At 42.5% G+C, this 55,275-nt stretch carries 70 protein-coding genes, 1 rRNA gene, 2 pseudogenes and 2 other annotated features; of the genes and pseudogenes, 71 read left to right on the top strand and 2 right to left on the bottom strand.

Annotated elements, in window-relative coordinates:
* Positions 1-59 precede the first annotated feature (59 nt).
* From radA to salA, 69 genes and pseudogenes are all read left to right on the top strand, one after another.
* Complete coding sequence (radA, locus tag KXD37_RS23115; RefSeq protein ID WP_044153447.1) at positions 60-1,436, top strand: DNA repair protein RadA; 1,377 nt, start codon at positions 60-62, stop codon at positions 1,434-1,436.
* A gap of 3 nt (positions 1,437-1,439) precedes the next feature.
* Positions 1,440-2,522 (top strand): DNA integrity scanning diadenylate cyclase DisA, encoded by a 1,083-nt coding sequence (disA, locus tag KXD37_RS23110; protein ID WP_003242042.1) that lies wholly within the window; start codon positions 1,440-1,442, stop codon positions 2,520-2,522.
* 119 nt (positions 2,523-2,641) lie between these two features.
* The gene (locus KXD37_RS23105) at positions 2,642-3,742 is read left to right on the top strand and encodes a PIN/TRAM domain-containing protein (RefSeq protein WP_059291688.1); all 1,101 of its coding nucleotides are present in this window, start codon (positions 2,642-2,644) and stop codon (positions 3,740-3,742) included.
* A gap of 14 nt (positions 3,743-3,756) precedes the next feature.
* The gene (ispD, locus tag KXD37_RS23100) at positions 3,757-4,455 is read left to right on the top strand and encodes a 2-C-methyl-D-erythritol 4-phosphate cytidylyltransferase (protein ID WP_188323434.1); all 699 of its coding nucleotides are present in this window, start codon (positions 3,757-3,759) and stop codon (positions 4,453-4,455) included.
* The gene (gene ispF, locus KXD37_RS23095; protein ID WP_099043918.1) at positions 4,448-4,924 is read left to right on the top strand and encodes a 2-C-methyl-D-erythritol 2,4-cyclodiphosphate synthase; all 477 of its coding nucleotides are present in this window, start codon (positions 4,448-4,450) and stop codon (positions 4,922-4,924) included. Before ispD ends, ispF begins: the two co-directional genes overlap by 8 nt.
* An 88-nt stretch (positions 4,925-5,012) precedes the next feature.
* Complete coding sequence (gltX, locus tag KXD37_RS23090) at positions 5,013-6,464, top strand: glutamate--tRNA ligase (protein ID WP_044153440.1); 1,452 nt, start codon at positions 5,013-5,015, stop codon at positions 6,462-6,464.
* A 2-nt stretch (positions 6,465-6,466) separates the two neighbouring features.
* Positions 6,467-6,697, top strand: a binding site (T-box leader).
* Positions 6,698-6,777: 80 nt separating this feature from the next.
* Entirely contained in the window at positions 6,778-7,431 is a 654-nt protein-coding gene (gene cysE / locus KXD37_RS23085) for a serine O-acetyltransferase (RefSeq protein WP_059336716.1), read from the top strand.
* Positions 7,428-8,828: a cysteine--tRNA ligase gene (cysS, locus tag KXD37_RS23080; protein ID WP_059352661.1), complete on the top strand. Its 1,401-nt coding sequence runs from the start codon at positions 7,428-7,430 to the stop codon at positions 8,826-8,828. The genes cysE and cysS overlap by 4 nt, the downstream gene beginning before the upstream one ends.
* Before the next feature lie 3 nt (positions 8,829-8,831).
* A pseudogene (locus KXD37_RS23075) lies at positions 8,832-9,264 on the top strand (mini-ribonuclease 3).
* Complete coding sequence (rlmB, locus tag KXD37_RS23070) at positions 9,248-9,997, top strand: 23S rRNA (guanosine(2251)-2'-O)-methyltransferase RlmB (protein ID WP_059336713.1); 750 nt, start codon at positions 9,248-9,250, stop codon at positions 9,995-9,997. The pseudogene KXD37_RS23075 and the gene rlmB overlap by 17 nt, the downstream one beginning before the upstream one ends.
* Before the next feature lie 6 nt (positions 9,998-10,003).
* The gene (gene rae1, locus KXD37_RS23065) at positions 10,004-10,516 is read left to right on the top strand and encodes a ribosome-dependent mRNA decay endonuclease Rae1/YacP (protein WP_044153431.1); all 513 of its coding nucleotides are present in this window, start codon (positions 10,004-10,006) and stop codon (positions 10,514-10,516) included.
* Between the two features lie 62 nt (positions 10,517-10,578).
* Positions 10,579-11,235: an RNA polymerase sporulation sigma factor SigH gene (gene sigH, locus KXD37_RS23060; RefSeq protein WP_003225758.1), complete on the top strand. Its 657-nt coding sequence runs from the start codon at positions 10,579-10,581 to the stop codon at positions 11,233-11,235.
* 92 nt (positions 11,236-11,327) lie between these two features.
* Complete coding sequence (gene rpmG, locus KXD37_RS23055; protein ID WP_003156421.1) at positions 11,328-11,477, top strand: 50S ribosomal protein L33; 150 nt, start codon at positions 11,328-11,330, stop codon at positions 11,475-11,477.
* 33 nt (positions 11,478-11,510) lie between these two features.
* A complete protein-coding gene (gene secE, locus KXD37_RS23050; RefSeq protein ID WP_010327716.1) occupies positions 11,511-11,690 on the top strand; it encodes a preprotein translocase subunit SecE in 180 nt (59 codons plus the stop codon).
* Positions 11,691-11,873: 183 nt separating this feature from the next.
* Positions 11,874-12,407: a transcription termination/antitermination protein NusG gene (gene nusG / locus KXD37_RS23045; protein ID WP_010332761.1), complete on the top strand. Its 534-nt coding sequence runs from the start codon at positions 11,874-11,876 to the stop codon at positions 12,405-12,407.
* Between the two features lie 167 nt (positions 12,408-12,574).
* Positions 12,575-13,000 (top strand): 50S ribosomal protein L11, encoded by a 426-nt coding sequence (gene rplK, locus KXD37_RS23040; protein WP_003156430.1) that lies wholly within the window; start codon positions 12,575-12,577, stop codon positions 12,998-13,000.
* Between the two features lie 94 nt (positions 13,001-13,094).
* A complete protein-coding gene (rplA, locus tag KXD37_RS23035) occupies positions 13,095-13,793 on the top strand; it encodes a 50S ribosomal protein L1 (protein ID WP_003225765.1) in 699 nt (232 codons plus the stop codon).
* 47 nt (positions 13,794-13,840) lie between these two features.
* Positions 13,841-13,980, top strand: a sequence feature (ribosomal protein L10 leader region).
* 64 nt (positions 13,981-14,044) lie between these two features.
* Entirely contained in the window at positions 14,045-14,545 is a 501-nt protein-coding gene (gene rplJ, locus KXD37_RS23030) for a 50S ribosomal protein L10 (RefSeq protein WP_044153425.1), read from the top strand.
* A gap of 43 nt (positions 14,546-14,588) precedes the next feature.
* Complete coding sequence (gene rplL, locus KXD37_RS23025) at positions 14,589-14,960, top strand: 50S ribosomal protein L7/L12 (protein WP_003156436.1); 372 nt, start codon at positions 14,589-14,591, stop codon at positions 14,958-14,960.
* A 90-nt stretch (positions 14,961-15,050) separates the two neighbouring features.
* Positions 15,051-15,656: a class I SAM-dependent methyltransferase gene (locus tag KXD37_RS23020; protein WP_263463748.1), complete on the top strand. Its 606-nt coding sequence runs from the start codon at positions 15,051-15,053 to the stop codon at positions 15,654-15,656.
* Between the two features lie 245 nt (positions 15,657-15,901).
* Positions 15,902-19,483 carry a DNA-directed RNA polymerase subunit beta gene (gene rpoB, locus KXD37_RS23015; RefSeq protein WP_044153423.1) on the top strand — a complete coding sequence of 1,194 codons (3,582 nt, stop codon included), beginning with the start codon at positions 15,902-15,904 and terminating at the stop codon, positions 19,481-19,483.
* Positions 19,484-19,544: 61 nt separating this feature from the next.
* Entirely contained in the window at positions 19,545-23,144 is a 3,600-nt protein-coding gene (gene rpoC / locus KXD37_RS23010) for a DNA-directed RNA polymerase subunit beta' (protein WP_044153421.1), read from the top strand.
* Positions 23,145-23,323: 179 nt separating this feature from the next.
* Positions 23,324-23,572: a 50S ribosomal protein L7ae-like protein gene (locus tag KXD37_RS23005; RefSeq protein WP_059291694.1), complete on the top strand. Its 249-nt coding sequence runs from the start codon at positions 23,324-23,326 to the stop codon at positions 23,570-23,572.
* A gap of 114 nt (positions 23,573-23,686) precedes the next feature.
* A complete protein-coding gene (gene rpsL / locus KXD37_RS23000) occupies positions 23,687-24,103 on the top strand; it encodes a 30S ribosomal protein S12 (RefSeq protein ID WP_003156445.1) in 417 nt (138 codons plus the stop codon).
* Between the two features lie 41 nt (positions 24,104-24,144).
* On the top strand, positions 24,145-24,615 hold the full coding sequence (gene rpsG / locus KXD37_RS22995; RefSeq protein ID WP_003225784.1) for a 30S ribosomal protein S7: 471 nt from the start codon (positions 24,145-24,147) through the stop codon (positions 24,613-24,615).
* A 52-nt stretch (positions 24,616-24,667) separates the two neighbouring features.
* On the top strand, positions 24,668-26,746 hold the full coding sequence (gene fusA, locus KXD37_RS22990; protein WP_095714790.1) for an elongation factor G: 2,079 nt from the start codon (positions 24,668-24,670) through the stop codon (positions 26,744-26,746).
* Positions 26,747-26,865: 119 nt separating this feature from the next.
* Positions 26,866-28,056 (top strand): elongation factor Tu, encoded by a 1,191-nt coding sequence (gene tuf, locus KXD37_RS22985; RefSeq protein WP_010332768.1) that lies wholly within the window; start codon positions 26,866-26,868, stop codon positions 28,054-28,056.
* A 98-nt stretch (positions 28,057-28,154) separates the two neighbouring features.
* Positions 28,155-29,093 (top strand): alpha/beta fold hydrolase, encoded by a 939-nt coding sequence (locus tag KXD37_RS22980; RefSeq protein ID WP_185848350.1) that lies wholly within the window; start codon positions 28,155-28,157, stop codon positions 29,091-29,093.
* A gap of 259 nt (positions 29,094-29,352) precedes the next feature.
* A complete protein-coding gene (gene rpsJ, locus KXD37_RS22975) occupies positions 29,353-29,661 on the top strand; it encodes a 30S ribosomal protein S10 (RefSeq protein WP_003156464.1) in 309 nt (102 codons plus the stop codon).
* A 39-nt stretch (positions 29,662-29,700) separates the two neighbouring features.
* Positions 29,701-30,330 (top strand): 50S ribosomal protein L3, encoded by a 630-nt coding sequence (gene rplC, locus KXD37_RS22970; protein WP_059291697.1) that lies wholly within the window; start codon positions 29,701-29,703, stop codon positions 30,328-30,330.
* A 27-nt stretch (positions 30,331-30,357) separates the two neighbouring features.
* Positions 30,358-30,981, top strand: a complete 624-nt coding sequence (gene rplD, locus KXD37_RS22965) for a 50S ribosomal protein L4 (RefSeq protein ID WP_003242004.1) — start codon at positions 30,358-30,360, stop codon at positions 30,979-30,981.
* Complete coding sequence (rplW, locus tag KXD37_RS22960; RefSeq protein ID WP_003225793.1) at positions 30,981-31,268, top strand: 50S ribosomal protein L23; 288 nt, start codon at positions 30,981-30,983, stop codon at positions 31,266-31,268. The genes rplD and rplW overlap by 1 nt, the downstream gene beginning before the upstream one ends.
* Positions 31,269-31,299: 31 nt before the next feature.
* Complete coding sequence (gene rplB / locus KXD37_RS22955; RefSeq protein ID WP_003225795.1) at positions 31,300-32,133, top strand: 50S ribosomal protein L2; 834 nt, start codon at positions 31,300-31,302, stop codon at positions 32,131-32,133.
* 57 nt (positions 32,134-32,190) lie between these two features.
* Positions 32,191-32,469: a 30S ribosomal protein S19 gene (gene rpsS, locus KXD37_RS22950; RefSeq protein ID WP_003156472.1), complete on the top strand. Its 279-nt coding sequence runs from the start codon at positions 32,191-32,193 to the stop codon at positions 32,467-32,469.
* A gap of 16 nt (positions 32,470-32,485) precedes the next feature.
* Positions 32,486-32,827 (top strand): 50S ribosomal protein L22, encoded by a 342-nt coding sequence (rplV, locus tag KXD37_RS22945; protein ID WP_003156475.1) that lies wholly within the window; start codon positions 32,486-32,488, stop codon positions 32,825-32,827.
* Positions 32,828-32,830: 3 nt separating this feature from the next.
* A complete protein-coding gene (gene rpsC, locus KXD37_RS22940; protein WP_010332773.1) occupies positions 32,831-33,487 on the top strand; it encodes a 30S ribosomal protein S3 in 657 nt (218 codons plus the stop codon).
* Position 33,488: 1 nt separating this feature from the next.
* A complete protein-coding gene (gene rplP / locus KXD37_RS22935; protein WP_003225801.1) occupies positions 33,489-33,923 on the top strand; it encodes a 50S ribosomal protein L16 in 435 nt (144 codons plus the stop codon).
* Positions 33,913-34,113, top strand: coding sequence for a 50S ribosomal protein L29 (gene rpmC, locus KXD37_RS22930; protein ID WP_003156482.1), 201 nt, complete (start codon positions 33,913-33,915; stop codon positions 34,111-34,113). Before rplP ends, rpmC begins: the two co-directional genes overlap by 11 nt.
* A 22-nt stretch (positions 34,114-34,135) precedes the next feature.
* Positions 34,136-34,399, top strand: coding sequence for a 30S ribosomal protein S17 (gene rpsQ, locus KXD37_RS22925; RefSeq protein WP_003178345.1), 264 nt, complete (start codon positions 34,136-34,138; stop codon positions 34,397-34,399).
* A gap of 41 nt (positions 34,400-34,440) precedes the next feature.
* On the top strand, positions 34,441-34,809 hold the full coding sequence (rplN, locus tag KXD37_RS22920) for a 50S ribosomal protein L14 (protein WP_003225805.1): 369 nt from the start codon (positions 34,441-34,443) through the stop codon (positions 34,807-34,809).
* Positions 34,810-34,845: 36 nt separating this feature from the next.
* Positions 34,846-35,157, top strand: a complete 312-nt coding sequence (gene rplX / locus KXD37_RS22915) for a 50S ribosomal protein L24 (protein ID WP_003156486.1) — start codon at positions 34,846-34,848, stop codon at positions 35,155-35,157.
* A 25-nt stretch (positions 35,158-35,182) separates the two neighbouring features.
* The gene (gene rplE / locus KXD37_RS22910; RefSeq protein WP_044153413.1) at positions 35,183-35,722 is read left to right on the top strand and encodes a 50S ribosomal protein L5; all 540 of its coding nucleotides are present in this window, start codon (positions 35,183-35,185) and stop codon (positions 35,720-35,722) included.
* A 22-nt stretch (positions 35,723-35,744) separates the two neighbouring features.
* A complete protein-coding gene (gene rpsN / locus KXD37_RS22905; RefSeq protein WP_003156488.1) occupies positions 35,745-35,930 on the top strand; it encodes a 30S ribosomal protein S14 in 186 nt (61 codons plus the stop codon).
* 31 nt (positions 35,931-35,961) lie between these two features.
* Positions 35,962-36,360, top strand: coding sequence for a 30S ribosomal protein S8 (gene rpsH, locus KXD37_RS22900; RefSeq protein WP_010332776.1), 399 nt, complete (start codon positions 35,962-35,964; stop codon positions 36,358-36,360).
* A 29-nt stretch (positions 36,361-36,389) separates the two neighbouring features.
* Positions 36,390-36,929 carry a 50S ribosomal protein L6 gene (gene rplF / locus KXD37_RS22895; RefSeq protein WP_010332777.1) on the top strand — a complete coding sequence of 180 codons (540 nt, stop codon included), beginning with the start codon at positions 36,390-36,392 and terminating at the stop codon, positions 36,927-36,929.
* A gap of 32 nt (positions 36,930-36,961) precedes the next feature.
* A complete protein-coding gene (gene rplR, locus KXD37_RS22890; protein WP_044153410.1) occupies positions 36,962-37,324 on the top strand; it encodes a 50S ribosomal protein L18 in 363 nt (120 codons plus the stop codon).
* 24 nt (positions 37,325-37,348) lie between these two features.
* The gene (gene rpsE / locus KXD37_RS22885) at positions 37,349-37,849 is read left to right on the top strand and encodes a 30S ribosomal protein S5 (protein ID WP_003156493.1); all 501 of its coding nucleotides are present in this window, start codon (positions 37,349-37,351) and stop codon (positions 37,847-37,849) included.
* 13 nt (positions 37,850-37,862) lie between these two features.
* Complete coding sequence (gene rpmD / locus KXD37_RS22880; protein ID WP_003156497.1) at positions 37,863-38,042, top strand: 50S ribosomal protein L30; 180 nt, start codon at positions 37,863-37,865, stop codon at positions 38,040-38,042.
* A 30-nt stretch (positions 38,043-38,072) separates the two neighbouring features.
* Positions 38,073-38,513 (top strand): 50S ribosomal protein L15, encoded by a 441-nt coding sequence (gene rplO / locus KXD37_RS22875; protein WP_003225819.1) that lies wholly within the window; start codon positions 38,073-38,075, stop codon positions 38,511-38,513.
* 1 nt (position 38,514) lies between these two features.
* Positions 38,515-39,810: a preprotein translocase subunit SecY gene (secY, locus tag KXD37_RS22870; protein ID WP_044153408.1), complete on the top strand. Its 1,296-nt coding sequence runs from the start codon at positions 38,515-38,517 to the stop codon at positions 39,808-39,810.
* Positions 39,811-39,864: 54 nt separating this feature from the next.
* Positions 39,865-40,518 (top strand): adenylate kinase, encoded by a 654-nt coding sequence (locus KXD37_RS22865; RefSeq protein ID WP_010332780.1) that lies wholly within the window; start codon positions 39,865-39,867, stop codon positions 40,516-40,518.
* Entirely contained in the window at positions 40,515-41,261 is a 747-nt protein-coding gene (gene map, locus KXD37_RS22860; protein WP_044153406.1) for a type I methionyl aminopeptidase, read from the top strand. Before KXD37_RS22865 ends, map begins: the two co-directional genes overlap by 4 nt.
* Positions 41,262-41,368: 107 nt before the next feature.
* Positions 41,369-41,605, top strand: a pseudogene (locus KXD37_RS22855) (RNA-binding protein); the annotation flags it as partial.
* Complete coding sequence (gene infA, locus KXD37_RS22850) at positions 41,583-41,801, top strand: translation initiation factor IF-1 (protein ID WP_003156508.1); 219 nt, start codon at positions 41,583-41,585, stop codon at positions 41,799-41,801. The pseudogene KXD37_RS22855 and the gene infA, both read left to right, overlap by 23 nt.
* 33 nt (positions 41,802-41,834) lie before the next feature.
* Positions 41,835-41,948: a 50S ribosomal protein L36 gene (gene rpmJ, locus KXD37_RS22845; RefSeq protein WP_003156543.1), complete on the top strand. Its 114-nt coding sequence runs from the start codon at positions 41,835-41,837 to the stop codon at positions 41,946-41,948.
* A gap of 22 nt (positions 41,949-41,970) precedes the next feature.
* The gene (rpsM, locus tag KXD37_RS22840; RefSeq protein WP_003156545.1) at positions 41,971-42,336 is read left to right on the top strand and encodes a 30S ribosomal protein S13; all 366 of its coding nucleotides are present in this window, start codon (positions 41,971-41,973) and stop codon (positions 42,334-42,336) included.
* A gap of 20 nt (positions 42,337-42,356) precedes the next feature.
* Complete coding sequence (gene rpsK, locus KXD37_RS22835) at positions 42,357-42,752, top strand: 30S ribosomal protein S11 (RefSeq protein WP_010332782.1); 396 nt, start codon at positions 42,357-42,359, stop codon at positions 42,750-42,752.
* Between the two features lie 176 nt (positions 42,753-42,928).
* Complete coding sequence (locus KXD37_RS22830) at positions 42,929-43,873, top strand: DNA-directed RNA polymerase subunit alpha (RefSeq protein WP_010332783.1); 945 nt, start codon at positions 42,929-42,931, stop codon at positions 43,871-43,873.
* A gap of 77 nt (positions 43,874-43,950) precedes the next feature.
* Positions 43,951-44,313: a 50S ribosomal protein L17 gene (gene rplQ, locus KXD37_RS22825; protein WP_003225836.1), complete on the top strand. Its 363-nt coding sequence runs from the start codon at positions 43,951-43,953 to the stop codon at positions 44,311-44,313.
* A 129-nt stretch (positions 44,314-44,442) separates the two neighbouring features.
* Complete coding sequence (locus KXD37_RS22820) at positions 44,443-45,288, top strand: energy-coupling factor ABC transporter ATP-binding protein (RefSeq protein ID WP_095714783.1); 846 nt, start codon at positions 44,443-44,445, stop codon at positions 45,286-45,288.
* A complete protein-coding gene (locus tag KXD37_RS22815) occupies positions 45,264-46,133 on the top strand; it encodes an energy-coupling factor ABC transporter ATP-binding protein (protein WP_095714782.1) in 870 nt (289 codons plus the stop codon). Before KXD37_RS22820 ends, KXD37_RS22815 begins: the two co-directional genes overlap by 25 nt.
* Entirely contained in the window at positions 46,130-46,927 is a 798-nt protein-coding gene (locus KXD37_RS22810) for an energy-coupling factor transporter transmembrane component T family protein (RefSeq protein ID WP_101861381.1), read from the top strand. Before KXD37_RS22815 ends, KXD37_RS22810 begins: the two co-directional genes overlap by 4 nt.
* 9 nt (positions 46,928-46,936) lie before the next feature.
* Positions 46,937-47,680, top strand: a complete 744-nt coding sequence (gene truA / locus KXD37_RS22805; RefSeq protein ID WP_151174696.1) for a tRNA pseudouridine(38-40) synthase TruA — start codon at positions 46,937-46,939, stop codon at positions 47,678-47,680.
* 161 nt (positions 47,681-47,841) lie between these two features.
* Positions 47,842-48,279 carry a 50S ribosomal protein L13 gene (rplM, locus tag KXD37_RS22800; protein ID WP_003241966.1) on the top strand — a complete coding sequence of 146 codons (438 nt, stop codon included), beginning with the start codon at positions 47,842-47,844 and terminating at the stop codon, positions 48,277-48,279.
* Between the two features lie 20 nt (positions 48,280-48,299).
* On the top strand, positions 48,300-48,692 hold the full coding sequence (rpsI, locus tag KXD37_RS22795; protein ID WP_003225846.1) for a 30S ribosomal protein S9: 393 nt from the start codon (positions 48,300-48,302) through the stop codon (positions 48,690-48,692).
* A gap of 681 nt (positions 48,693-49,373) precedes the next feature.
* Positions 49,374-50,141: a class I SAM-dependent methyltransferase gene (locus tag KXD37_RS22790; RefSeq protein ID WP_095714778.1), complete on the top strand. Its 768-nt coding sequence runs from the start codon at positions 49,374-49,376 to the stop codon at positions 50,139-50,141.
* A 220-nt stretch (positions 50,142-50,361) separates the two neighbouring features.
* Positions 50,362-50,805 (top strand): YbaK family protein, encoded by a 444-nt coding sequence (locus KXD37_RS22785; protein WP_263463747.1) that lies wholly within the window; start codon positions 50,362-50,364, stop codon positions 50,803-50,805.
* 59 nt (positions 50,806-50,864) lie between these two features.
* A complete protein-coding gene (cwlD, locus tag KXD37_RS22780) occupies positions 50,865-51,578 on the top strand; it encodes an N-acetylmuramoyl-L-alanine amidase CwlD (RefSeq protein ID WP_044153395.1) in 714 nt (237 codons plus the stop codon).
* Positions 51,579-51,673: 95 nt separating this feature from the next.
* Complete coding sequence (gene salA / locus KXD37_RS22775; RefSeq protein ID WP_188323436.1) at positions 51,674-52,732, top strand: iron-sulfur carrier protein/transcriptional regulator SalA; 1,059 nt, start codon at positions 51,674-51,676, stop codon at positions 52,730-52,732.
* A 36-nt stretch (positions 52,733-52,768) separates the two neighbouring features.
* Here salA and gerD read toward each other — a convergent pair whose 3' ends face one another.
* Positions 52,769-53,326, bottom strand: a complete 558-nt coding sequence (gerD, locus tag KXD37_RS22770; protein ID WP_010332792.1) for a spore germination lipoprotein GerD — start codon at positions 53,324-53,326, stop codon at positions 52,769-52,771.
* A 109-nt stretch (positions 53,327-53,435) separates the two neighbouring features.
* On the opposite strand from gerD, the gene kbaA reads away from it, so the two are divergent.
* The gene (gene kbaA / locus KXD37_RS22765) at positions 53,436-54,032 is read left to right on the top strand and encodes a KinB-signaling pathway activation protein (RefSeq protein ID WP_044153392.1); all 597 of its coding nucleotides are present in this window, start codon (positions 53,436-53,438) and stop codon (positions 54,030-54,032) included.
* Position 54,033: 1 nt separating this feature from the next.
* On the opposite strand, the gene pdaB is transcribed toward kbaA, so the two are convergent.
* Positions 54,034-54,798, bottom strand: a complete 765-nt coding sequence (gene pdaB, locus KXD37_RS22760) for a polysaccharide deacetylase family sporulation protein PdaB (RefSeq protein ID WP_101861377.1) — start codon at positions 54,796-54,798, stop codon at positions 54,034-54,036.
* A gap of 351 nt (positions 54,799-55,149) precedes the next feature.
* Between pdaB and KXD37_RS22755 the strand changes: the two genes are divergently transcribed.
* A 16S ribosomal RNA gene (locus KXD37_RS22755) occupies positions 55,150-55,275 on the top strand; the annotation flags it as partial.

Here is a 55,275-nt window from a genome sequence, read left to right as displayed (position 1 = left end):
AAGTGTATGCCTCAATTTCGTATCAAGAAATAGAACAAGGGAGAGGTCTTACACTATTTATGGCTAAAACAAAATCCAAATTCATCTGCCAATCCTGCGGCTACGAGTCTCCAAAATGGATGGGGAAATGTCCGGGCTGCGGTGCTTGGAATACAATGGTGGAAGAAATGATTAAAAAAGCACCGGCCAATCGGAGAGCGGCTTTTTCTCATTCTGTTCAAACCGTACAGAAACCTTCCCCCATAACATCAATCGAAACATCAGAAGAACCCCGGGTTAAAACACAGCTCGGCGAGTTTAACAGAGTGCTCGGCGGCGGTGTGGTGAAGGGCTCACTTGTTTTAATTGGCGGGGACCCCGGCATCGGAAAATCGACCTTATTACTGCAAGTATCCGCTCAGTTATCTGGTTCAACACGTCATGTTCTGTACATTTCAGGAGAAGAATCGGTAAAACAAACGAAATTAAGAGCAGACCGTCTGGGCATAAATAATCCCTCACTGCATGTTTTATCCGAAACCGATATGGAGTATATTTCGTCTGCTATAGAAGAGATGAATCCAGCGTTTGTGGTTGTTGACTCTATTCAAACGGTCTATCAAAGCGATATCACCTCGGCTCCCGGCAGTGTGTCACAGGTAAGAGAATGTACAGCCGAGCTGATGAAAATTGCAAAGACAAAAGGTATTCCGATATTTATTGTAGGTCACGTAACGAAAGAAGGATCCATCGCGGGGCCGAGACTGCTGGAGCATATGGTTGACACTGTTTTATACTTTGAAGGAGAACGTCACCATACTTTCCGAATCTTACGGGCTGTAAAAAACCGCTTTGGTTCTACAAACGAAATGGGTATTTTTGAAATGCGGGAAGAAGGGCTCACTGAGGTACTGAATCCTTCAGAGATCTTCTTAGAAGAGCGTTCGGCGGGATCTGCGGGGTCGAGCATAACGGCTTCTATGGAAGGTACAAGACCGATTCTTGTTGAAATTCAGGCGCTCATCTCGCCAACAAGCTTTGGCAATCCGCGGCGCATGGCAACAGGGATAGATCATAACAGGGTGTCACTGTTAATGGCTGTGTTAGAAAAAAGAGTAGGGCTGCTGCTGCAAAATCAGGATGCATATTTGAAGGTAGCGGGCGGCGTCAAACTTGATGAACCTGCGATTGATCTTGCTATAGCGGTCAGTATCGCATCAAGCTTTAGAGACACACCTCCAAATCCTGCAGATTGCTTTATAGGAGAAGTGGGATTAACCGGAGAAGTCCGCCGGGTATCAAGAATTGAACAGCGTGTAAAAGAAGCGGCAAAGCTTGGTTTTAAACGCATGATCATACCTGCGGCAAATCTGGATGGATGGACGAAACCAAAAGGGATTGAGGTCATCGGAGTAGCAAATGTTGCAGAGGCACTTCGTACTTCATTAGGAGGATAATAGATGGAAAAAGAGAAAAAAGGGGCGAAACATGAGTTAGACCTGTCTTCTATTTTGCAGTTTGTTGCTCCTGGAACACCGCTCAGAGCGGGGATAGAAAATGTACTGAGAGCAAATACAGGCGGTCTGATTGTTGTTGGATATAATGATAAAGTAAAAGAAGTGGTGGATGGCGGTTTCCACATTAACACTGCTTTTTCTCCGGCGCATTTATATGAACTGGCTAAAATGGATGGTGCGATTATTTTAAGTGATTCTGGTCAAAAAATCCTATATGCCAATACACAATTGATGCCTGAAGCCACAATTTCTTCGTCCGAAACAGGAATGAGGCACCGCACCGCCGAAAGAGTAGCTAAGCAAACCGGCTGTCTCGTTATCGCAATTTCTGAGAGAAGAAATGTCATAACGTTATATCAGGAAAGTATGAAGTATACACTTAAAGACATAGGATTTATTTTAACAAAAGCGAACCAAGCCATTCAAACTCTAGAAAAATATAAAACAATTCTGGACAAAACGATTAATGCACTAAACGCATTAGAGTTTGAGGAACTCGTTACATTCAGCGATGTTCTGTCTGTGATGCACCGTTATGAAATGGTGCTGCGAATCAAAAATGAAATCAACATGTATATCAGGGAACTGGGAACAGAAGGTCATTTGATTAAACTGCAGGTCATCGAACTGATTACTGATATGGAAGAAGAGGCTGCTTTATTTATTAAGGATTATGTGAAAGAAAAGATTAAAGATCCATTTGTCCTTTTAAAAGAGCTGCAGGATATGTCCAGCTACGATTTGCTTGATGATTCCATTGTTTATAAGCTGCTTGGTTATCCGGCTTCTACAAATCTTGATGACTATGTTCTGCCTAGAGGATACAGGCTGCTAAATAAGATTCCGCGCCTTCCGATGCCGATTGTGGAGAATGTGGTGGAGGCATTTGGCGTACTGCCGAGAATTATTGAGGCCAGCGCAGAAGAATTAGATGAAGTAGAGGGTATCGGTGAAGTACGAGCCCAAAAAATCAAAAAGGGCTTAAAACGCCTTCAAGAGAAGCATTATTTAGACAGACAGCTATGATTTTTGGTTAAAACCATATCTTTACGGGTATATTATTGTTGGTTTTTGTTTATTCTGATATTCGTAGGTTGCGTAAAATCTTGTGAAATACAATAATTTTCTTTAAAGGAGGTGGGGGTATGTTAAAACGAATAGTTCAGGCGTTCTTCATTATCTTCGGCGGCGTTGTTGGTATATTTTTAATACCTGAATTGTTTGTACTGTTAAGTTTACAGGACATACCTTTAATAACAAACGCATATACGTCTGCGGCAATAGGTGCAATTATCTTTTTTCTCATCAGTATATGGGGTACAGATTACGTTGTGAACTGGGTTAAGTGGATAGAGGATTCATTATTAAAAGCGCCGGTTCCAGATTTGTTATTTGGAAGTCTTGGCTTAGTATTTGGACTTATAATTGCTTATCTTATCGTAAACGTTATTCCTTTAGACAATATACCTTACCGCATACTCAGCACAATCATCCCTGTGTTTTTAGCTTTCTTTCTCGGTTATCTTGGCTTTCAGGTGGGCTTTAAGAAAAAGGATGAATTGATCAGCCTATTCTCCATTTCCGCCAGAATGCAAAAGAAAAAAGGAACAGCTGATGAAGAGCACGAGGTCCAAGACAAAAAGCTGAAAATCCTGGACACAAGTGTTATTATTGATGGGAGAATTGCAGATATTTGTCAGACTGGTTTTTTAGAGGGAATTATCGTGATTCCGCAGTTTGTCCTTGAGGAATTGCAGCATATCGCTGACTCCTCAGATGTGTTAAAACGCAACAGAGGGCGCCGCGGTCTTGATATCCTGAACCGCATTCAAAAAGAATTAGATATTAAAGTTGAAATTTATGAAGGTGACTTTGAAGATATCCAGGAGGTTGACAGCAAGCTGGTCAAACTCGCTAAACTGACATCCGGAGTCGTTGTGACGAATGATTTTAATTTAAATAAAGTGTGCGAGCTTCAGAAGGTAGCAGTGTTAAACATTAATGACCTTGCCAACGCGGTCAAGCCTGTTGTGCTTCCGGGTGAGGAAATGAATGTTCAGGTCATTAAAGACGGCAAAGAGCATAATCAGGGAGTCGCTTACTTGGATGACGGCACTATGATTGTCGTTGAAGAAGGACGGAATTATATCGGCAAACACATTGATGTTCTCGTCACAAGCGTGCTGCAGACAGCAGCGGGACGAATGATTTTTGCCAAGCCTAAGCTGTTGGAGAAGGCGCTGTAAAGGGAGAAAGAACAATGAATTATGATGTGGTAATTCTTGCGGCCGGACAGGGGAAACGGATGAAGGCAGGGAGAAATAAACTGTTTATCGAGCTGAAAGGAGACCCGGTTATCATTCACACTTTACGGGTGTTTGACAGCCATCGTCCGTGCGGCAGAATCATTTTGGTGATTAACGAGCGCGAACGGGACGACTTTAAGCAATTGCTGAACCAATATCCGTTTCAAACCGCTATCGAGCTTGTAGCAGGCGGAGATGAACGCCAGCACAGTGTTTATAAAGGGCTCAAAGCCGTTAAACAAGAAAAGATTGTCCTCGTTCACGACGGCGCTCGTCCTTTTATAAAGCATGACCAGATTGATGAACTGATTGCTGAAGCGGAGCAGACCGGAGCGGCCATCCTGGCTGTTCCGGTAAAAGATACGATTAAACGCGTTCAAGATTTAGAAGTCAGTGAGACGATTGAACGTTCAAGCTTGTGGGCTGTCCAAACGCCACAAGCTTTTCGTCTTTCTTTATTGATGGAGGCTCACGCTGAGGCAGAGCGCAGAGGGTTTTTAGGAACGGATGACGCCAGTCTCGTCGAACAGCTGGAGGGCTGTTCGGTTCGTGTTGTAGAAGGTAACTATACAAATATTAAGCTGACGACTCCTGATGATTTAACGTCAGCTGAAGCTATCATGGAAGCAGAAAGTGGGAATAATCATGTTTAGAATCGGACAAGGTTTTGATGTGCACCAATTAGTAGAGGGCCGGCCTCTTATTATCGGCGGAGTTGAAATCCCGTATGAAAAAGGATTGCTCGGACATTCTGACGCGGATGTATTATTGCACACCGTTGCTGACGCATGTCTCGGAGCTGTCGGGGAGGGCGACATCGGCAAGCATTTCCCTGATACAGATCCGGAGTTCAAGGATGCTGATTCGTTTAAATTACTTCAGCATGTCTGGGGGATTGTGAAACAGAAAGGGTATGTACTTGGAAATATTGACTGTACGATCATTGCACAGATGCCGAAGATGGCGCCGTACATAGAAGACATGAGAAAAAGAATCGCTGAAGGGCTTGAGGCAGAGGTTTCCCAAGTGAATGTTAAAGCGACCACGACCGAAAAGCTTGGATTTACAGGAAGAGCGGAAGGAATAGCGGCTCAAGCCACAGTACTGATACAAAAAGGCTAACTTGTTTTGATGCCCGGTCTATTTGGTGGTAGAATAGATGCATACATTTAGCCTGAGGCCATACATGAGATGAAAGGAAGTATTTGAAATGGGAAACGAAGTACGCGTCCGTTATGCACCGAGTCCAACAGGACATTTGCATATTGGAAATGCCAGAACGGCGCTTTTTAATTATTTATTTGCCCGCAACCAAGGCGGCAAGTTTATTATTCGTGTTGAGGACACTGATAAAAAACGCAACATTGAGGGCGGAGAACAAAGCCAGCTCAACTATTTAAAATGGCTTGGCATCGACTGGGATGAGAGTGTGGATGTCGGCGGAGAGTACGGCCCATACCGTCAGTCCGAGCGTAACGATATCTATAAGGTTTACTATGAAGAGCTGCTTGAAAAAGGGCTTGCTTATAAATGTTTCTGTACGGAAGAAGAACTTGAAAAAGAACGTGAAGAGCAGATTGCCCGCGGAGAGATGCCGCGTTATTCCGGAAAGCACAGAGATCTGACTCAGGAAGAACAGGAAAAATTCCTTGCAGAGGGCAGAAAGCCGAGTATTCGTTTCCGTGTCCCTGAAGGAAAAATCATTGCGTTTAATGATATTGTAAAAGGTGAAATTTCTTTCGAATCTGATGGCATCGGCGACTTTGTTATTGTGAAAAAAGACGGAACGCCGACTTATAACTTTGCAGTAGCTGTGGATGACTATCTAATGAAAATGACGCACGTGCTGCGCGGTGAGGACCATATTTCGAATACACCAAAACAGATCATGATCTTTCAAGCGTTCGGCTGGGATATTCCTCAGTTCGGCCACATGACGTTGATTGTAAATGAAAGCCGTAAAAAGCTCAGCAAACGTGATGAATCGATTATTCAATTCATTGAGCAATATAAAGAGCTTGGCTACTTGCCGGAGGCGCTGTTCAACTTTATCGGCCTGCTGGGCTGGTCGCCGGTGGGAGAAGAAGAGCTTTTCACAAAAGAAGAGTTTATTGAAATTTTTGATGTAAATCGTTTATCTAAATCACCAGCTCTGTTTGATATGCATAAGCTAAAATGGGTCAACAACCAATATGTGAAAAAATTGGATCTTGATCAGGTTGTTGAGCTTACGCTTCCGCATCTTCAAAAAGCCGGCAAAGTTGGCAATGAACTATCTCCTGAAGAACAAGAATGGGTTCGCAAACTGATTTCTCTATATCATGAGCAATTGAGCTACGGTGCGGAAATTGTTGAGCTGACTGATTTGTTCTTTACGGATGAGATCGAGTATAATCAAGAAGCAAAAGCTGTTCTAGAAGAAGAACAGGTGCCTGAAGTACTCAGCACATTCGCTGCGAAGCTTGAAGAGCTGGAGGAGTTCACTCCGGACCAGATCAAAGCTTCTATCAAAGCAGTGCAGAAAGAAACAGGTCATAAAGGGAAAAAACTGTTTATGCCGATCCGTGTTGCTGTAACAGGCCAAACTCACGGTCCTGAGCTTCCTCAATCAATTGAACTGATCGGAAAAGAATCTGCAATTCAGCGGTTGAAAAATATCTAAATAGATGATTGTTGACAGGGAAGAGTATAAAGCTTTAGACCAATACAGAAAGGATCTTCATTGGCTGAGAGAGATCCAGGAGTCGGGTTTTAGAAGTGCGCCCTTAAGACCTTTGAAGAACGTTTTTCGAAACCAGTATTCAAAGGCGGCCGCCGCCGTTACAGGCTGAAGTTGGGAGAGCAGGAGTCTGCTTTTCAAACAGAGTGGAACCGCGCGGTCAAAGCGTCTCTGTCATGTTTACATGCAGAGGCGCTTTTTTTATTGGGTCTAGAGGAAATAGATAGATGATAGCGGGTAGAATGGGGGGAAGCATGTGTTTTTTAAAATGCTCAAAGAAGACATTGATACGGTGTTCGATCAAGATCCTGCAGCACGAAGTTATTTTGAAGTGATTTTAACTTATTCCGGTTTACATGCTATATGGGCGCATCGGATTGCACATGCTTTATATAAACGAAAATTTTATTTCCTTGCACGCCTTATATCTCAGGTGAGCCGATTTTTTACAGGAATTGAAATCCACCCAGGGGCTACGATCGGAAGAAGATTTTTCATAGACCATGGGATGGGGGTTGTCATTGGGGAGACATGTGAAATCGGCAATAACGTAACCGTTTTTCAGGGGGTTACCCTCGGAGGAACGGGGAAAGAAAGGGGAAAAAGGCATCCGACAATTAAAGATGACGCATTGATAGCGACAGGTGCTAAAGTGCTCGGTTCAATAACTGTCGGTGAAGGCTCTAAAATAGGGGCTGGTTCAGTTGTGCTGCACGATGTTCCGGACTACTCTACAGTTGTCGGCATCCCGGGAAGGGTTGTCGTGCAAAACGGCAAGAAAATCAAACGGGATTTAAACCATCAGGATTTACCCGATCCGGTTGCTGACCGGTTTAAGTCTTTGGAACAGCAGATTTTAGAGCTGAAGACGGAACTTGAAGACAGAAAAGAAAGGATTAATCAAAAATGACAATCACTCTTTATAATACATTGACTAGACAGAAGGAAACGTTCGTTCCTCTTGAAGAGGGAAAAGTAAAAATGTACGTGTGCGGACCGACGGTTTACAATTATATTCACATTGGAAATGCCCGTCCGGCCATCGTTTATGACACGGTTCGAAACTATTTGGAGTATAAAGGCTACGATGTCCAATATGTCTCTAACTTCACAGATGTAGATGATAAATTAATTAAAGCGGCAAATGAACTTGGTGAAGATGTTCCGACCATTTCTGAGCGTTTTATTAAGGCATACTTTGAAGATGTGGGCGCTCTTGGCTGCAGAAAAGCGGACCTTCATCCGCGCGTCATGGAAAACATGGACGCGATTATTGATTTCATAGATCAGCTGGTGAAAAAGGGCTATGCTTATGAATCTGAAGGAGATGTTTATTTCAAAACAAGAGCATTTGAGGGATACGGAAAGCTCTCGCAGCAATCGATTGATGAATTGAGATCTGGCGCGCGCATCCGAGTTGGCGAGAAAAAAGAAGATGCTCTTGATTTCGCTCTGTGGAAAGCGGCTAAAGAAGGAGAAATCTCTTGGGATAGCCCTTGGGGGAAAGGACGTCCGGGCTGGCACATTGAATGCTCTGCGATGGTGAAAAAGTACTTAGGTGATCAAATTGATATCCATGCAGGCGGCCAGGATTTAACATTCCCTCACCATGAAAATGAAATTGCTCAATCAGAAGCGCTGACTGGCAAAACATTTGCGAAATACTGGCTTCATAACGGCTATATCAATATCGATAATGAAAAAATGTCAAAATCACTCGGCAACTTTGTGCTTGTGCATGACATTATTAAACAGCATGATCCGCAGCTGCTCAGATTCTTTATGCTGTCTGTTCACTATCGTCACCCAATTAACTATTCAGAAGAGCTTCTGGAGAACACAAAGAGCGCGTTTAACCGGTTGAAAACAGCGTACAGCAACCTTCAGCACCGTTTAAACAGCAGCACGAATTTAACAGAAGATGATGATAAATGGCTTGCAAAGATTGAAGAACATCGAACAGCATTTGAAGAAGCAATGGATGATGATTTTAATACAGCGAATGCCATTTCTGTTTTATTCGATTTGGCGAAGAATGCGAACTATTATCTTCAGGAAGATCATACGGCAGATCACGTTATTACAGCGTTTATTGACATGTTTGACCGAATTGTTTCTGTCCTCGGTTTCTCACTGGGTGAGCAGGAGCTTCTGGATCAAGAGATTGAAGATTTGATTGAAAAAAGAAATGAAGCGCGCCGCAATCGTGATTTTGCTCTGTCTGATCAGATCCGCGACCAGCTGAAAAGCATGAATATCATTCTTGAAGATACGGCTCAAGGCACTCGCTGGAAACGGGGAGAATAACGGATGCTTGATTTTGAAACGATAAAAGATTCAAAGCAGCTTAACGGCCTTGCGCTTGCTTATATAGGTGATGCCATTTTTGAAATTTATGTGAGGCATCACCTGCTTAAGCAGGGATTTACCAAACCAAATGATCTTCACAAGAAATCAAGCCGGATCGTATCGGCAAAGTCACAGGCTGAGATCCTTTTCTTTCTGCGGAATCAATCCTTTTTCACGGAAGAAGAGGAAGCGGTGCTGAAAAGAGGCAGAAATGCCAAGTCGGGAACGATACCTAAAAATACAGATGTTCAGACGTACCGCTATAGTACAGCATTTGAAGCACTGCTGGGCTATCTTTTTCTTGAGAAAAAAGAAGAAAGACTGAATCAGCTTGTTGCTGAAGCTATACAATTCGGAACGGTCAGGGAGGAAAACAAATGAGTCAGCAACATGATTACGTCATAGGAAAAAATGCAGTGATCGAGACGTTAAAATCAGATCGCAAGCTGTATAAGCTGTGGATGGCGGAAAACACCGTAAAGGGACAAGCACAGCAGGTGATTGAGCTCGCGAAAAAGCAGGGCATTACCATTCAATACGTCCCTAGAAAAAAACTCGACCAAATGGTGACGGGGCAGCACCAAGGTGTAGTGGCGCAGGTCGCAGCGTATGAGTACGCGGAACTGGACGACTTATATAAAGCGGCAGAGGAAAGAAATGAACAGCCTTTCTTTCTCATTCTGGACGAGCTTGAGGACCCTCATAATCTCGGTTCAATTATGAGAACAGCTGATGCAGTCGGCGCCCATGGCATTGTCATTCCAAAACGCAGAGCTGTCGGTCTGACAACTACAGTGGCAAAGGCTTCAACAGGCGCAATTGAGCATATTCCAGTCGCAAAGGTCACCAATTTGGCGCGAACGCTAGAGGAAATGAAAGAGCGGGGAATCTGGGTTGTCGGAACGGATGCATCCGCGCGGGAGGATTACCGCACAATGGACGGCAGCATGCCTTTGGCTCTCGTCATCGGAAGTGAAGGAAAAGGAATGGGACGCCTGATTAAAGAAAAATGTGATTTTCTTATTAAACTCCCGATGGCAGGTAAAGTTACTTCACTCAATGCATCTGTAGCGGCGGGGCTTTTGATGTATGAAGTCTACCGGAAGCGAAACCCTCTGGGAGAATAATGATCAATGGATATCCTGTTAGTAGACGGATACAACATGATTGGAGCCTGGCCGCAGCTGAAGGATTTAAAAGCGAATAGTTTTGAAGAGGCGAGAGACGTACTGATTCAGAAAATGGCGGAATATCAATCGTATACAGGAAACAGGGTTATTGTCGTATTTGACGCGCATCTTGTGAAGGGAATTGAGAAAAAACAGACTAACCACAGAGTTGAAGTGATTTTCACAAAAGAAAATGAGACTGCGGATGAGCGGATAGAAAAGCTGGCACAGGATCTGAATAACATTGCGACTCAAATTCATGTTGCGACCTCTGACTACACTGAGCAGTGGGCGATTTTCGGACAAGGGGCATTGCGAAAATCGGCCCGGGAGCTCTTGAGAGAGGTAGAAGCGATAGAAAGGCGAATCGAAAGGCGGGTAAGAAAGATCACTTCCGAAAAGCCAGCGGGTAAAATTGCTTTATCGGAAGAGGTTTTGAAAACGTTTGAAAAATGGCGGAGGGGCGACTTAGATTAAGTTGACGCTTTTTTGTCCAGTAATGTATAATATTTCTATCTACGTGCGCCGGGGGGATCGGAGTGAATCTACAGAACAACAAGGGAAAATTCAACAAAGAGCAGTTTTGCCAGTTGGAGGACGAGCAGGTCATTGAAAAGGTTCATGTTGGGGACAGTGATGCGTTAGATTACTTGATTACGAAGTACCGAAACTTTGTTCGTGCAAAAGCAAGATCCTATTTTTTAATAGGTGCGGACAGAGAAGATATTGTTCAGGAAGGAATGATAGGCCTCTATAAGTCTATTCGTGACTTCAAAGAGGACAAGCTTACCTCTTTCAAAGCTTTCGCAGAATTATGTATTACCCGCCAAATTATTACCGCAATAAAGACAGCTACTCGCCAGAAACACATTCCTTTGAATTCCTACGTCTCATTAGATAAACCGATTTTTGATGAAGAATCAGACCGAACGCTGCTTGATGTCATTTCGGGAGCGAAAACGTTAAACCCAGAAGAAATGATTATCAATCAGGAAGAATTTGATGATATTGAAATGAAAATGGGAGAACTTTTAAGTGATTTAGAGAGAAAAGTACTTGTATTATATCTAGACGGAAGAAGCTATCAAGAGATTTCAGATGAGCTGAACCGCCATGTGAAATCGATCGATAACGCCCTTCAGCGAGTCAAACGCAAGCTGGAGAAGTACCTGGAAATTCGCGAGATCAGTTTGTAATAGGGATTTATGGTATATTGACAGTATTTTTCTGACTATGATATGTTACTTAAGATAAGAACTAATGTCTATTTAGAAAAAGGTGTAATGACATGAGAAAAAAGATTACGTTAGCATGCAAAACATGCGGAAACCGTAACTATACGACAATGAAGAGCTCTGCATCAGCGGCTGAGCGATTAGAAGTAAAGAAATACTGCAGTACTTGCAATTCACATACAGCTCATCTTGAAACAAAATAGTGTTTGCGCTTTTAAATTGTGGAGGTCTTTTACATGCGTATTATGAGATTCTTTAAAGATGTTGGGAAAGAAATGAAAAAGGTAAGCTGGCCTAAAGGAAAAGAGTTAACTCGCTATACCATCACGGTTATTTCAACAGTTATCTTTTTTATTATCTTTTTTGCCCTCCTTGACACAGGAATTTCTCAATTAATTCGTTTAATAGTTGAATAATGATCAGCAATACGTGCTATAATAGATCATAATATCACTTGCCAAAACCCGTTCAGCGGGTTTTTTATTGTGGGTTAAAAATGAAAGTTATCATAGGCTTACCGCCTATTTTTTGCATGAAGCGTTATGGTAGTACACTAAAACCAAATGCGGGGAGGGAAGGACTGGACAGTCCTGAAGAGAATGGAAAAGAATTGGTATGTTGTTCACACGTACTCTGGTTATGAGAACAAAGTAAAAGCCAACCTGGAAAAACGTGTTGAATCAATGGGGATGCAGGATAAGATTTTTCGTGTAGTCGTACCTGAAGAAGAAGAGACAGATATCAAAAACGGCAAGAAAAAAGTCGTTAAAAAGAAAGTATTCCCTGGTTACGTCCTTGTTGAAATCGTCATGACGGATGATTCTTGGTATGTTGTCCGCAACACACCTGGTGTTACTGGATTCGTAGGTTCTGCCGGCTCTGGTTCAAAACCGACGGCGCTTCTTCCTGGCGAAGCAGAAACCATTCTGAAGAGAATGGGTATGGACGAACGCAAAACTGACATTGACTTTGAATTAAAAGAGACAGTGAAAGTGATAGACGGACCTTTTGCCAACTTTACGGGATCAATTGAAGAGATTGACTACGATAAAAGCAAGGTTAAAGTTTTCGTTAATATGTTCGGCCGTGAAACGCCGGTTGAGCTTGAATTTACCCAGATCGACAAATTGTAATGTGAAAAAACTTGAAATTGCTATATATAAATGATAATATAGCAAAGGTACGTCTTGGACTTATCCAAGGCAGCTAGCTTGATATTTCATCATTCATATAAAGAATGAAACCTTGAGTGGGAGGGTTTACCCTATTACCACATCACGGACTTAAGGAGGTGTGTCTCGTGGCTAAAAAAGTAGTAAAAGTTGTAAAATTGCAAATTCCTGCTGGAAAAGCTAACCCAGCGCCGCCAGTTGGACCTGCACTAGGTCAAGCCGGTGTTAATATCATGGGATTCTGTAAGGAGTTTAACGCTCGTACAGCTGACCAAGCTGGTTTAATCATTCCTGTTGAAATTTCGGTTTACGAAGACCGTTCATTTACATTTATTACAAAAACTCCACCTGCTGCAGTATTGCTTAAAAAAGCAGCTGGAATTGAGTCTGGTTCTGGTGAACCAAACCGTAATAAAGTGGCAACCGTTAAGCGCGATAAAGTACGCGAAATCGCTGAAACGAAAATGCCTGACTTAAACGCAGCAGACGTTGAAGCGGCAATGCGCATGGTTGAAGGTACTGCACGCAGTATGGGTATTGTAATCGAGGATTAATTTGTTTCTTGTCGGGTTGCGAGTTTTCACAAGTTCGCAACCCTTATTCGTGGGAGGTTATTCCGCTATAACCACATAAGGAGGAAATTTTAAAATGGCTAAAAAAGGTAAAAAGTACGCAGAAGCTGCTAAGCTTGTAGATCGTGCGAAAGCTTACGATGTTTCTGAAGCAGTAGCTCTCGTTAAAAAAACAAACACAGCTAAATTCGACGCTACAGTTGAAGTTGCATTCCGTCTAGGGGTTGACCCTCGTAAAAACGACCAGCAAATCCGCGGAGCAGTTGTGCTTCCAAACGGAACTGGTAAAACTCAGCGCGTTCTCGTTTTCGCAAAAGGCGAAAAAGCGAAAGAAGCTGAAGCTGCTGGTGCAGATTACGTTGGAGATACTGACTACATCAACAAAATTCAACAAGGCTGGTTCGATTTCGATGTAATCGTAGCTACACCTGACATGATGGGTGAAGTTGGTAAAATCGGTCGTGTACTTGGACCAAAAGGTTTAATGCCTAACCCTAAAACTGGTACAGTTACTTTCGAAGTTGAAAAAGCAATCGGCGAAATCAAAGCTGGTAAAGTTGAATACCGCGTTGATAAAGCTGGAAACATCCATGTTCCTATCGGTAAAGTTTCTTTCGAGGATGAAAAACTTGTTGAGAACTTCACAACAATGTATGATACAATCCTGAAAGCAAAACCTGCTGCAGCAAAAGGTGTTTACGTGAAAAACGTTGCTGTAACTTCTACTATGGGACCTGGTGTCAAAGTAGACGCTTCAACTTTTAACGTAAAATAATATTGACATGAATTCAACATTCTGATATGATTCAAAATGTTGTAAAATATAATATATCATTTATACCGTAGACAGTAGGGGCTTAACAGCTTAATATCCTACCGAGGTGTATATTATCACAGCTATTACGTTACGTATGCTTGTATATACAGCCTCCATGTCTCATGGAGGCTTTTTATATGGAATCCGTTTCTCAGTCGTGATCACCTGACGGTATAAGTGTTACACAAGAATCTACAGGAGGTGTAACCATGAGCAGCGCAATTGAAACAAAAAAAGTTGTTGTTGAAGAAATTGCTTCTAAATTAAAAGAAAGCAAATCAACGATTATCGTTGATTACCGCGGACTTAACGTTTCTGAAGTAACAGAACTTCGTAAACAGCTTCGTGAAGCTAACGTTGAGTTCAAAGTTTACAAAAACACAATGACTCGCCGTGCGGTTGAACAAGCTGAACTTGATGGTTTGAATGATGTCTTAACTGGACCGAATGCAATTGCATTCAGTACTGAGGATGTTGTCGCTCCAGCTAAAGTTCTAAACGAGTTTGCTAAACAGCATGAAGCTCTTGAAATCAAAGCTGGCGTTATCGAAGGTAAAGTTTCTACTGTTGAAGAAGTGAAAGCTCTTGCTGAACTTCCATCACGCGAAGGCTTGCTTTCTATGTTGCTTAGCGTACTTCAAGCTCCAGTTCGCAACCTTGCTCTTGCTGCAAAAGCTGTGGCAGATCAAAAGGAAGAACAAGGCGCTTAATCTAATCAGTTTTTAAAAATCAAAACAAATGGAGGAATTACAAATGGCTTTAAATATCGAAGAAATCATTGCTTCCGTTAAAGAAGCAACTGTACTTGAATTGAACGACCTAGTAAAAGCAATCGAAGAAGAATTTGGCGTAACTGCTGCTGCTCCTGTAGCTGTAGCTGGCGGAGCTGCTGCAGGCGGAGCTGCTGAAGAGCAAAGCGAATTCGACCTTATCCTTGCTGGTGCAGGTTCTCAAAAAATCAAAGTTATCAAAGTTGTACGTGAAATCACTGGTCTTGGCTTGAAAGAAGCTAAAGAACTTGTTGACAACACTCCAAAACCACTTAAAGAAGGTATTGCTAAAGAAGAAGCTGAAGAGCTTAAAGCTAAACTTGAAGAAGTTGGCGCTTCTGTAGAAGTTAAGTAATCTTCACTTGCCTGTAGGGGAAGCTCGCTTTTATGAGGCGGGCTTTTTCTTTGCCATTCTTTAAGTTATGAAAAAAAGGAGGTTCTAATAATGAGTGAGCACTATTATTCAGAAAAACCTTCAGTAAAAAGCAACAAACAAACATGGTCTTTTAGGCTTCGAAACAAGGAGTTTACGTTTACCAGCGACAGCGGTGTTTTTTCTAAAAAGGAAGTCGATTTTGGCTCGCGCCTGCTGGTCGAATCTTTTGAAGAGCCTGAAGTTGAGGGCAGCTTTCTAGATGTAGGCTGCGGCTATGGCCCGATTGGATTATCGCTGGCCGGCGACTTTAAAGACCGGACCATCCACATGATTGATGTTAATGAAAGAGCCGTAGAGTTATCAAATGAAAATGCAGAACGAAACGGAATAACAAATGTTGAGATTTACCAAAGCGATTTGTTTTCAAACGTTGACTCTGCTCAAACATTTGCTTCTATTCTTACAAATCCCCCAATCCGAGCCGGAAAAAAAGTTGTCCATGCTATCTTTGAGAAAAGCGCTGAACACTTAAAAGCTTCAGGTGAATTGTGGATCGTCATACAGAAAAAACAAGGTGCGCCTTCTGCCATTGAAAAGCTTGAGGAACTGTTCGAAGAAGTTTCTGTCGTTCAAAAAAAGAAAGGCTATTATATCATAAAAGCAAAAAAAGTTTGACTCGGTATTTTGGCTATGTTAATATTATAAAATGCCAATGTATATATTTAGATTGATATGATGAAATGTCAATATCTATGTATAAATTATACAAGTATGGAAATGCTAATAAAATCGGTATTTGTTTTTGGATGTGGTTTTCTTAATTAGAAACCCTTTTTTCTTTTGTCTTGTAAAAGTGTTTTCTTTCTTTGGAAGAAATGCTTATTACACATATAATACGCATGATTTGAGGGGTGAATCAGTTGACAGGTCAACTAGTTCAGTATGGACGACACCGCCAGCGCAGAAGCTATGCTCGCATTAGCGAAGTGTTAGAATTACCAAATCTCATTGAAATTCAAACCTCTTCTTATCAGTGGTTTCTTGATGAGGGTCTTAGAGAGATGTTTCAAGACATATCGCCAATTGAGGATTTCACTGGTAACCTCTCTCTTGAGTTCATTGATTACAGTTTAGGGGAGCCTAAATATCCTGTAGAGGAATCAAAAGAACGTGATGTGACTTACTCAGCTCCGCTAAGAGTGAAGGTTCGTTTAATTAACAAAGAAACTGGAGAGGTAAAAGACCAAGATGTCTTCATGGGTGATTTCCCTATTATGACAGATACAGGTACTTTTATCATAAACGGTGCGGAACGCGTTATCGTTTCCCAGCTTGTTCGGTCTCCAAGTGTATATTTCAGTGGTAAAGTAGACAAAAACGGTAAAAAAGGTTTTACCGCAACTGTCATTCCAAACCGTGGCGCATGGTTAGAATACGAAACTGATGCGAAAGATGTTGTTTATGTACGCATTGATCGCACACGTAAGTTGCCGGTTACGGTTCTTTTGCGTGCTCTCGGCTTCGGCTCCGATCAAGAGATTCTTGATCTTGTAGGAGAAAACGAATACCTGCGAAATACGCTTGATAAAGATAACACAGAAAACAGCGATAAAGCGCTGCTCGAAATCTACGAGCGCCTCCGTCCTGGAGAGCCGCCTACAGTGGAAAATGCGAAAAGCTTGCTTGATTCTCGTTTCTTTGATCCGAAACGATACGATCTTGCCAATGTAGGACGCTATAAAATTAATAAAAAGCTTCATATTAAAAATCGCCTCTTTAATCAGAGACTTGCTGAAACGCTTGTTGATCCTGAAACAGGAGAAATCCTGGCTGAAAAAGGTCAGATTCTTGATAGAAGAACTCTTGATAAAGTACTGCCATACTTAGAAAACGGAATCGGTTTCAGAAAGCTGTATCCGAACGGCGGTGTTGTTGAGGACGAAGTAACGCTTCAATCCATTAAGATCTTTGCTCCTACTGATCAAGAAGGAGAACAGGTTATTAATGTCATCGGCAATGCTTACGTTGAAGAAGAGATTAAAAACATTACACCTGCTGATATTATTTCTTCTATCAGCTACTTCTTCAACTTGCTGCACGGAGTAGGCGACACAGATGATATTGACCATCTTGGAAACCGCCGTTTACGTTCTGTAGGTGAACTTCTCCAGAACCAATTCCGTATCGGTTTAAGCCGTATGGAGCGTGTGGTTCGTGAGAGAATGTCAATTCAAGATACGAATACAATTACACCTCAGCAGCTGATCAATATTCGTCCTGTTATTGCGTCCATTAAAGAGTTCTTTGGAAGCTCTCAGCTTTCTCAATTCATGGACCAGACGAACCCGCTTGCTGAATTAACACATAAGCGCCGTCTGTCGGCTCTTGGACCGGGCGGATTGACACGTGAGCGTGCCGGAATGGAAGTGCGTGACGTTCACTACTCCCACTATGGCCGTATGTGTCCGATTGAAACGCCAGAGGGACCGAACATCGGTTTGATCAACTCACTATCATCATATGCAAAAGTAAACCGTTTTGGCTTTATTGAAACGCCATATCGCCGCGTTGATCCTGAAACAGGAAAAGTGACGCCAAGAATCGATTACTTAACTGCTGATGAAGAGGATAACTACGTTGTCGCTCAGGCAAATGCACGACTCGATGACGAAGGTGCGTTTGTGGATGACAGCATTGTAGCCCGTTTCCGCGGAGAGAACACCGTTGTTCCTAGAAACCGTGTTGATTACATGGATGTATCGCCTAAGCAGGTAGTATCTGCTGCGACAGCATGTATCCCGTTCTTAGAAAACGATGACTCGAACCGTGCCCTAATGGGAGCGAACATGCAGCGTCAGGCTGTGCCTTTGATGCAGCCGGAAGCGCCATTTGTAGGAACTGGTATGGAATACGTATCAGGTAAAGACTCTGGTGCCGCTGTGATTTGTAAACACCCTGGTATCGTTGAACGTGTAGAAGCGAAAAACGTTTGGGTTCGCCGCTATGAAGAAGTAGACGGTCAAAAAGTAAAAGGAAACCTGGATAAATACAGCTTGCTGAAATTTGTCCGCTCTAACCAAGGTACTTGCTACAACCAGCGTCCGATCGTAAGTGTCGGCGATGAAGTGGTAAAAGGAGAAATCCTTGCTGACGGTCCTTCTATGGAGCTTGGTGAACTTGCACTTGGCCGTAACGTAATGGTCGGCTTCATGACATGGGATGGCTACAACTATGAGGATGCCATCATCATGAGTGAACGTCTTGTGAAAGATGATGTTTATACATCTATTCACATTGAAGAATATGAATCAGAAGCACGTGATACTAAACTCGGGCCTGAAGAAATCACCCGTGATATTCCGAACGTCGGTGAAGATGCGCTTCGCAATCTTGATGACCGCGGAATTATCCGTATCGGGGCAGAAGTAAAAGACGGAGATCTTCTTGTTGGTAAAGTAACGCCTAAGGGTGTAACAGAACTTACTGCAGAAGAACGCCTTCTTCATGCCATCTTTGGTGAAAAAGCCCGCGAGGTTCGTGATACTTCTCTTCGTGTGCCTCACGGCGGCGGAGGAATTATTCACGATGTTAAAGTCTTCAACCGTGAGGACGGAGACGAACTTCCTCCAGGTGTAAACCAGTTAGTACGCGTATATATCGTTCAGAAACGTAAAATTTCTGAAGGGGATAAAATGGCCGGTCGTCACGGTAACAAAGGTGTTATTTCTAAGATTCTTCCTGAAGAGGATATGCCTTATCTTCCTGACGGCACACCAATTGATATCATGCTTAACCCGCTGGGCGTACCATCACGTATGAACATCGGGCAGGTATTAGAGCTTCACATGGGTATGGCCGCTCGTTACCTCGGCATCCACATTGCGTCACCGGTATTTGACGGAGCGCGTGAAGAGGATGTTTGGGAAACACTTGAAGAAGCCGGAATGTCTCGTGACGCTAAAACCGTTCTTTACGACGGACGTACCGGAGAGCCGTTTGATAACCGTGTATCTGTCGGTATCATGTACATGATTAAACTGGCTCACATGGTTGACGATAAACTTCATGCACGCTCTACAGGTCCTTACTCACTTGTTACGCAGCAGCCTCTTGGCGGTAAAGCTCAATTTGGCGGACAGCGTTTTGGTGAGATGGAGGTTTGGGCACTTGAAGCTTACGGTGCAGCTTACACTCTTCAAGAGATTCTGACTGTTAAGTCTGATGACGTGGTTGGACGTGTGAAAACATACGAAGCCATCGTTAAAGGCGACAACGTTCCTGAACCTGGTGTTCCGGAATCATTCAAAGTATTAATTAAAGAACTTCAAAGTTTAGGTATGGATGTGAAAATCCTTTCTAGCGATGAAGAAGAAATAGAAATGAGAGATTTAGAAGACGAAGAAGATGCAAAACAAGCTGACGGCCTGGCGTTATCAGGTGATGAAGAGCCGGAAGAAACAGCATCTGCAGACGTTGAACGCGATGTAGTAACAAAAGAATAATCTCTAGTTATAAAGGCAAGTGACATCGGTTAATCCGAAGATAAAAAGGGAGGTAGGCCCCTTGCTAGATGTGAACAATTTTGAGTATATGAACATCGGTCTTGCTTCACCGGATAAAATCCGTTCATGGTCTTTTGGTGAAGTGAAAAAGCCTGAAACGATAAACTATCGTACGTTAAAACCTGAAAAGGACGGTCTATTCTGCGAACGCATTTTCGGACCGACTAAGGACTGGGAATGTCATTGCGGGAAGTACAAGCGAGTTCGTTATAAAGGCGTAGTTTGTGACCGCTGCGGAGTTGAAGTAACACGGGCTAAAGTCCGTCGTGAGAGAATGGGGCACATTGAACTGGCTGCCCCAGTTTCCCACATTTGGTATTTCAAAGGTATCCCAAGTCGTATGGGTCTAGTGTTAGATATGTCGCCTCGTGCACTGGAAGAAGTTATTTACTTTGCTTCTTACGTTGTAACTGATCCGGCAAACACACCGCTTGAAAAGAAACAGCTTCTATCAGAAAAGGAATACCGTGCGTATCTTGATAAGTACGGTAATAAGTTCCAAGCATCTATGGGTGCGGAAGCGATTCATAAACTTCTTCAAGATATCGATCTTGTAAAAGAAGTTGATATGTTAAAAGAAGAGCTGAAAACATCTCAAGGACAGCGTCGTACTCGCGCGATCAAACGCCTTGAAGTTTTGGAAGCCTTCCGTAACTCAGGAAACAAGCCTTCTTGGATGATCCTTGATGTGCTTCCTGTTATTCCTCCTGAGCTCAGACCGATGGTTCAGCTTGATGGCGGACGTTTTGCGACTTCTGATTTGAACGACCTTTATCGTCGTGTCATCAACCGTAACAATCGTTTGAAACGCCTTTTAGACCTTGGTGCGCCTAGCATTATCGTTCAAAACGAAAAGCGTATGCTTCAAGAGGCTGTCGATGCTTTAATTGACAACGGCCGTCGCGGACGCCCTGTAACAGGTCCTGGTAACAGACCATTAAAATCTCTTTCTCACATGCTGAAAGGGAAGCAAGGCCGTTTCCGTCAAAACCTTCTTGGTAAACGTGTCGATTACTCCGGACGTTCTGTAATCGTCGTTGGTCCTCATCTGAAAATGTACCAATGCGGATTACCGAAGGAAATGGCGCTCGAACTTTTCAAACCTTTCGTTATGAAAGAGCTTGTTGAAAAGGGTCTTGCTCACAACATTAAGAGTGCGAAACGTAAAATTGAGCGCGTACAGCCTGAAGTATGGGATGTACTAGAATCAGTTATCAAGGAGCACCCGGTCCTTCTGAACCGTGCCCCTACGCTTCACAGATTAGGTATCCAAGCGTTTGAACCGACACTTGTTGAAGGACGCGCAATCCGTCTTCACCCGCTCGTATGTACAGCTTATAACGCTGACTTTGACGGTGACCAAATGGCGGTTCACGTACCATTATCTGCAGAAGCTCAAGCTGAAGCACGCATCTTGATGCTTGCCGCTCAAAACATCTTGAACCCTAAAGATGGTAAACCGGTTGTAACACCGTCTCAGGATATGGTACTGGGTAACTATTACCTGACTCTGGAGCGTGCTGGTGCTGTCGGCGAAGGTATGGTCTTCAAGAATACGGATGAAGCGCTTCTTGCTTATCAAAACGGATATGTTCACCTTCATACGAGAGTGGCTGTTGCAGCGAACTCCCTTAAGAACGTGACATTTACCGAAGAGCAGCGCTCAAAATTGTTAATTACAACTGTCGGTAAACTGGTCTTCAATGAAATTCTTCCAGAATCATTCCCATACATGAATGAACCAACGAAGAGCAACATTGAAGAGAAAACACCTGACCGTTTCTTCTTAGAAAAAGGTGCCGATGTAAAAGCTGCCATCGCACAGCAGCCAATCAATGCACCGTTTAAAAAAGGTATTCTGGGTAAAATCATCGCGGAAATCTTTAAACGATTCCACATTACGGAAACGTCTAAAATGCTTGACCGCATGAAAAACCTAGGTTTCAGATATTCAACAAAAGCTGGTATTACAGTTGGGGTTTCTGATATCGTCGTTCTCGATGATAAACAAGAAATTCTTGAAGAAGCACAGGGCAAAGTTGATAACGTTATGAAGCAGTTCCGCCGCGGTCTGATCACTGAAGAAGAACGCTATGAGAGAGTTATCTCTATCTGGAGTTCTGCAAAAGACGTTATCCAAGGCAAACTGATGAAATCACTTGATGAGCTCAACCCGATCTACATGATGAGTGACTCTGGTGCCCGTGGTAACGCGTCTAACTTTACTCAGCTTGCCGGAATGCGCGGTCTGATGGCCAACCCGGCTGGACGTATCATTGAGTTACCGATCAAATCTAGTTTCCGTGAAGGTCTGACAGTATTGGAGTACTTTATCTCCACTCACGGTGCGCGTAAAGGTCTTGCCGATACCGCCCTTAAAACTGCTGACTCAGGTTACCTTACACGCCGACTTGTTGACGTTGCACAGGATGTTATCATCCGTGAAACTGATTGCGGAACTGACCGTGGCATCCTTGCTCAACCGCTTAGAGAAGGCACTGAAATCATTGAGCGCTTAGAAGAACGCTTAATCGGCCGTTTTGCAAGAAAACAAGTGAAACACCCTGAAACAGGTGAAGTGCTTGTAAACGAAAACGAACTGATCGATGAAGATAAAGCGATTGAAATCGTTGAAGCCGGCATTGAAGAAGTGTGGATCCGTTCTGCCTTCACATGTAATACGCCTCATGGTGTATGTAAACGATGCTATGGCCGAAACCTTGCGACTGGTACCGATGTAGAAGTCGGAGAAGCAGTTGGAATCATCGCTGCCCAATCAATCGGTGAGCCTGGTACACAGTTAACAATGCGTACATTCCATACAGGCGGGGTTGCAGGAGACGATATCACACAGGGTCTTCCGCGTATCCAAGAGCTTTTCGAAGCGCGTAATCCAAAAGGTCAGGCAACAATTACCGAAATCGACGGTACAGTCGTTGAAATCAATGAAGTTCGCGACAAACAGCAGGAAATTGTGGTTCAAGGCGCAGTTGAAACACGCTCTTATACGGCACCATATAACTCCCGCTTAAAAGTAGCGGAAGGAGATAAAATTACTCGAGGCCAAGTGCTGACAGAAGGTTCAATCGATCCGAAGGAACTTCTTAAAGTGACTGACCTGACTACTGTTCAAGAGTATCTTCTTCATGAGGTTCAAAAGGTTTACCGTATGCAGGGTGTTGAAATCGGCGATAAACACGTAGAAGTAATGGTTCGCCAAATGCTTCGCAAAGTACGTGTGATTGATGCCGGTGAGACTGATGTGCTTCCTGGCTCATTACTTGATATTCACCAATTTACTGAAGCGAACAAAAAGGTATTGCTGGAAGGCAAACGTCCTGCTACAGGCCGTCCTGTCTTACTCGGTATTACCAAAGCTTCTCTTGAAACTGATTCATTCTTATCTGCTGCTTCCTTCCAGGAAACAACACGTGTCCTTACAGACGCAGCGATCAAAGGTAAGCGTGACGAACTTCTCGGCCTGAAAGAGAATGTTATCATCGGTAAGCTTGTTCCGGCTGGTACTGGAATGATGAAATACCGAAAAGTAAAACCTGTTTCAAATGTTCAGCCGACTGAGGACATGGTTCCGGTTGAATAACTGATATCATGCTGCTGAGAGACTGCAAAACAGTCTTTCAGCAGTCATATTTAAATAAAAAAATCACTCTATGAGAAGATAGAAACTAAAAAATGTCATACCTTGTTGACATTCGTCTCCTAGAATGATAATATAACCAAGGTGCTCGAAATAAACCTGTTACTTTGGAGGATATGTTTATGTCTTATGATAAAGTATCACAGGCCAAATCAATTATTATTGGTACGAAGCAAACAGTGAAAGCTCTAAAACGAGGTTCAGTAAAGGAAGTAGTCGTTGCAAAAGACGCGGATCCTATTCTTACGTCAAGTGTGATAACACTTGCGAAAGATAATGGGATTGCTGTCTCAATGGTTGAATCCATGAAAAAGCTCGGCAAAGCCTGCGGAATTGAAGTAGGAGCAGCAGCTGTTGCCATTATGTTATAACGTACTTTTTGTTTTTGCGTGAGATTTATTCTCGTGTAAAGACATTGTTTTTTGCCTATTGATGAACCACCTGGGTATGTGGGTTATAAAACGTAATGAAGGGAGGAACAAAACATGCCTACAATTAATCAGCTAATTCGCAAAGGACGCGTGAGTAAAGTAGAAAACTCAAAGTCTCCTGCACTTAACAAAGGATACAACAGCTTTAAAAAAGAGCACACTAATGTATCTTCTCCACAAAAACGCGGGGTATGTACTCGTGTTGGTACAATGACACCGAAAAAACCGAACTCAGCACTTCGTAAATATGCTCGTGTTCGTTTGACTAACGGAATTGAGGTTACTGCTTACATTCCTGGTATCGGTCACAACCTGCAAGAGCACAGTGTTGTACTTATCCGCGGCGGACGTGTAAAAGACTTACCAGGGGTACGTTACCACATCGTTCGTGGTGCGCTTGACACTGCTGGAGTTGAAAACCGTGCGCAAGGCCGTTCTAAATACGGTACTAAACGTCCTAAAGCAAAATAATAAACGTATAAACGTATAATTGATGAAGGGAGGATATTCAGATGCCACGTAAAGGTCCTGTAGCAAAAAGAGACGTTTTACCTGATCCGATTTACAACTCTAAGCTTGTATCTCGTCTAATCAACAAAATGATGATCGACGGTAAAAAAGGTAAGTCTCAAACAATCCTATACAAGTCATTCGATATCATTAAAGAACGTACTGGCAATGATGCAATGGAGGTTTTCGAACAAGCATTGAAAAACATCATGCCTGTACTTGAAGTAAAAGCACGCCGTGTAGGTGGTGCGAACTACCAAGTTCCTGTAGAAGTTCGTCCTGAACGTCGTACTACTCTTGGACTTCGCTGGTTAGTTAACTATGCTCGTCTTCGCGGAGAAAAAACGATGGAAGAGCGTTTAGCTAACGAAATCCTTGACGCAGCTAACAACACTGGAGCTGCTGTTAAGAAACGTGAAGATACTCATAAGATGGCTGAAGCAAACAAAGCATTTGCTCACTATCGTTGGTAGGATTTATATACTAAAAAACACAATTTTCCAATAAGGAAGGAGAAATTACCCAATGGCAAGAGAGTTCTCCTTAGACAAAACTCGTAATATCGGGATCATGGCTCACATTGATGCCGGTAAAACGACTACTACAGAACGTATCTTGTTCTATACTGGTCGTATCCACAAAATTGGTGAAACTCATGAAGGAGCTTCACAAATGGACTGGATGGAGCAGGAACAAGAACGTGGTATCACAATCACTTCCGCTGCGACAACTGCACAGTGGAAAGGATACCGCGTAAACATCATCGATACTCCAGGACACGTAGACTTCACAGTTGAAGTTGAACGTTCTCTTCGTGTACTTGATGGTGCTGTTGCTGTACTTGACGCACAGTCTGGCGTTGAGCCTCAAACAGAAACTGTTTGGCGTCAAGCAACAACTTACGGAGTACCGCGTATCGTTTTCGTCAACAAAATGGACAAAATCGGTGCAGACTTCCTTTACTCTGTAGGAACTTTAAGAGATCGTCTTCAAGCTAACGCTCATGCAATTCAATTGCCGATCGGCGCTGAAGACAACTTCGAAGGTATCATTGACCTAGTAGAAAACGTTGCGTATTTCTACGAAGATGATCTCGGAACTCGTTCTGATGCGAAGGAAATCCCTGAAGAGTACAAAGAGCAAGCTGAAGAGCTTCGCAACAGCCTCATTGAAGCTGTATGTGAGCTTGATGAAGAGCTTATGGACAAATACCTTGAGGGTGAAGAGATCACTATTGACGAGTTAAAAGCAGGTATCCGTAAAGGTACTTTAAATGTTGAATTCTACCCAGTTCTTGTTGGTTCTGCCTTCAAAAACAAAGGTGTTCAATTAGTGCTTGATGCTGTTCTTGACTACCTTCCTGCACCAACAGACGTTGCTGCAATCAAAGGTATACGTCCTGATACAAATGAAGAGATTGAGCGTCATTCTTCTGATGACGAGCCATTCTCTGCATTAGCATTTAAAGTTATGACTGACCCTTACGTTGGTAAGCTGACGTTCTTCCGTGTGTACTCTGGAACACTTGATTCTGGTTCATACGTGAAAAACTCAACTAAAGGCAAACGTGAGCGTGTTGGACGTATCCTTCAAATGCACGCCAACAGCCGTGAAGAAATCTCTACTGTATATGCAGGAGATATCGCAGCTGCTGTAGGTCTAAAAGATACTTCTACTGGAGATACTCTATGTGATGAAAAGGATCTAGTTATCCTTGAATCAATGGAATTCCCAGAACCAGTTATCGACGTTGCAATTGAGCCTAAATCAAAAGCTGACCAAGATAAAATGGGTATCGCTTTAGCAAAACTTGCTGAAGAGGATCCAACATTCCGTACTCAAACAAACCCGGAAACTGGTCAGACAATCATCTCTGGTATGGGTGAGCTTCACCTTGATATCATTGTTGATCGTATGAAGCGTGAATTCAAAGTAGAAGCTAACGTTGGTGCTCCTCAAGTTGCGTACCGTGAAACATTCCGTTCCGGTGCAAAAGTTGAAGGTAAATTCGTACGTCAGTCTGGTGGACGCGGTCAGTTCGGTCACGTTTGGATTGAATTCGAACCAAACGAAGAAGGCGCTGGCTTTGAATTCGAAAATGCGATTGTCGGTGGGGTTGTTCCTCGTGAATACATCCCAGCTGTTCAAGCAGGTCTAGAAGATTCACTTGAAAATGGTGTATTAGCTGGATTCCCGCTTATCGACATTAAAGCAAAACTTTTTGATGGATCTTACCATGATGTTGACTCAAACGAAATGGCATTTAAAGTTGCAGCTTCTATGGCATTGAAAAATGCAGTCAGCAAATGTAACCCAGTTCTTCTTGAACCAATCATGAAAGTAGAAGTGGTTATTCCTGAAGAATACATGGGAGATATCATGGGGGATGTTACTTCTCGTCGCGGACGCGTAGAAGGTATGGAAGCTCGCGGTAACGCGCAAGTTGTTCGTGCGATGGTTCCTCTTGCTGAAATGTTCGGTTACGCTACTGCCCTTCGTTCTAACACGCAAGGTCGTGGTACGTTCACTATGCACATGGATCACTACGAAGAAGTGCCGAAGAGCATTGCTGAAGAAATTATCAAAAAAAATAAAGGCGAATAATTGATTTTGCCTCTTAACTCAAGTATAACTACTATTGTAAGATGAGGAAGTGAAAGCTTTCTTTCACTTCCTATCACTCTATACATTACTAATTAAAAGCTCTTAAGGAGGATTTTAGAATGGCTAAAGAAAAATTCGACCGTTCCAAATCACATGCCAATATCGGTACAATTGGACACGTTGACCATGGTAAAACAACTTTAACTGCTGCTATCACAACAGTACTTCATAAGAAATCTGGTAAAGGTACAGCTATGGCGTACGATCAAATTGATGGTGCACCAGAAGAACGTGAGCGCGGTATCACAATCTCTACTGCACACGTTGAGTATGAAACTGAAACTCGTCACTATGCACACGTTGACTGCCCAGGACACGCTGACTATGTTAAAAACATGATCACTGGTGCTGCGCAAATGGACGGAGCTATCCTAGTAGTATCTGCTGCTGATGGCCCAATGCCACAAACTCGTGAGCACATCCTTCTTTCTAAAAACGTTGGTGTACCATATATCGTTGTATTCTTAAACAAATGCGACATGGTAGACGACGAAGAGCTTCTTGAACTAGTTGAAATGGAAGTTCGCGATCTTCTTAGCGAATACGACTTCCCTGGTGATGATGTACCAGTTATCAAAGGTTCTGCTCTTAAAGCTCTTGAAGGAGATGCTGAGTACGAAGCTAAAATCTTCGAACTTATGGATGCAGTTGATGAGTACATCCCAACTCCAGAACGTGACACTGAAAAACCATTCATGATGCCAGTTGAGGACGTATTCTCAATCACTGGTCGTGGTACAGTTGCTACTGGACGTGTTGAGCGTGGACAAGTTAAAGTCGGTGACGAAGTTGAAATCATCGGTCTTCAAGAAGAAAACAGCAAAACAACTGTTACTGGTGTTGAAATGTTCCGTAAGCTTCTTGATTACGCTGAAGCTGGAGACAACATTGGAGCCCTTCTTCGCGGTGTAGCTCGTGAAGATATCCAACGTGGTCAAGTACTTGCTAAACCAGGTACAATCACTCCACACAGCAAATTCAAAGCTGAAGTTTACGTTCTTTCTAAAGAAGAGGGTGGACGTCATACTCCATTCTTCTCTAACTACCGTCCTCAGTTCTACTTCCGTACAACTGACGTAACTGGTATCATCCATCTTCCAGAAGGCGTAGAAATGGTTATGCCTGGAGACAACACTGAAATGAACGTTGAGCTTATCTCTACAATCGCTATCGAAGAAGGAACTCGTTTCTCTATTCGTGAAGGCGGACGTACTGTTGGTTCAGGCGTTGTTTCTACAATCACTGAGTAATAGTATATTGAAAACGAGATCCTTTGGGTCTCGTTTTTTTGTGTACTTTTTTGTTTGCTTGTATAATAAGGTTTATCTTATTTGAGGAGCTATGGGTTATGAGTGAAAACACATCAATTTCTTTCATGAAAAAACTGAGGATCGAAAATACGAAGCAAATGCTCATGATCAATGGAAATGATATAGCGAACCCATTGCTGCTTTTTTTACATGGTGGACCCGGAGCATCCCAAATCGGATTTATCAGGAGCTATCAAAAGGAACTGGAACAGCACTTTACAGTTGTAAATTGGGATCAAAGGGGTTCAGGTCTTTCCTATACTAAACAGATTCCGCAGAGTTCAATGACAATCAGTCAAATCATTAAAGACACTATTCAAGTTACTGAATGGCTCTTAAATTATTTTTCAAAACCAAAAGTGTACCTTGCAGGACATTCTTGGGGTTCGCTGCTGGCTCTTCATGTTCTGCAAGAGAGGCCGGATCTTTTTCACGCTTATTATGGAATCAGTCAGGTGACTAATACTCAGCTGGAAGAAAAAACGGCCTATGATTCTCTGCGCAAGACAAATCGCTTTCTTTCAGTAGCCTTAGGCTTACTCGGCCCTCCACCTTGGAACAAGAAAATTCAGCACTTCATCTTTCGAGTCTGTATTGAACTGAGCAGGGGAGGATTCACTCATCATCGCCGGCACATTCTTACAGTATTGTGTCAGTTGCTTGCTGGAAATGAGTATGGAATAAAAAACATCTCTCGTTTCATCAGAGGACAGCTTTTCAGCGCAAAGTATTTAACTGATGACTTATTTCGTTTTGATGCATTTAAATCAGTTTCTTCTATTAAAGTACCGAGCTTTTTTATTTCGGGGAGACATGATTTGATCGTTCCTGCTGAAACATCGAAACAGTATTATCTGTTTGTGGATGCTCCTGAAAAGCGCTGGCATTATTTTAAAAACTCCGCCCACACGCCGCATATCGAGGAGCCTTCATTATTTGCCAATACTCTGAGTAAACACGCAGTGTACCACTTATGATAGAAGAAAATTCCCTTATTCACTCGCTTCTTGATAAATAAGAAAAACACCTGTATAATACTAAAAGTGTGCAAATCATGCATATTCTAAATAAGTCTTGCAACATACGTCTATTTTCTGTATAATGGTGTATGTTGGTCTTTGACTGCGATGAAGTGAGAGGTTGCTGACACACCCGGCCGCTTTGCCATGGCAAGGTGTTCAGGTTTTTCTCACGGAGAACTGTCTAACGTGAAGTAGGCGAAAAGGAGGGAAAATAATGGCAAAACAAAAAATTCGTATTCGTTTGAAAGCATATGATCATAGAATCCTTGATCAATCTGCAGAGAAGATTGTTGAAACGGCAAAACGTTCTGGTGCCAGCGTATCTGGTCCGATTCCGTTGCCAACTGAAAAATCAGTTTACACAATCCTTCGTGCGGTGCACAAATACAAAGATTCTCGTGAGCAATTTGAAATGCGTACACATAAACGTTTAATCGACATTGTGAACCCAACACCACAAACTGTTGATGCGCTCATGCGATTAGACTTACCATCTGGTGTCGATATCGAAATTAAACTTTAATTCTAAAATATAGAATGATCTTAATAGGAGGTGTGACGAATGACCAAAGGAATCTTAGGAAGAAAAATTGGTATGACGCAAGTATTCGCAGAAAACGGTGATCTTATTCCGGTAACTGTTATTGAAGCTGCTCCGAACGTTGTTCTCCAAAAGAAAACAGCTGAAAACGACGGCTACGAAGCAATCCAGCTTGGTTTTGACGACAAGCGCGAAAAGCTTTCTAACAAACCTGAACAAGGACACGTTGCTAAAGCGGAAACTGCTCCTAAGCGCTTCGTAAAAGAATTACGCGGAGTGGAAATGGATGCGTATGAAGTTGGTCAGGAAGTCAAGGTTGAAATTTTCTCTGCTGGAGAAATTGTAGATGTAACAGGAGTATCTAAAGGTAAAGGTTTCCAAGGTGCGATCAAGCGCCACGGACAATCTCGCGGACCTATGTCTCACGGTTCACGCTACCACCGTCGTCCTGGTTCAATGGGACCTGTAGATCCTAACCGTGTATTCAAAGGTAAATTATTACCTGGACGTATGGGCGGAGAGCAGATCACTGTTCAAAACCTTGAAGTCGTAAAAGTTGATGCGGAACGCAATCTTCTTTTGATCAAAGGTAACGTACCTGGTGCGAGAAAATCTTTAATCACTGTTAAAAGTGCTGTTAAATCTAAATAACTCTCTTAGGAAAGGAGGAAATTGATCATGCCAAAAGTAGCATTATACAACCAAAACGGTTCTACTGCTGGTGACATCGAATTAAACGCTTCTGTATTTGGAATTGAGCCAAATGAAAGTGTTGTATTCGACGCTATTCTTATGCAAAGAGCTTCCTTACGTCAAGGATCTCACAAAGTAAAAAATCGTTCTGAAGTACGCGGCGGAGGTCGTAAACCATGGCGTCAAAAAGGTACTGGACGTGCCCGTCAAGGTTCTATCCGTTCACCGCAATGGCGCGGAGGTGGTGTCGTATTCGGCCCAACACCACGCAGCTATTCTTATAAATTACCTAAAAAAGTTCGCCGCTTGGCAATCAAATCAGTATTGTCTTCTAAAGTAAACGACAACAACATCATCGTACTTGAAGATCTTACTCTTGATACGGCTAAAACAAAAGAAATGGCAGCTATCCTTAAAGGATTATCTGTTGAGAAAAAAGCTTTAATCGTAACTGCAGATGCTAACGAAGCAGTAGCTTTATCTGCTCGCAACATTCCTGGAGTTACTGTAGTTGAAGCTAACGGAATCAACGTTTTAGACGTTGTCAACCACGAGAAGCTTCTGATTACAAAAGCAGCGGTTGAAAAAGTAGAGGAGGTGCTTGCATAATGAAAGATCCTCGTGATGTTCTAAAGCGCCCCGTCATTACTGAACGTTCTGCTGATTTAATGGCTGAAAAGAAATATACTTTTGAAGTTGATGTAAGAGCTAACAAAACAGAAGTGAAAGACGCGGTTGAAAGCATCTTTGGAGTGAAAGTTGACAAAGTCAACATTATGAACTACAAAGGTAAATCAAAACGTGTTGGACGCTACACTGGTATGACTAGCCGTCGCAGAAAAGCGATCGTAAAACTTACTGCAGACAGCAAAGAAATCGAAATTTTTGAAGCTTAATTATCTGTAAAAAGAAGGAGGGAAATTCAAAATGGCGATTAAAAAGTATAAACCGACCTCTAATGGACGTCGTGGCATGACAACTTCAGATTTTGCTGAAATCACGACTGACAAGCCGGAAAAATCCTTGCTTGCTCCCCTTCACAAAAAAGGCGGACGTAACAACCAAGGTAAATTGACTGTACGTCACCAAGGTGGCGGACATAAACGCCAATACCGTGTTATCGACTTCAAACGCGATAAAGATGGTATACCTGGACGCGTTGCTACAGTTGAATACGATCCAAACCGTTCAGCTAACATCGCTCTAATCAACTATGCAGACGGAGAAAAACGTTACATTCTTGCTCCAAAAGGAATTCAAGTGGGTACTGAAATCATGTCAGGTCCAGAAGCTGACATCAAAGTAGGTAATGCACTTCCACTTATCAACATCCCTGTTGGTACAGTTGTGCATAACATTGAATTAAAACCTGGCAAAGGCGGACAGCTTGTACGTTCAGCTGGTACATCTGCTCAGGTTCTTGGTAAAGAAGGTAAATACGTTCTTGTACGTCTTAACTCTGGAGAAGTTCGCATGATTCTTTCTGCTTGCCGTGCTTCTATCGGTCAAGTAGGTAACGAACAGCACGAACTTATCAACATTGGTAAAGCTGGACGTTCTCGCTGGAAAGGCATCCGTCCAACAGTTCGTGGTTCTGTAATGAACCCTAACGATCACCCACACGGTGGTGGTGAAGGACGTGCGCCAATCGGACGTAAATCACCAATGTCTCCATGGGGCAAACCAACTCTTGGATTCAAGACACGTAAGAAAAAGAACAAATCTGATAAATTTATCGTACGTCGTCGCAAAAATAAATAACGGGGTTGTCTACGGTTCACTTCGGACCGTAGTGCAATCACGAAGGGAGGTTCCAAAATGGCTCGCAGCTTGAAAAAAGGACCATTTGTCGATGGACACTTGATGACAAAAATCGAGAAATTAAATGAAACAGACAAGAAACAAGTCGTAAAAACTTGGTCTCGTCGTTCTACTATTTTCCCACAGTTTATTGGTCACACAATCGCAGTCTATGACGGACGTAAACACGTGCCTGTATTCATCTCTGAAGATATGGTAGGGCATAAGTTGGGTGAATTCGCTCCAACTCGTACGTACAAAGGTCATGCTAGTGATGACAAAAAAACAAGACGCTAAGAGAGGAGGCTTTTAAATGCAAGCTAAAGCTGTTGCAAGAACAGTCCGTATTGCTCCTCGTAAAGCACGTCTAGTAATGGACCTGATTCGAGGCAAGCAAGTAGGTGAAGCAGTGTCAATCTTGAACCTAACACCGAGAGCTGCTTCTCCAATTATCGAGAAAGTATTAAAATCCGCTATTGCAAATGCTGAGCATAACTATGAAATGGACGCTAACAACCTGGTTATTTCTCAAGCATTCGTTGACGAAGGCCCTACGTTAAAAAGATTCCGCCCACGTGCTATGGGACGTGCGAGCCAAATCAACAAACGTACGAGCCACATTACAATCGTTGTATCAGAAAAGAAGGAGGGATAAGTAGTGGGTCAAAAGGTAAATCCAGTCGGTCTTCGTATCGGAGTCATTCGTGATTGGGAATCTAAGTGGTACGCTGGTAAAGATTACGCTGACTTCCTGCACGAAGATTTAAGAATTCGTGAATACATTAGCAAACGACTTTCTGACGCTTCTGTTTCTAAAGTTGAAATCGAACGCGCAGCAAATCGTGTTAACATTACGATCCACACAGCTAAGCCTGGTATGGTTATCGGTAAAGGCGGTTCTGAAGTTGAAGCACTTCGTAAAGCCCTTAACAGCCTTACTGGCAAGCGTGTACACATTAACATTCTTGAAATCAAAAGAGCAGATCTTGATGCACAGCTAGTTGCTGACAACATCGCTCGTCAATTAGAAAACCGTGTATCTTTCCGCCGTGCGCAGAAACAACAAATCCAACGCACAATGCGTGCTGGAGCACAAGGTGTGAAAACAATGGTTTCTGGTCGTCTTGGCGGTGCAGATATCGCTCGTTCTGAATACTACAGTGAAGGAACTGTTCCATTGCACACATTACGTGCGGACATTGACTATGCAACATCTGAAGCTGACACTACTTACGGTAAGCTTGGTGTAAAAGTCTGGATCTATCGTGGAGAGGTTCTTCCTACTAAGAAGAAAACTGAGGAAGGAGGAAAATAATATGTTATTACCTAAACGCGTTAAATATCGCAGAGAGCATCGCGGAAAAATGCGTGGCCGTGCGAAAGGCGGTACTGAAGTACATTTCGGTGAGTTCGGTATCCAAGCTCTAGAAGCTTCTTGGATCACTAACCGTCAAATCGAAGCTGCCCGTATTGCGATGACTCGTTACATGAAACGTGGCGGTAAAGTTTGGATCAAAATTTTCCCTTCTAAACCTTACACTGCTAAACCACTTGAGGTACGTATGGGATCCGGTAAAGGGGCTCCAGAAGGTTGGGTAGCTGTTGTAAAACCGGGCAAAGTTTTATTTGAAATTTCTGGTGTGTCTGAAGAGGTTGCTCGTGAAGCACTTCGTCTTGCATCTCACAAATTGCCAATTAAAACGAAGTTCGTAAAACGTGAAGAAATTGGTGGTGAATCAAATGAAAGCTAATGAAATTCGTGACCTTACCACTGCTGAAATTGAACAAAAAGTAAAGTCTCTTAAAGAAGAACTTTTCAATCTTCGCTTTCAATTAGCGACAGGACAACTTGAAAATACTGCTCGCATTCGTGAAGTGCGCAAAGCTATCGCGCGCATGAAAACTGTGATTCGTGAAAGAGAAATTGCTGCTAATAAATAATCACTGAGGGGAGGTCGTGAGCATGAGCGAACGTAACCAACGCAAAGTTTACCAAGGCCGTGTTGTTTCTGACAAAATGGATAAAACCATCACTGTTGTTGTTGAAACATACAAGAAACATTCACTTTACGGTAAACGCGTAAAATACTCAAAGAAATTCAAAGCACATGATGAAAATAATCAAGCGAAAATCGGTGACATCGTAAAGATCATGGAAACTCGTCCATTGTCTGCAACTAAGCGTTTCCGTCTAGTTGAAGTTGTCGAAGAAGCTGTTATTATCTAATAAAGTTCGGAATTCTTTTTTCCGAAGGGAGGTAACAAATAATGATTCAACAAGAGACTCGTTTAAAAGTAGCTGACAACTCTGGCGCACGTGAAGTACTTACTATTAAAGTTCTTGGTGGTTCTGGTCGTAAAACAGCTAACATTGGTGATGTAATTGTTTGCACGGTTAAACAAGCAACACCAGGAGGCGTTGTCAAAAAAGGTGAAGTCGTAAAAGCTGTTATCGTTCGCACTAAAAGCGGAGCGCGCAGAAGTGACGGTTCATACATCAGCTTCGATGAGAATGCATGTGTTATCATCCGTGACGACAAGAGCCCGCGTGGAACTCGTATCTTCGGACCAGTTGCTCGTGAATTGCGTGAAAACAACTTTATGAAAATTGTTTCTCTAGCTCCAGAAGTTATCTAATGAAATAAATGCCTTATTCAAGGAGGTGCGATCAGGATGCATGTAAAAAAAGGCGATAAAGTTATGGTTATCTCTGGTAAAGATAAAGGTAAACAAGGAACAATCCTTGCTGCTTTCCCTAAAAAGGACCGCGTTTTAGTTGAAGGTGTTAACATGGTAAAGAAACACTCTAAACCAACTCAAGCTAACCCTCAAGGCGGTATTTCTAATCAAGAGGCGCCAATTCATGTATCAAACGTTATGCCGCTCGATCCTAAAACAGGTGAAGTGACTCGCGTAGGATACAAAGTGGAAGATGGCAAAAAAGTTCGTGTAGCAAAAAAATCTGGGCAAGTTCTAGATAAATAGTATTAAAGGAAGGGAGGTCTATCTCATGAACCGCCTTAAAGAAAAGTACAATAAAGAAATTGCACCTGCTTTAATGACTAAGTTCAACTATGACTCAGTTATGCAAGTGCCTAAAATTGAAAAAATCGTAATCAACATGGGTGTTGGTGACGCTGTTCAAAACGCAAAAGCAATCGACAGTGCTGTTGAAGAATTAACGTTTATCGCAGGTCAAAAACCTGTCGTTACTCGTGCGAAGAAATCAATTGCTGGATTCCGTCTTCGTGAAGGAATGCCTATCGGTGCGAAAGTAACTCTTCGCGGAGAGCGCATGTATGATTTCCTTGATAAACTTATTTCTGTATCTTTACCGCGTGTACGTGACTTCCGCGGGGTTTCTAAAAAATCTTTCGACGGTCGCGGTAACTACACACTTGGTATCAAAGAACAGTTAATCTTCCCTGAAATTGACTACGATAAAGTAACAAAGGTTCGCGGAATGGACATCGTTATTGTAACGACTGCTAATTCTGATGAAGAGGCTCGTGAGCTATTAACTCAAGTAGGTATGCCGTTCCAGAAATAATCAATGAAAGGGAGGCGAAATCGTGGCTAAGAAGTCAATGATTGCGAAACAACAACGTACACCAAAGTTTAAAGTACAAGAGTACACTCGCTGTGAACGCTGCGGACGTCCGCATTCAGTCATTCGTAAATTTAAACTTTGCCGTATTTGTTTCCGTGAGCTTGCATATAAAGGACAAATTCCTGGCGTGAAAAAAGCCAGCTGGTAATCCCCAAGAAAGGGAAGGAGGTAATTATATAATGGTTATGACAGATCCAATTGCAGATATGCTGACTCGTATTCGTAATGCAAACATGGTACGTCATGAGAAGCTTGAAATTCCTGCTTCTAAATTGAAAAGAGAAATTGCTGAAATTTTAAAGCGTGAAGGTTTCATTCGTGACGTTGAGTTCGTAGAAGACAGTAAACAAGGTATCATCCGCGTTTTCTTGAAATACGGACAAAATAACGAGCGCGTAATCACTGGTCTTAAAAGAATCAGCAAACCTGGTTTGCGTGTTTATGCTAAATCTAATGAAGTACCGCGTGTACTTAACGGTCTAGGAATCGCAATTCTTTCTACATCACATGGCGTTTTAACGGACAAAGAAGCCCGTGCAAAACAAGCTGGTGGAGAAGTATTAGCATACGTTTGGTAAAAAGTTTAACATGAATGGAGGTGTTTGGTATGTCTCGTGTAGGTAAGAAGCTACTTGAGATTCCTTCTGATGTTACAGTAACGTTAAACGATAACAATACTGTAGCTGTGAAAGGACCAAAAGGAGAATTAACTCGTACGTTTCACCCTGATATGGAGATTAAAATAGAGGACAATGTGCTTACAGTCGCTCGTCCTTCTGATCAAAAAGAGCACCGTGCCCTGCATGGTACGACTCGCAGTCTGCTTGGCAACATGGTGGAAGGCGTATCTAAAGGATTTGAAAGAGGTTTGGAATTAGTCGGTGTCGGTTACCGTGCGTCTAAATCCGGAAATAAACTTGTTTTAAACGTTGGATACTCTCACCCTGTTGAGATCGTCCCTGAAGAAGGCATCGATATCGAAGTTCCTTCTCAAACTAAAGTAGTCGTTAAAGGTACAGACAAAGAACGTGTAGGAGCTATTGCTGCTAACATTCGCGCTGTCCGTTCTCCAGAGCCTTACAAAGGTAAAGGAATCCGCTACGAAGGTGAAGTTGTTCGCCGTAAAGAAGGTAAATCTGCTAAGTAAGATCGCTTAAAGTGAAGAAAGGAGTGACCTAGATGATTACGAAAACTAGCAAAAATGCTGCTCGTCTTAAAAGACACGCTCGTGTTCGCGCTAAACTTTCTGGTACTGCTGAAAGACCGCGTCTTAACGTTTTCCGTTCAAACAAGCACATTTACGCTCAAATCATCGATGATGTAAATGGTGTAACACTTGCTAGTGCATCTACTCTCGATAAAGACTTGAACGTTGAAAGCACTGGAGATACTTCAGCTGCTGCTAAAGTTGGAGAATTAGTTGCAAAACGCGCTGCTGAAAAAGGCGTTTCTGACGTAGTATTTGACCGTGGCGGATACTTATACCATGGACGTGTAAAAGCTTTGGCTGATGCCGCTCGTGAAGCTGGACTTAAATTTTAATAAAAGAAGGAGGGACACATGATTATGCGTCGTATTGACCCAAGCAAATTAGAGTTAGAAGAACGCTTAGTTACGGTTAACCGCGTAGCGAAAGTTGTTAAAGGTGGTCGTCGTTTCCGCTTTGCAGCTCTAGTCGTTGTCGGTGACAAAAACGGACACGTAGGATTCGGTACTGGTAAAGCACAAGAAGTACCAGAAGCGATCCGCAAAGCTGTTGAAGATGCGAAAAAGAATTTAATTGAAGTACCAATGGTTGGAACTACAATTCCACATGAAATCATCGGACGTTTCGGTGCAGGTAACATCTTGTTAAAACCTGCTTCTGAAGGTACTGGAGTTATCGCTGGAGGCCCTGTACGTGCGGTACTTGAGCTTGCTGGTGTAGCTGACATCCTTTCTAAGTCTTTAGGTTCTAACACACCGATCAACATGATTCGTGCAACACTTCAAGGCTTAAGTGAACTTAAGCGTGCTGAAGAGGTTGCGAAGCTTCGTGGAAAATCTGTAGAAGAACTGTTAGGATAAGGAGGGAATATTAATGGCTAAATTAGAAATTACCCTCAAACGAAGTGTAATCGGTCGCCCGGAAGATCAACGCGTTACTGTGAGAACACTTGGTTTAAAGAAAACAAACCAAACTGTTGTTCATGAAGACAACGCTGCGATTCGTGGTATGATTAATAAAGTATCTCATTTAGTTTCTGTTAAAGAACAATAAAAATAATTGATCGGATAAGGAGGTGTCCTAATGAAACTTCATGAATTAAAACCTTCAGAAGGTTCACGCAAAACGCGTAATCGCGTAGGTCGTGGTATTGGTTCTGGCAACGGTAAAACAGCTGGTAAAGGTCACAAAGGTCAAAACGCTCGTTCTGGCGGCGGTGTACGCCCAGGGTTCGAGGGGGGACAAATGCCTTTATTCCAACGTCTTCCTAAACGCGGTTTTACTAACATTAACCGTAAGGAATACGCTGTAGTCAACCTAGACAAATTGAACGGTTTTGCAGAAGGAACGGAAGTCACTCCTGAACTTCTTCTTGAGACTGGTGTTATAAGCAAACTTAATGCAGGAGTAAAGATTCTTGGCAACGGTAAATTAGAGAAAAAATTAACTGTAAAAGCCAATAAATTCTCTGCTTCTGCGAAAGAAGCTGTTGAAGCTGCTGGCGGTACAGCTGAGGTGATCTAACTTGTTTAAAACAATCTCCAACTTTATGCGTGTGAGTGATATCCGGAATAAAATCATATTCACTTTACTCATGCTTATCGTCTTTCGCATAGGTGCGTTTATTCCTGTGCCGTATGTTAACGCTGATGTGTTACAGGCACAGTCTCAAATGGGAGTATTTGATCTTCTTAATACATTTGGCGGCGGTGCGCTTTACCAATTCTCTATTTTCGCAATGGGGATTACTCCTTACATCACAGCTTCAATCATCATCCAGCTGCTTCAGATGGATGTTGTGCCGAAGTTTACTGAGTGGTCTAAGCAGGGTGAAGTCGGCCGCCGTAAATTGGCTCAGTTCACAAGATACTTTACGATTGTCCTTGGATTTATCCAAGCGTTGGGTATGTCATACGGATTTAACAATTTGGCTAACGGATTGCTGATTGAAAAATCCGGCGTATCCACATATCTGATCATCGCTTTAGTACTCACTGGCGGAACTGCCTTTTTAATGTGGCTTGGAGAACAAATCACATCTCATGGAGTAGGCAACGGAATATCGATCATTATCTTCGCGGGGATTGTGTCTAGTATTCCGAAAACGGTTGGACAAATATATGAGACTCAATTTGTCGGCAGCAACGATCAGCTGTTTATTCATATTGTGAAAGTCGCTCTTCTTGTGATTGCGATTTTAGCAGTTATTGTTGGAGTTATTTTCATTCAGCAAGCTGTACGGAAAATTGCGATTCAATATGCTAAAGGCACAGGTCGTTCACCTGCTGGCGGAGGTCAGTCTACTCACCTTCCATTGAAAGTGAATCCTGCCGGTGTTATTCCAGTAATCTTTGCGGTTGCGTTTTTAATAACACCGCGTACGATCGCGTCATTCTTTGGAACAAACGATGTGACAAAGTGGATTCAAGCCAACTTTGACAATACACATCCGGTGGGGATGACTATATATGTTGCGTTAATTATTGCCTTTACGTACTTTTATGCTTTTGTCCAGGTTAATCCTGAACAAATGGCTGATAACCTTAAAAAACAGGGTGGCTATATCCCGGGGGTTCGTCCAGGGAAAATGACTCAAGATAGAATTACGAGCATTTTGTATCGACTTACGTTTGTGGGTGCTTTATTCTTAGCCGTGATTTCCATTCTTCCTATCTTTTTCATTCAATTCGCTGGATTGCCTCAAAGTGCACAAATTGGCGGAACATCTTTGTTAATTGTTGTCGGGGTAGCCTTGGAGACAATGAAACAACTAGAAAGCCAGTTGGTGAAACGAAACTACCGTGGATTTATGAAAAACTAGAGGAAATGGATTTATCCATTCCCTCTTAATTAAGAGAGGACGGGGGAAATCCGAATGAACTTAGTCTTAATGGGGCTTCCTGGTGCCGGTAAAGGTACACAGGGCGAACGAATTGTTGAGGATTATGGAATACCTCACATCTCAACAGGAGATATGTTCCGTGCTGCTATGAAAGAGGAAACATCACTCGGACTCGAAGCAAAATCTTATATTGATAAGGGAGAGCTCGTACCTGATGAAGTCACAATTGGAATTGTCAAAGAAAGACTTGGCAAAGATGATTGTGAAAGAGGTTTTCTTCTGGACGGATTTCCGCGAACAGTCGCTCAAGCCGAAGCTCTTGAAGAAATTCTTGAAGAATACGGCAAGCCGATTGATTATGTCATTAACATTAAAGTTGATAAAGATTCTTTAATGGAACGTCTGACTGGACGCAGAATTTGCAGTGTTTGCGGCACAACCTATCATTTAGTCTTTAATCCGCCGAAAACGCCGGGTGTTTGTGATAAAGACGGAGGCGAACTCTATCAACGGGCAGATGATAATGAGGAAACAGTCTCTAAACGGCTTGAGGTAAACATGAAGCAGACTCAGCCTTTACTCGATTTCTATTCTGAGAAAGGTTATCTTGTAAACGTGAATGGCCAGCAGGACATTCAAGATGTTTATGCAGATGTGAAGGATCTTCTTGGAGGATTAAAAAAATGATTATCTGTAAAACCCCACGTGAACTTGGTATCATGCGGGAAGCAGGGCGAATCGTGGCTTTGACTCACGAAGAGTTAAAAAAGCACATTAAACCAGGAATCTCGACAAAAGAATTGGATCAAATTGCCGAACGTTTTATTAAGAAGCAGGGTGCAATCCCATCTTTTAAGGGGTATAATGGGTTTCGCGGGAGCATTTGCGTATCAGTGAATGAAGAGCTCGTTCACGGCATTCCTGGCAGCAGGGTGCTGCGTGACGGTGACATCATCAGTATTGATATCGGTGCTAAATTAAATGGTTATCATGGTGACTCTGCATGGACATATCCGGTAGGAAACATCAGTGATGATGATAAAAAACTTCTGGAAGTGACAGAGGAATCTTTATATAAAGGCTTGCAGGAAGCAAAACCAGGTGAACGTTTGTCGAATATTTCCCACGCAATACAAACGTATGTCGAAAATGAGCAGTTTTCAGTTGTTAGGGAGTATGTCGGACATGGTGTTGGTCAAGACTTGCATGAGGACCCGCAAATTCCTCATTACGGTCCGCCCAACAAAGGACCACGGCTTAAACCTGGCATGGTTCTCGCTATTGAACCTATGGTGAACGCTGGCAGCCGCTATGTGAAAACTTTGGCTGATAACTGGACGGTTGTAACGGTAGATGGGAAAAAGTGTGCTCATTTTGAACATACAATTGCGATTACGGAAACGGGTTTTGATATACTGACAAAAGTCTAGATGATGACATCATTCCGAAGGCAGATGTTTTTCCGGCTTGATAGGGCAGAAGGTTCGGTTTAACATTGGCAGGAGCGAATTCATCTTGCCGTTGTCGGTGGAATTGTAATCATCATGTACTAATAGCAGACGGAGAAAAGCGTACATTTCATTCTCCTAAGAAATAGAATATCAATCATTTAACCCTTTATGATTGCGTATCTCCGGAAGTTCAGAACAGTATAAACGAAACAGGGCGTGTGACAAACGGAAAACTGAGATTTTCTCTTTTGAAATTTGTCAGAAAGCAAGTTACTGATTTGAAGAAGGGAGAACACTTGAATGGCGAAAGACGATGTAATTGAAGTGGAAGGTACGATAGTCGAAACATTGCCAAACGCGATGTTCAAAGTTGAACTCGAAAATGGACACACTGTTTTGGCTCACGTATCTGGTAAAATCCGCATGCACTTCATTCGCATTTTACCTGGAGACAAAGTTACGGTAGAATTATCTCCATATGACTTAACTCGTGGCAGGATTACGTACCGTTACAAATAAAGCACTCCGGAAACTGAAGGAGGTTGGAAACACATGAAAGTGAGACCATCAGTTAAACCAATCTGCGAAAAATGTAAAGTTATTCGCAGAAAAGGAAAAGTAATGGTGATCTGTGAAAATCCAAAGCATAAACAAAAACAAGGATAATTTATAAGGAGGTGCCCAGAGAATGGCTCGTATTGCTGGTGTAGATATCCCACGTGACAAACGTGTTGTTATTTCTTTAACATATGTCTTCGGAATTGGCCGCACAACGGCTCAGCAAGTCTTGAAAGAGGCTGGTGTTTCAGAAGATACTCGTGTGCGTGATCTTACTGAAGAAGAACTTGGTAAAATCCGTGATGTTATTGACAAACTGAAAGTAGAAGGTGACCTTCGCCGTGAAGTTTCTCTTAACATTAAGCGTCTGATCGAAATCGGAAGCTACCGCGGAATCCGTCATCGCAGAGGTTTGCCTGTTCGCGGACAAAACTCTAAAAACAATGCGCGTACTCGTAAAGGTCCGCGTCGTACTGTAGCTAACAAGAAAAAATAAGTAAGGGAGGTACCTAAACAATGGCTGCTGCTCGTAAATCTAACACGCGTAAACGTCGCGTGAAAAAGAATATTGAGTCTGGAATTGCTCATATTCGTTCAACTTTCAATAACACGATCGTTACGATCACTGACACTCATGGTAATGCTCTTTCTTGGTCTAGTGCCGGAGCTCTAGGATTCAGAGGTTCTCGTAAATCTACTCCTTTTGCTGCACAAATGGCTGCAGAAACAGCTGCTAAAGGTTCAATCGAACATGGACTTAAAACTCTTGAGGTTACTGTAAAAGGCCCTGGTTCAGGTCGTGAAGCTGCTATCCGTGCGCTTCAAGCTGCTGGATTAGAAGTCACTGCTATCAGAGACGTAACTCCTGTTCCTCATAACGGATGCCGTCCACCAAAACGTCGCCGCGTGTAATTTGTTTGTATAGATTTTGTGTCCCTGTCAATAATGGGTTATGATACAGTTATTTATTAAACGAATGCACCGACTCGTTGCCTGAGCACATACGGGACTAAACAATGGGGAATTTCGGATGGAATCTCATATGATTCTATTCGAGGTTTCGACGTTTTGAAGGAGGGTTTTAAGTAATGATCGAGATTGAAAAACCAAAAATCGAAACGGTTGAAATCAGCGACGATGCCAAATTTGGTAAGTTTGTCGTAGAGCCACTTGAGCGTGGATATGGTACAACTCTGGGTAACTCCTTACGTCGTATCCTCTTATCCTCACTCCCTGGTGCCGCTGTAACATCAATCCAGATAGATGGTGTACTGCACGAATTCTCGACAATTGAAGGCGTTGTGGAAGATGTTACAACGATTATCTTAAACATTAAAAAGCTTGCATTGAAAATCTACTCTGATGAAGAGAAGACGCTAGAAATTGATGTACAGGGTGATGGAACTGTAACAGCGGCTGATATTACACACGATAGTGATGTAGAGATCTTAAATCCTGATCTTCATATCGCGACTCTTGGTGAGAATGCGAGTTTCCGAGTTCGCCTTACTGCTCAAAGAGGACGTGGGTATACGCCTGCTGACGCAAACAAAAGAGACGATCAGCCTATCGGCGTGATTCCGATCGATTCAATCTATACGCCAGTTTCTCGTGTATCATATCAAGTAGAGAACACTCGTGTAGGCCAGGTTGCAAACTATGACAAACTTACACTTGATGTTTGGACTGATGGAAGCACTGGACCTAAAGAAGCGATTGCGCTTGGTTCAAAGATTTTAACTGAACACCTTAATATATTCGTTGGTTTAACTGACGAAGCTCAGCATGCTGAAATCATGGTTGAAAAAGAAGAAGATCAAAAAGAGAAAGTTCTTGAAATGACGATTGAAGAATTGGATCTTTCTGTTCGTTCTTACAACTGCTTAAAGCGTGCGGGTATCAACACGGTTCAAGAGCTTGCGAACAAGACGGAAGAAGATATGATGAAAGTTCGTAATCTAGGACGTAAATCACTTGAAGAAGTGAAAGCGAAACTAGAAGAACTTGGACTCGGACTTCGCAAAGACGATTGACTAGTTTCCCTTGTGAACTAGGATTTTCGTGTGTTTATAATTCAGAAAAAGCATTCCAATAAAGGAGGGGACATCACATGTCATACAGAAAACTAGGACGTACGAGTGCACAGCGTAAGGCTATGCTTCGTGATCTTACAACTGATTTGATCATCAACGAAAGAATCGAAACAACTGAAACACGTGCGAAAGAACTTCGCTCTGTAGTTGAAAAAATGATCACGCTTGGCAAACGCGGTGATCTTCACGCTCGCCGTCAAGCTGCTGCATACATCCGCAACGAGGTTGCTAACGAAGAAAATAACCAAGATGCACTTCAAAAATTATTCTCTGACATTGCAACTCGTTACGAGGAGCGCCAAGGTGGATACACACGTATTATGAAGCTTGGTCCTCGCCGTGGTGACGGAGCACCAATGGCAATTATCGAATTGGTTTAATCACATATTTTTGTGTATCTAAAGAAGGGCGGGACAGTTTCTAACTGGATCTATGCCCTTTTTTTAGATACTGCAACTTTTTCAATAGAGAGACAAGCAGAGTATGAGCTGAGAGGAGGCCGGTTGTCCGTGAATCAAAATCAGTTGATATCGGTAGAGGATATCGTTTTTCGATATCGGAAAGACGCAGAAAGACGAGCACTAGATGGCGTCTCCCTGCAGGTGTATGAGGGTGAATGGCTTGCAATTGTAGGTCATAACGGTTCAGGGAAATCAACACTGGCCCGGGCATTGAATGGTTTAATCCTTCCTGAATCAGGCGACATAAAGGTTGCTGGAATTCAACTGACAGAGGAGTCAGTGTGGGAAGTGCGTAAGAAGATTGGAATGGTCTTTCAAAATCCGGATAACCAATTTGTCGGAACGACAGTTCGCGATGATGTGGCTTTTGGTTTAGAAAACAATGGTGTACCGCGGGAAGAAATGATTGAGAGAGTAGATTGGGCTGTCAAACAGGTCAACATGCAGGATTTTCTTGATCAAGAGCCGCACCATCTCTCCGGAGGCCAAAAGCAGAGAGTTGCGATAGCAGGGATTATTGCCGCACGTCCTGATATTATTATCTTAGATGAAGCAACATCCATGCTTGACCCGATCGGGCGAGAAGAAGTGCTTGAAACGGTAAGACATTTAAAAGAGCAAGGCATGGCAACTGTCATCTCGATTACACATGATCTGAATGAGGCAGCAAAAGCTGACAGAATCATTGTCATGAATGGCGGTAAGAAATATGCCGAGGGTACGCCTGAAGAAATTTTTAAATTGAATAAGGAACTTGTTCGAATCGGGCTTGATTTACCCTTCTCATTCCAGCTCAGCCAGCTCTTAAGAGAAAATGGACTGGCTTTGGAAGAAAATCATTTGACTCAGGAAGGGCTGGTGAACGAGCTATGGACATTACAATCAAAGATGTAGAGCATCGCTATCAGATAAAGACGCCGTTTGAGCGCCTTGCCCTGTATGATATCAATGCATCGATTAAGGAAGGCAGCTATGTGGCCGTAATAGGGCATACAGGCTCCGGTAAATCCACTCTTCTTCAGCACCTGAATGGTCTCCTGAAGCCTACAAAGGGGCATATTTCATTAGGCAGTACCGTTATACAGGCAGGAAAAAAGAATAAAGAGCTTAAATCCCTCCGAAAAAAAGTCGGAATCGTTTTCCAATTCCCCGAACATCAATTATTCGAAGAAACAGTTCTTAAAGATATTTCATTTGGACCGATGAACTTTGGTGTGAAAAAGGAAGACGCTGAACAAAAAGCGAGAGAGATGCTGAAGCTTGTAGGTTTATCTGAAGAGCTTCTGGACAGATCACCTTTTGAATTAAGCGGAGGACAAATGCGCAGGGTTGCAATTGCCGGGGTGCTTGCGATGGATCCTGAAGTGCTTGTTCTCGATGAGCCGACAGCAGGGCTGGATCCAAGAGGGCGAAAAGAGATCATGGACATGTTTTATGAGCTCCACCAACGGGGAAACCTGACGACAATTCTTGTTACCCACAGCATGGAGGATGCGGCTGCCTATGCTGATGAAATGATCGTGATGCATAAAGGAACTATCCAGGCATCAGGCAGTCCGCGAGACTTGTTCTTAAAAGGGGAAGAAATGGCCGGCTGGGGGCTGGACCTTCCGGAAACGATTAAATTCCAAAGACAGCTGGAAGCCGCACTTGGTATCAAATTTAAAGAACCTCTGCTCACAATAGAAGATGCCGCTGCTGAAATCCGTGCTCTTTTTCAGGGGGGAAAAACCTTATGATGGACAGCATGATTATCGGCAAGTATGTGCCGGGTTCTTCGCTTGTGCACCGGCTTGATCCAAGAACAAAATTGGTTACGATCTTTTTGTTTGTCTGTATCGTTTTCCTGGCCAATAATGTGCAGACATATGCGCTGCTTGGTTTATTTACAGCAGGCGTTGTTTCCTTAACAAGAGTTCCTTTTTCCTTTTTGATGAAAGGGCTAAAGCCGATCATCTGGATTGTTCTTTTTACGTTCCTGCTCCATATTTTCATGACACATGAAGGGCCGGTTATTTTTGAACTTGGCTTTTTCAAGATCTATGAGGGCGGTTTGGTACAAGGGATTTTCATTTCCCTTAGGTTCGTCTATCTGATTTTAATAACCACTCTATTAACGCTGACAACAACACCTATTGAGATTACCGATGGGATGGAACAGCTGCTCAACCCATTTAAAAAATTGAAGCTTCCTGTTCATGAGCTGGCTCTTATGATGTCGATCTCTTTACGGTTTATCCCAACCTTGATGGAGGAGACAGATAAGATTATGAAGGCTCAGATGGCGAGAGGCGTGGATTTTACAAGCGGACCGCTTAAAGACAGAGTGAAGGCAATTGTGCCGCTGCTAGTCCCACTCTTTGTCAGTGCGTTTAAGCGTGCTGAAGAGCTTGCGGTTGCAATGGAAGCAAGAGGCTATCAAGGCGGAGAGGGCCGCACTAAATACAGAAAGCTTGTATGGACGGCAAAGGATACGTCTGTCATCGTCAGCTTGTTCATATTGGCTGCTCTGTTATTTTTCTTAAGGGCTTAGAGGTGCTTTATGAGACTGAAATGCACGATTTCTTATGACGGACATTTGTTTAAAGGATATCAAGTACAGCCGGGTAAAAGAACGGTTCAGGATGAGCTGGAGAAGGCGCTGGCTGTCCTGCATAAGTCAAAAGACAGAATCCCGGTCGTTTCCTCTGGAAGGACGGACAGCGGGGTTCATGCAGCCGGACAGGTGATTCATTTTGATACACCGCTCTCTATTCCGGCTGAGAGATGGCCATATGCTTTAAATGCACTGCTTCCGGATGATATTGCAGTCAAAACGGCAGAAATTGCGGATGATGGGTTCCATGCACGATTTAGCGCAGTTAAAAAGGAATATCGCTACTTTGTATACACGGAGAAACACCCGGACGTATTTAAACGGCATTACGCTTACCATTTTTCATATCGCCTCAATGTGCAGAACATGAGAGAAGCGGCAAAGCATCTTGTAGGAACACATGATTTTACAAGCTTTTGTGCGGCTAAAACGGAAGTGCAGGACAAAGTGAGAACGATTTACGAACTCGATTGGACTGAGACTGATGACGGCCTGCAAATGCGGATCACAGGCAGCGGTTTCCTATATAATATGGTCAGAATTATTGCAGGTACTTTGCTGGATGCAGGTATTGAAAAAATTTCTCCTGATGATGTGAAATCCATGCTGGAAGCGAAGGACCGCGAAGCAGCAGGGCGCACAGCACCGGGACACGGACTGTACTTATGGAACGTTTACTATGACAACTAAACCAGGTGTATAATATTTTCTTGACAGAGTCTGCATAAAGTTATAAGATATCATATGGTATGTATTTCAACCCCACGATAAGCCCCGGAACTTATTGTGTTGTGAAATAGAACGTAATCGAAGTTTATTGAAAATGACAGATCATTTAGGAGGGAAATTCAATGCGTACAACACCTATGGCTAACGCAAGTACTATTGAACGCAAGTGGTTAGTTGTTGATGCTGCTGGCAAGACTTTAGGTCGTCTTTCTTCAGAAGTTGCAGCTATCCTTCGCGGAAAACACAAACCAACTTACACACCACACGTTGATACTGGAGATCATGTGATCATCATCAACGCTGAAAAAATCGAGTTAACTGGTAAAAAGTTAACTGACAAAATCTACTACCGTCACACTCAACATCCAGGCGGATTAAAATCAAGAACTGCTCTTGAAATGCGTACAAACTACCCTGAGAAAATGCTTGAGCTTGCTATCAAAGGCATGCTTCCAAAAGGTTCTCTAGGTCGTCAAATGTTCAAAAAATTGAACGTATACCGTGGTTCTGAGCATCCACATGAAGCACAAAAACCTGAAGTTTACGAACTTCGCGGTTAATTAAAAAGGAGGTTACCAATTTGGCACAGGTTCAATATTACGGTACTGGCCGTCGTAAAAGCTCTGTAGCGCGTGTGCGCTTAGTTCCAGGAGAAGGTCGTATCGTCGTTAATAATCGTGAAATCAGCGAGCACATCCCATCTCCAGCTCTAATCGAAGATATCAAACAACCATTAACTTTGACTGAAACAGCTGGAACTTATGATGTTTTAGTAAACGTACATGGAGGCGGCTTATCTGGTCAAGCTGGAGCAATCCGTCATGGTATCGCTCGTGCTTTGCTTGAAGCAGATCCAGAATACCGTGCAACACTTAAACGTGCAGGTCTTCTGACTCGTGACGCTCGTATGAAAGAACGTAAAAAATACGGTCTTAAAGGCGCTCGTCGTGCACCTCAGTTCTCAAAACGTTAATTTTACGTTTCAAAGCTCTCAACCATGGGTTGGGGGCTTTTTTTATTTTCTTTTAAGAATTAAAACAGAAGCGATTAAACAGGCATCCTTTTTTTGCTTTATAAAACGATCGTCTTTAAATGCCGGTCTTTCTCACAAGGTTTCGAATAGTTTAACCTCAGCTCCAGCACAAAATATGTCACCTTTCAATTCAATGCTTCAATGATCTATCTTGAGCCCCTGTAAATTCAAGCGCATGCTATTCTATGACTGGTGTATCTGCATCTAGATAAATAGAGCGCATCTGCGTGCTCCATTCAAACGTCCTTTGCAAATGGCATACGCATTTATTCGCTAAAATGGTTTGTTATCACAAATTGAAGGATTTTCAACTCGTTTTTGGAAACACGGAACCGTTCAAATACCAATTCGCATCGCAGAAAGAAACGTCTAGTGCTGAAGTGAGTCTTACATAAGTGTTCAAATGCCATAGGGTAATGAAAAGCGTAATGCCGGCATCAAGTGCTTTGTCATTAATTTGATTTGAAAAAGTGATATTATAATCACTAGCAATAAAATCACATATCTCCTTTGTTAATTTATTGCGGTTTTATGAATTTTTTTCCGAATATGCAAAGGGAAAGCGGTATCAATCTAGAAATATTTGTTATACTCTAAACATTAAAGTAAGGAGAACGATTCATGAATGCGTTAGTAGATCATAATAGCAAAGCCTGGGATCAAAAAGTAGAGACAGGCAATGAATGGACTGTTGCTGTAGAGCGGCATGTCATTGAACAAGCGAAAAAAGGGAATTGGGATATAAGGTTAACACCTATTAAAAATGTGCCAAAGGATTGGTTTCCTCCTGTAAAAGGCTTGAAGGTGCTTTGTTTGGCTTCAGGAGGCGGACAGCAGGCCCCGGTTTTAGCGGCAGCCGGAGCGGATGTCACCGTCTTAGATAACTCAGAACAGCAGCTTGGACAGGACAGAATGGTTGCTGATCGCGACGGCTTGACCATACGCACCGTGAAAGGAAGTATGGATGATCTCAGTCAATTTGAAGATGAATCATTTGATTTCATCGTACATCCAGTTGCCAATGTTTTTGTTGAAGATATCCTGCCGGTTTGGAAAGAAGCGCACCGCGTGCTGAAAAGAAATGGCGTTTTAATTTCAGGATTTGTTAATCCAGTTGTTTTTCTGTTTGACATTGAATTAGAAGAGCAGGGCGTTTTAAAAGTAAAGCACTCTATTCCATACGCCGACTCAGAAGATCTTCCAAAACATAAGGTGAAAAAGCTGATTGAAAATAATGAAGCTCTGGAATTCGGGCATTCCTTAGAAGACCAAATTAAGGGACAGCTCGATGCCGGTTTTATTGTCACTGGTTTTTATGAAGATAAAGGCGGTTTTGTATTGGATCAATACATTAATACATATTCTGCAACAAGAAGCATTAAAGTATGAAGGCAGCGACCTATTAGAGGGAGCTGCCTTTTATTATTGTGCTGCCTCTGCTTTTGTGAACAAACATAAGTTCCCTACCCCGCAGAAAGCTGCTTTTTTTACACTCTTTTTAATATGTTCAAGTTATCGACACCTTCATTTGGGCGAATTTCCAACCGAATTTGGGCATGGTTTCACCTCCCAAACCTCAAAATAACCGGTAAAAGGAGAGTGAATTTGTATGGCAGAGGTACTGTCTTTTATGGATGTGAAACGCCAAAAGGATTTTGAATTAGAAAAAAACTTGCTCAAAGAACTCTCACTTAGACAAATCATTCAGTCTGTAAAGGCATGTCTTACTCCATTATATCCATTTTTGCAGGATGAAAGGGACGTTATTAGTGAAGGCTGTATTGATTTTGCGATAGAAGCTTATTTGTTAGGCGGGCGTTTCGGGGTTTTCGGGTATTATGGAGAATCTATGCAAAGTGTTAGTGCCCGCTCTGCAAGGGAAGAAGAAGAGCTTCGTATGGAGTTTTTTGAATACCTTTATCATTGGACACATGAGCAATACGCAACGTTTGATAAAAACACAGTTTATGAAGCTGCACGAAAATTCATCAAAGACTGGTGGACAGAAGGGTTTGTCCAAAGAGAAAAACAATGTAAGCTTCGCATGCGTTAATCATATTTCCCGACCCTGTCCCATACTTATGTAATAACGGACAAGCGGGAGGGGAAGGGATGAGGAAAAAGCTTAAATGGCTCAGTTTTATGCTAGGCTTCATCGTATTACTGTTTCTATTCAAGTATCAATTCAGCAATAACGATTCTTGGAATCCGTGGAGTCTGCCTTTGAGCGGAAAAATTATTTATCTTGATCCAGGTCATGGCGGGCCTGATGGAGGGGCAGTGGGCGGCAAGCTGTTAGAGAAGGATATAACCCTGGAAGTGGCTTTCAGAGTCAGGGATTATCTTCAGGAACAAGGGGCCTTAGTGATTATGACTAGAGAAAGTGACACCGATCTAGCTCCTGAAGGGACAAGAGGCTATAGTAAACGAAAAGCGGAAGACTTAAGACAGCGAGTAAACTTAATTAACAATTCAGAGGCTGAGCTCTACCTTAGCATTCATCTTAATGCGATCCCGTCACAAAAATGGAGCGGAGCCCAAAGCTTTTATTACGGAAAATACGAGGAAAACGAGAAAATTGCAAAATACATTCAGGATGAGTTGAGAACAAACCTGGAGAATACAACCCGAAAAGCAAAGAGAATTCATGGTATTTACTTAATGCAAAACGTCACAAAACCAGGTGCGCTTGTGGAAGTCGGTTTTTTATCCAATCCTGGAGAAGCAAAGATGCTGGGGAAACCGAAATATCAGGACAAAGTGGCATCTTCCATATATAAAGGAATATTGAGATACTTTACAGAAAAAGGCGACCCTCCGGAGTAAAGGAGGGTTTTCTCATGGTTCTAAGCAAAAGACACCTGCTGTTTATGTATGATATAATAATGTTTGTAAACGAATACACAAAAGGGTGAGGTTCGATGATAAGAGAAGATGAAGTAAGAAAACTAGTCGGTGAAATGCGCGAACCTTTTCTTCAAAGACCTCTGGGAGAATTGGATGCCGTTAAGGAAGTAAAAATAAAGCCTGAAAAACGGCATGTCAGTGTAAAATTGGCTCTTGCAAAAACCGGAACAGCAGAACAAATGCAGGTTCAGCAAGAAATCGTAAATGTCTTAAAAGGGGCAGGCGCTGAGACGGTAGGCCTTCGATTTGAAGAGCTGCCTGAAGAAACAGTTGCGAAATTTCGGGCGCCGTCAACAGAGAACAAAACATTGTTAAATATGGATAACCCGCCGGTTTTCCTTGCTGTAGCGAGCGGAAAAGGCGGAGTAGGCAAATCAACTGTGTCAGTGAACCTTGCTATTTCTCTGGCTCGGCTTGGGAAAAAGGTCGGTTTAATTGACGCGGATATCTACGGCTTTAGTGTGCCGGATATGATGGGCATTACAGTACGTCCAACAATTGAAGGAGACAAACTGCTTCCTGTTGAACGCTTCGGTGTAAAGGTCATGTCGATGGGTTTCTTCGTTGAAGAAAATGCTCCTGTCGTCTGGAGAGGGCCAATGCTGGGCAAGATGCTCAACAACTTTTTCCACGAAGTAGAATGGGGAGAAGTAGACTATATCGTTCTCGATCTTCCGCCTGGAACAGGGGACGTCGCACTTGATGTACATACGATGCTTCCGAGCAGTAAAGAAATTATCGTATCAACGCCGCACCCGACTGCAGCCTTTGTTGCGGCCAGAGCGGGGTCTATGGCTATTAAAACAGATCATGAGGTCGTTGGCGTCATAGAGAACATGGCTTATTATGAAAGTGCAAAGACTGGGGAAAGAGAATATGTCTTTGGCAAAGGCGGCGGAGATAAACTTGCTGAGGAGCTTAAAGTGCCTTTGCTCGGCAGAATACCGTTAAAACAGCCTGATTGGGATAAAGACCAATTTGCTCCGTCTGTTTATGACGAAAGCCATCCAATCGGTGAAATATATCATGACATTGCAAAAAAAGTCGTTGAAAAAATGGAAGTGCAAATATAAAAAGGCGAACCGGGATTTTTTGATCCCGGCTTCCCTTTACTCACCTTCTTTAGCGGTTTCTGCTGCTGCTTTTTTCAGTTCATCTTCGAACTGTTTTTTGTAAAGCGGACTAGAAAGTGTTTCAGTAATTACTTGTTCTAAATAACTGCGGAATTCTTGGCTTTTTGCCAGTTCGCTGTATTTTTTATTCATTCCCGGGTCCTGCATAACACTCATCAGCATTTTCTGGTAATCCGGATCCTTCATCAGCTTTTTAATTACTTTTTCATGCTCTGTTTGAAGGGTTTTAGCAAAGCTTTCCGCAAATTCAGTGTCTTCAAAGATGTTTTTCCAAAAATCCGCACCTTTTTTAGAGGTGAGTGTTTTTTCTATTGTTCCTTTAATGGCATCCTGATCAATCACCAGTGCTTCATTCATCGCATCATCGTTTAATAATTCCTTAATTGCTTTCTTTCCATCATCTGTTTTTAATATATCAACAACCATTTTTTTGGTCTGATCATAATCCATATCCGCTGCTTGGTCTTTTGGAGCGCAAGCTGTTACAGATAATATCAAAAAACAGCCCATCAATAGCGTTTTGGCTTTTGACATGCTTAAGCTCCTTTCACATACTTATCTTACTTTTAATATGATTCATCCGGTTGGAATTATACATAACAAAATATCGCGATCTGCGATTTTTGAGGGGTTGAATAAAGAAATGAAAAGCCGTGGCTTAGTTCGTTTTTTCTTTTCTATTTTAGCTGTCGGAGCGGTTGTCACAAGTGTTGTGGGTTTTGCTTTAAAATGGGGGGGATATAAGGAGCTGTTTCTGAATTTTGAAGCGGGCCAGATTTTCTCTGTTTTATTTTGGTTTATCGGTGTCGGCATGATTTTTAGTGTCATCAGTCAAATGGGTTTTTTCGTGTTTTTAACAGTTCACCGGTTTGCACTCGAAATATTAAGATCTTCATCATTATGGAATTTACTGCAGCTGTTTTTCATCCTGTTTGTCGCTTTTGATTTAATGTACGTGCGGTTTTTATTTTTCGGAGATAGAGGAGAGTCAATGGCTGGCTATGCGTGGCTGCCGTTATTTTTATTGATCTTCGGTTTGCTTACCGCGTATATAAAACAAAAGCAGTCCTCAAAGAAAACGTTTGTGTCATCTTTATTTTTAATGGTTGTGATCACTGCATTGGAATGGTTTCCTGCGCTCAGAGTAAATGATGAGGACTGGCTTTACTTAATGCTCTTTCCGTTAATGGCGTGTAATGCTTTTCAATTGCTGATGCTGCCGAAGTTTGCAGCGAAATAATTTATTTTACTTCGGCGGATTTAGCATCTGTGTTTGCAATGAGATCTCCCACGTTGACATTTTTTAAACCTTTTTCTCTCATATGATGGATAATCTCAGGCAGGGCCTCTTCTGTTTGTTTAGCTGAGTCTGAGGCGTGTAAAAGAATAATGTCTCCTCCTGAAACTTGGCGGTTTACATTATCGACGATTTTTTCAACGCCTGGATTCGTCCAGTCATGGGAGTTCACACTATAGTGAACGACTGTATAGTTATATTGTTTTGCGATTGATAGGACATTTTTATTGAACTGACCGGTAGGAGGTCTTAGGAGCCGTATGTCTTTGATTCCTAATTTTTCAAAGGCGGTGCGCGCACGGTTAATGTCCTTTTTTATTTCACTATCCTCTAGATTGGCATAGTTTTTATAAGCATAACCCATACTTCCTATTTGATGGCCGTCCTTTACAATGCGAGCCACCGTGTCCGGGTGGCGCTCGGCCCAAGAAGCGGAAAGAAAAAACGTCGCGTTTTTGATGCCGTTGGTTTTCAGGGTATTAAGAATAGGCTCGGCTTTCTCATCGCCCCAGCTGATATCAAAGGTAAGAGCAATGTCTTTTGAATCTGTTTCTCCTTTATAAATGGCTTTCGGTCCGCTGTCAGTCGAAAACACAGGGAGCGGGACAGCTCTTTGGATATAAAAAAAGCTGGCTGCAGCAAATGCGGCGATAAGTATAATGATAAATTGTTTAACGCGTTTTATGTGCCACACATAGAAGTGATTCACTGATGATGCCTCCTTATCTTGTCCATCATTCTTGTGTTACATCTTATGTGCCTGGCCAAACGAATATAACTGATAAAAAGTCTCTTTAAAACAGATTAAATTAGTTATTGACCATTTGATAATATCCGTGTTATATTATTATTCGTCGCTGATGAACAGCTGACAACAAATAAAAGCTTCATTAACCCTTTAAAAAAAGTGTTGACTTAAAAGAAGCTGAATGTTATAGTAATAAAGCTGCTTCGTTAAGCGGCATAAATGATCTTTGAAAACTAAACAAGACAAAACGTACCTGTTAATTCAAGTTTTAATATAAATCGCACAGCGATGTGCGTAGTCAGTCAAACTACTTTATCGGAGAGTTTGATCCTGGCTCAGGACGAACGCTGGCGGCGTGCCTAATACATGCAAGTCGAGCGGACAGATGGGAGCTTGCTCCCTGATGTTAGCGGCGGACGGGTGAGTAACACGTGGGTA

This window comes from Bacillus sp. XT-2 (assembly GCF_025696525.1).
Classification (GTDB): Bacteria; Bacillota; Bacilli; order Bacillales; family Bacillaceae; genus Bacillus; species Bacillus halotolerans.
The sequence above is the reverse complement of the archived record's forward strand: the minus strand, read 5'-3'. Positions and strand labels throughout refer to the sequence as shown.

Excerpts from the sequence above, each read along its gene's own strand:
- KXD37_RS22810 (WP_101861381.1), top strand. The coding sequence starts at position 46,130 with ATGATGGACAGCATGATTATCGGCAAGTATGTGCCGGGTTCTTCGCTT.
- tuf (WP_010332768.1), top strand. The coding sequence starts at position 26,866 with ATGGCTAAAGAAAAATTCGACCGTTCCAAATCACATGCCAATATCGGT.
- cwlD (WP_044153395.1), top strand. The coding sequence starts at position 50,865 with ATGAGGAAAAAGCTTAAATGGCTCAGTTTTATGCTAGGCTTCATCGTA.
- rpmG (WP_003156421.1), top strand. The coding sequence starts at position 11,328 with ATGAGAAAAAAGATTACGTTAGCATGCAAAACATGCGGAAACCGTAAC.
- rplO (WP_003225819.1), top strand. The coding sequence starts at position 38,073 with ATGAAACTTCATGAATTAAAACCTTCAGAAGGTTCACGCAAAACGCGT.
- nusG (WP_010332761.1), top strand. The coding sequence starts at position 11,874 with ATGGAAAAGAATTGGTATGTTGTTCACACGTACTCTGGTTATGAGAAC.
- radA (WP_044153447.1), top strand. The coding sequence starts at position 60 with ATGGCTAAAACAAAATCCAAATTCATCTGCCAATCCTGCGGCTACGAG.
- KXD37_RS23105 (WP_059291688.1), top strand. The coding sequence starts at position 2,642 with ATGTTAAAACGAATAGTTCAGGCGTTCTTCATTATCTTCGGCGGCGTT.
- KXD37_RS22980 (WP_185848350.1), top strand. The coding sequence starts at position 28,155 with ATGAGTGAAAACACATCAATTTCTTTCATGAAAAAACTGAGGATCGAA.
- ispF (WP_099043918.1), top strand. The coding sequence starts at position 4,448 with ATGTTTAGAATCGGACAAGGTTTTGATGTGCACCAATTAGTAGAGGGC.
- rpmD (WP_003156497.1), top strand. The coding sequence starts at position 37,863 with ATGGCTAAATTAGAAATTACCCTCAAACGAAGTGTAATCGGTCGCCCG.
- rplJ (WP_044153425.1), top strand. The coding sequence starts at position 14,045 with ATGAGCAGCGCAATTGAAACAAAAAAAGTTGTTGTTGAAGAAATTGCT.
- KXD37_RS22865 (WP_010332780.1), top strand. The coding sequence starts at position 39,865 with ATGAACTTAGTCTTAATGGGGCTTCCTGGTGCCGGTAAAGGTACACAG.
- rplE (WP_044153413.1), top strand. The coding sequence starts at position 35,183 with ATGAACCGCCTTAAAGAAAAGTACAATAAAGAAATTGCACCTGCTTTA.
- rpsS (WP_003156472.1), top strand. The coding sequence starts at position 32,191 with ATGGCTCGCAGCTTGAAAAAAGGACCATTTGTCGATGGACACTTGATG.
- rplB (WP_003225795.1), top strand. The coding sequence starts at position 31,300 with ATGGCGATTAAAAAGTATAAACCGACCTCTAATGGACGTCGTGGCATG.
- gerD (WP_010332792.1), bottom strand. The coding sequence starts at position 53,326 with ATGTCAAAAGCCAAAACGCTATTGATGGGCTGTTTTTTGATATTATCT.
- rplX (WP_003156486.1), top strand. The coding sequence starts at position 34,846 with ATGCATGTAAAAAAAGGCGATAAAGTTATGGTTATCTCTGGTAAAGAT.
- rplR (WP_044153410.1), top strand. The coding sequence starts at position 36,962 with ATGATTACGAAAACTAGCAAAAATGCTGCTCGTCTTAAAAGACACGCT.
- kbaA (WP_044153392.1), top strand. The coding sequence starts at position 53,436 with ATGAAAAGCCGTGGCTTAGTTCGTTTTTTCTTTTCTATTTTAGCTGTC.
- gltX (WP_044153440.1), top strand. The coding sequence starts at position 5,013 with ATGGGAAACGAAGTACGCGTCCGTTATGCACCGAGTCCAACAGGACAT.
- rplV (WP_003156475.1), top strand. The coding sequence starts at position 32,486 with ATGCAAGCTAAAGCTGTTGCAAGAACAGTCCGTATTGCTCCTCGTAAA.
- KXD37_RS22790 (WP_095714778.1), top strand. The coding sequence starts at position 49,374 with ATGAATGCGTTAGTAGATCATAATAGCAAAGCCTGGGATCAAAAAGTA.
- rae1 (WP_044153431.1), top strand. The coding sequence starts at position 10,004 with ATGGATATCCTGTTAGTAGACGGATACAACATGATTGGAGCCTGGCCG.
- truA (WP_151174696.1), top strand. The coding sequence starts at position 46,937 with ATGAGACTGAAATGCACGATTTCTTATGACGGACATTTGTTTAAAGGA.
- rplD (WP_003242004.1), top strand. The coding sequence starts at position 30,358 with ATGCCAAAAGTAGCATTATACAACCAAAACGGTTCTACTGCTGGTGAC.
- cysS (WP_059352661.1), top strand. The coding sequence starts at position 7,428 with ATGACAATCACTCTTTATAATACATTGACTAGACAGAAGGAAACGTTC.
- ispD (WP_188323434.1), top strand. The coding sequence starts at position 3,757 with ATGAATTATGATGTGGTAATTCTTGCGGCCGGACAGGGGAAACGGATG.
- rpsL (WP_003156445.1), top strand. The coding sequence starts at position 23,687 with ATGCCTACAATTAATCAGCTAATTCGCAAAGGACGCGTGAGTAAAGTA.
- rplF (WP_010332777.1), top strand. The coding sequence starts at position 36,390 with ATGTCTCGTGTAGGTAAGAAGCTACTTGAGATTCCTTCTGATGTTACA.
- fusA (WP_095714790.1), top strand. The coding sequence starts at position 24,668 with ATGGCAAGAGAGTTCTCCTTAGACAAAACTCGTAATATCGGGATCATG.
- KXD37_RS22785 (WP_263463747.1), top strand. The coding sequence starts at position 50,362 with ATGGCAGAGGTACTGTCTTTTATGGATGTGAAACGCCAAAAGGATTTT.
- rpsJ (WP_003156464.1), top strand. The coding sequence starts at position 29,353 with ATGGCAAAACAAAAAATTCGTATTCGTTTGAAAGCATATGATCATAGA.
- rpsQ (WP_003178345.1), top strand. The coding sequence starts at position 34,136 with ATGAGCGAACGTAACCAACGCAAAGTTTACCAAGGCCGTGTTGTTTCT.
- rpsM (WP_003156545.1), top strand. The coding sequence starts at position 41,971 with ATGGCTCGTATTGCTGGTGTAGATATCCCACGTGACAAACGTGTTGTT.
- secE (WP_010327716.1), top strand. The coding sequence starts at position 11,511 with ATGCGTATTATGAGATTCTTTAAAGATGTTGGGAAAGAAATGAAAAAG.
- rplC (WP_059291697.1), top strand. The coding sequence starts at position 29,701 with ATGACCAAAGGAATCTTAGGAAGAAAAATTGGTATGACGCAAGTATTC.
- rplW (WP_003225793.1), top strand. The coding sequence starts at position 30,981 with ATGAAAGATCCTCGTGATGTTCTAAAGCGCCCCGTCATTACTGAACGT.
- rplP (WP_003225801.1), top strand. The coding sequence starts at position 33,489 with ATGTTATTACCTAAACGCGTTAAATATCGCAGAGAGCATCGCGGAAAA.
- rpsE (WP_003156493.1), top strand. The coding sequence starts at position 37,349 with ATGCGTCGTATTGACCCAAGCAAATTAGAGTTAGAAGAACGCTTAGTT.
- KXD37_RS23020 (WP_263463748.1), top strand. The coding sequence starts at position 15,051 with ATGAGTGAGCACTATTATTCAGAAAAACCTTCAGTAAAAAGCAACAAA.
- rpmC (WP_003156482.1), top strand. The coding sequence starts at position 33,913 with ATGAAAGCTAATGAAATTCGTGACCTTACCACTGCTGAAATTGAACAA.
- rplN (WP_003225805.1), top strand. The coding sequence starts at position 34,441 with ATGATTCAACAAGAGACTCGTTTAAAAGTAGCTGACAACTCTGGCGCA.
- rplQ (WP_003225836.1), top strand. The coding sequence starts at position 43,951 with ATGTCATACAGAAAACTAGGACGTACGAGTGCACAGCGTAAGGCTATG.
- infA (WP_003156508.1), top strand. The coding sequence starts at position 41,583 with ATGGCGAAAGACGATGTAATTGAAGTGGAAGGTACGATAGTCGAAACA.
- salA (WP_188323436.1), top strand. The coding sequence starts at position 51,674 with ATGATAAGAGAAGATGAAGTAAGAAAACTAGTCGGTGAAATGCGCGAA.
- disA (WP_003242042.1), top strand. The coding sequence starts at position 1,440 with ATGGAAAAAGAGAAAAAAGGGGCGAAACATGAGTTAGACCTGTCTTCT.
- rpsG (WP_003225784.1), top strand. The coding sequence starts at position 24,145 with ATGCCACGTAAAGGTCCTGTAGCAAAAAGAGACGTTTTACCTGATCCG.
- rplA (WP_003225765.1), top strand. The coding sequence starts at position 13,095 with ATGGCTAAAAAAGGTAAAAAGTACGCAGAAGCTGCTAAGCTTGTAGAT.
- rplL (WP_003156436.1), top strand. The coding sequence starts at position 14,589 with ATGGCTTTAAATATCGAAGAAATCATTGCTTCCGTTAAAGAAGCAACT.
- map (WP_044153406.1), top strand. The coding sequence starts at position 40,515 with ATGATTATCTGTAAAACCCCACGTGAACTTGGTATCATGCGGGAAGCA.
- KXD37_RS23005 (WP_059291694.1), top strand. The coding sequence starts at position 23,324 with ATGTCTTATGATAAAGTATCACAGGCCAAATCAATTATTATTGGTACG.
- rplM (WP_003241966.1), top strand. The coding sequence starts at position 47,842 with ATGCGTACAACACCTATGGCTAACGCAAGTACTATTGAACGCAAGTGG.
- rpsH (WP_010332776.1), top strand. The coding sequence starts at position 35,962 with ATGGTTATGACAGATCCAATTGCAGATATGCTGACTCGTATTCGTAAT.
- KXD37_RS22830 (WP_010332783.1), top strand. The coding sequence starts at position 42,929 with ATGATCGAGATTGAAAAACCAAAAATCGAAACGGTTGAAATCAGCGAC.
- rpmJ (WP_003156543.1), top strand. The coding sequence starts at position 41,835 with ATGAAAGTGAGACCATCAGTTAAACCAATCTGCGAAAAATGTAAAGTT.
- rlmB (WP_059336713.1), top strand. The coding sequence starts at position 9,248 with ATGAGTCAGCAACATGATTACGTCATAGGAAAAAATGCAGTGATCGAG.
- KXD37_RS22815 (WP_095714782.1), top strand. The coding sequence starts at position 45,264 with ATGGACATTACAATCAAAGATGTAGAGCATCGCTATCAGATAAAGACG.
- rpsK (WP_010332782.1), top strand. The coding sequence starts at position 42,357 with ATGGCTGCTGCTCGTAAATCTAACACGCGTAAACGTCGCGTGAAAAAG.